A 56,827-nucleotide genomic window follows, 5' to 3' on the forward strand; every position below is an offset into this window, starting at 1 on the left:
AGTTGGGCGTTGGTAAAGCTGGTATGACCGGGGACATCGCCAAGAAACTGGCGGGTATCAGTGACCAGTTCACGGGCGTCAGACAGCTCGATCGGATTTTCGAACCACTCATCCCAGCGTTTGGTCAGGTCTTTGGCCCCTTTTTCCATCGCATCCTGGTGCGGCTGCGAAGCTTCCACGCTGTTCAGCGCCCGCTCTGCCGCCTGTGCGGTCATCTGCACAACGTAATCGAGACGATCGCGGGCATCGGGAATCGCTTCTGCCGCTTCGGCAATAGCCTGATCCAGCCCCAGTTCACGCAGGCTGTCGCGCAGCATTCGGGTCAAACTGCCGATGCGCGCGATGATGTCCCCTGCTGAGTGTTCGTCAGCAGGTTTAATTTGTGGTTGCATCATCATTATCACACCCTCACATGCCCAGTTTCTCAAAGATTTTATTGAGTTTCTCTTCCAGCGTCGCTGCCGTGAACGGTTTCACGACATACCCACTGGCACCTGCCTGTGCTGCCGCAATGATGTTCTCTTTTTTCGCTTCCGCCGTAACCATCAGCACCGGCAGGGATGACATTTCGCCATCGGCACGAATGGTTTTCAGTAGTTCCAGACCATCCATGTTCGGCATGTTCCAGTCGGAAATGACAAAACCAAATCCACCTGCCTGCAGCTTATTCAGCGCGTCCACGCCATCTTCAGCCTCTTCAACATTGTTGAATCCCAGCTCTTTGAGCAGGTTACGCACGATGCGACGCATGGTGGAAAAGTCATCCACAACTAAAAACTTAAGCTCTTTGTCCGCCATAAAAAAATAAACTCCTGATTCAAATACGTATTGCCTGTCCGGCACTGATTTTCGCCAGCATTTGCTGGCTTACCTGGCTAAGATCGACCACTTCGCTTACGCCACCCATATTGATGGCCTCGCGCGGCATGCCGAACACCACACAACTAGCTTCGTTTTGCGCAATGGTCCAGGCACCCGCCTGATTCATCGCTAACATTCCGGCGGCACCATCGTTGCCCATACCCGTCAGGATCACACCCACGGCATTACGCCCCGCATGTTTTGCCACCGAATGGAACAGCACATCCACTGAAGGTCGATGCCGGTTAACCGGCGGACCATCATGAATTTTGATCTGGTAGTTCGCCCCGCTGCGCGCCAGTTCCATATGCTTATCGCCAGGCGCGATATACGCATGCCCTGGCAGCACACGCTCCCCGTCCTCAGCCTCTTTCACGGTTATCTGACACAGTTTGTTCAGACGTTCGGCGAATGAACGGGTAAATCCTGGCGGCATATGCTGGGTAATAAGAATACCGGGACTTGAAAGCGGCAATGGCTGGAGTACATGCCGAATTGCCTCTGTTCCTCCGGTTGAGGCACCAATCACCAGCAGTTTTTCCGAACTGAGTAACGGCCCCGCTTTCAAGGTCGTCGGAGCCGCCATGGGTTTATGGGCCGCCAGTTTTGCCCGTGACGCGGTGCGGATCTTCTCAGCGATCATCTCGCTGTAGGCCAACATCCCTTCACGGATCCCCAGTTGTGGTTTGGTGACAAAATCGATCGCACCCAGTTCCAGCGCCCGCAACGTGACCTCGGAACCTTTACCGGTCAGGGAAGAGACCATAACCACCGGCATTGGACGCAGGCGCATCAGTTTCTCAAGAAAGTCGAGTCCATCCATACGCGGCATTTCCACATCCAGCGTCAGGACGTCGGGATTGTATTTTTTGATTAAATCCCGGGCGACTAACGGATCTGGCGCCGTTGCCACCATTTCCATATCACTGTGGCTGTTAATTATTTCGGTCATGATCTGACGCATCAGCGCGGAATCATCGACCGACAACACCCTGATTTTACTCATGCTTTATCCTTACCTGGCGCATGCGCATACACGGTCTGTCCACGCAGGCTAAACTCGCGCACGAGGTTGCTAAAGTTTTCTGAATGACCTGCAAACAGCAGCCCATCGGGTTTAAGAAGTGGAACAAAACGGTGCAAAATGTCCTGCTGCGTCGTTTTATCGAAATAGATCATCACGTTGCGGCAGAATATGGCATCGAATGGCCCTGGCACGTTGTACTGTTTATCCAGTAAATTCACGCTGGAAAATTCAACATGTCCCGCCAGTTCCTGCCGAACGCGTACCAGTCCCTCATGCGGGCCGGTGCCACGCATGAAATAGCGCTGCAACTGCTGGGGTGACAGCGTTTTTAGCTCATCGAGGCGGTAAATACCGGCTCTGGCTTTTTCCAGCACTTCGGTATCAATGTCGCTGGCAAAAACACGCCAGCGACCCGGGGCCATACCTAAGGTATCGGCGAGCGTAATCGCAATGCTGTACGGCTCTTCTCCGGTTGACGCCGCAGCGCTCCAGACGCGGTATTCACCGCTACGCCGACGCGCATGATCTGACAGCACCGGAAAATGGTGCCCTTCACGAAAAAACGCGGTCAGGTTGGTAGTCAGGGAGTTAATGAAGGCCTGCCACTCAGCACTGTTCTGGTTAGCTTCCAGCATGCTGAGATAGCGACCAAAGTCATCCAGCCCCAGGGTACGCAGACGACGAACAAGACGGTTATAAACCATGTCCCGCTTATGGTCGGCCAGTACGATCCCCGCACGCTGGTAGATTAATTGACATATCCGACGAAAATGCGCGTCAGACAGCGCGAGGCGCTGGGTCATCTGTAACAATAATGACGTTTGCCCGGAGGGCAGAGATGATGTCATAGCGCCTTCTCAATCACATTCAGGATACAACGGGCACAACCTGCGGCTGCGCCAATTCTTGTTTTGCTACGGTTTGCTCTTCAAGCTTAAAAAATGCGACACAGGCTGAAAGATTATCGGCCTGGGTGGCGAGTTGTCCGGTGGCGGACGCGGCTTCTTCCACCAGCCCGGCGTTTTGCTGCGTCACTGAGTCCATCTGGCTGACGGCCTGCGCCACCTGCTCAATGCCTTTACGCTGTTCATCAGAAGCTGAGGCAATCTCGCCCATAATGTCGTTAACCCGGGTAATCGAGCTGACGATTTCAGTCATGGTCCGCGCTGCCATATCAACCAACCGCGATCCCTGATGCACTCGGGTGACAGACTCCTCAATGAGCCCTTTTATTTCTTTCGCCGCCTGCGCGCTACGACTTGCCAGATTGCGTACCTCTCCGGCGACGACGGCAAAACCGCGCCCCTGCTCACCCGCGCGAGCGGCCTCGACCGCCGCATTCAGCGCGAGGATATTGGTCTGAAAGGCAATGCTGTCAATCACGCCGATAATGTCGCCAATTTTCTGCGAGCTGGCGGAAATCTCATGCATGGTGCTGGCGACCCGGGACGTCTGTTCGCCGCCTTTATGCGCGGTATCGGCCGCACTTTTGGCAATTCCTGACGCCTGGCGCGCGTTATCAGCATTCTGCCCGACGGTTGCGGTCAGTTGTTCCATGCTGGCCGCCGTTTGCGCCAGCGCCGCCGCCTGCTGTTCAGTCCGGGAGGACAAATCGTTGTTGCCCATCGCGATCTCTGAAATGCCGCGATGCATGGCTGAGCTGCCCTGGCGAACTTCGCTTACCGTTTCACGCAGTGCCTGCTGCATCTTCTTCAGGCTGGCAAAAATGGCCGAGATCTCATTGCGCCCATAAACCGCCACCGGGCGGGCCAGATTACCCGCGGCAATGCTGTCGAAATGACTGCCAATAATCGCCAGCGGCTGGACAATCATCTTGCGCGACCAGTACAACGCCGCACTGGTTAACAGCGCCGCCAGTATCACCATCGTGGCGAAAATCACCCCCGACATATGGTAATTTCTCTGGCTCTGCTCTCCTGCCGTTTGCAACACGCGGTCGATGTTGCTCTGCCATGCATTCACATTCGCATCAAAAGCATCTTGAGCCGCCTGCACCGGTGCGGTCAGAAAATCTGACAACTGATTGTTTTCAAGCCAGGTGGCCTGATGCGCGAGATCGCTGTGCCACTGATTGAAACTTTTCTCCGTCGCGCTAAACAGCGCCTTGCCTTGTTCCGTCGTATCCGACGTCGCCATAAAGCGTTTAAACATCAATTCAGACTGCGCCAGGCTATCGCGCGCGAGGGTCATCAGGGTTTTGATGTCCTCTGGCGGATAGCTCAGGGCGGTCAGCGTCCCTGCCTTATTAAGGGCCGTACTGGCCTGTAATAACACAGCGCGGGTTTGGGCCAGCGCAGCGCGTTGCTGATTACTCCGTTCGACCTGATTCAGGTTCTGAAAACCGTCCCGAAATGCCCAGAAGGACAAGCCATTACTGCCAATCTGCAAAACACCGCAGAGGATTAAAATCAAAAACAGCGTGGTCGAAATTCGAATACGATTAAACATCAACGCTCCCATCGGGCGGCACTGGCCGCGGTTTAACTATCAGTCAAAATGTTTCCCAATTCGTATCTTGTTCAATGTTCTGGCGTGGGTTAGAAGCGCTCACCGCCGCAGGTAATCGAGCATCACGCGGCTTAGACGGCGCAGGGCGTGACGCAAGACGGAAAGTCGACACCGACTGCGTCAGACGGCTGGCCTGTTCTTCAAGAGCAGCGGCCGCAGCGGCCGATTCCTGTACTAAAGAAGCATTCTGCTGCGTAACGCGATCCATCTCAGAGACTGCGAGCGCAACCTGATCAATCCCCCGGCTTTGCTCGTCGGAGGCCGAGGCAATCTCGCCCATAATGTCAGTCACCCGCGTCACGGCATTCACGATGTCGTTCATCGTTTCTCCTGCGCTTTCTACCAGTACGGAACCGGTATCCACGCGGGAAACAGAATCTTCAATCAACGCTTTGATCTCTTTCGCCGCCTGCGCACTGCGGCTTGCCAGATTACGCACTTCGCCCGCAACTACGGCAAAACCACGACCTTGCTCACCGGCACGTGCCGCTTCAACCGCCGCGTTCAGTGCGAGAATGTTGGTCTGAAAGGCAATCCCATCAATGACGCTGATGATGTCGGCAATTTTCTTCGAGCTATCAGCGATTTCATGCATGGTGTTCACCACGCTATCAACCACTTTGCCGCCATGCTGCGCAGTATCGGAGGCACTTTTCGCCAGTTGCGAAGCCTGACGCGCGTTGTCCGCATTTTGCTTCACGGTTGCGGTCAGTTGTTCCATGCTGGCGGCGGTTTCTTCCAGCGCAGATGCCTGCTGCTCAGTACGAGATGAAAGATCGGTGTTGCCGCTGGCAATTTCGCTGGTCCCGGAATAAATCGCATCAGAGCCTTCACGCACCAGGGTGACGGTTTCCGTCAGCGAACGCTGCATATGATCAACCGTACTGGCCAGCTCGCCGATTTCGTTACGACCGCTGACGGCCAGAGTCGCGGTCAGGTTACCGCTGGCGATTTCCCGAATATGGGCAATGACGCGAGCCAGAGGATTAAGCAAGGTATGACGAATGCCATACCACACCACCACCAGAATCAGTACCAACACGACGGCCAGCACGCCAAGCTGCCATTGGGCGAAGTGGTAATCCCGTGCGCTTTGATCAAATGCCTGAGCATAAAGCTTCTCGCTCACGCTGGCGTACTTGCCCAGCGCCTCGCCGAGCGCATTTTGCATTCCCTGAGTTGGTTGCGCGAAATAGGCATCCATATTGCCGTTCTCCAGAAACTGAATCAGTTCTGTCAAAGCCGCATGGTATTGCTGATATTTCTCCTCAACATTGCCGCTGGCTTCAGCCATCTCCGGTAACGGGGTGATGTTTTTAAAATTTGCGTAATGCGTATCCGCCTGCGCCAGAGAGGCTTTCGCATTCTTCAGCAGATCGTTTTTCGCGCTGCTCTGCTGGTTAGACGCATCCATCATCATGCGTGCAGAAGAACGGCTTAAATTGATTCGTGTTTGCAGCATCAGATCCCATGTTGAGGTGAGTTCACTTTGCTGCTGTCGTAAATCGTTAGAGATAACAAAACTTTGTTGATTCTGCTGCAATGAAGAAAACAACAGACCACCGGAAACAAGCTGTAGCAGTGCGAAAACCCCCAGCACCATCATCAGCATTGTGACAACGCGGATACGGTTAAACATAAGGCACCTTCCTGAAAACGAGTTATCAACGTTATCGGCAGTGGCTGAGATAACTTTACGTTTGCGAAAAGGAAATCCTGAGAGACGGGAAGCCTGGCGGAAGGACGGTAAGACAGGGTTTGGTAACCACAAATTATTCACATAAAAACATCATGATTATCATGTATATAACATGCTCATTCCTTTGTGAACATGCCCAGATTGGATGAAATAGCCACCCTTGTGTGATTGAGATCACACATACACATTGTAAATACCACAACAAAATGAATAAAAAATTAAAAAAAGTTGTATCAGGTGGCGCTTTAATTCAATTTATATGATGAATATTTCGTTACCACTTAATAAGTATAAAAAATGAGTAACCGATCAATAAATGTTAAATCCTTACTGAGGGCTTTTTAGTGGCAAATGCAAACAAACTCACGTTGTTTATCGTGATCTTCATGCTGGCAGGGATCCTGTCAGGTGCGGTGATCCACTCTTATGCCTCTCCCGGCGTTGTGACCGCCTGGGCCGATAATATTACGCTTCTCACCGACATCTTTTTGCGCCTGATAAAAATGGTGATCGCACCTTTAGTATTCAGCACCCTGACCGTCGGCATTATGCGCTTGGGAGAAACATCCACCATCGGGCGCGTAGGTGGGAAAGCGATGATCTGGTTTATCAGCTCTTCCATACTGTCTATTCTGGTCGGTCTGTTTGTGGTTTCTCTTGAGCAACCCGGCAGCGGACTGAATCTGGCGATCCCGCAGGAAGCCACTGATACCGGCCTGGCCGTAGGCGGCATGAGCCTGAAAGGTTTTCTGACTCACACCATCCCAACCAGCATAGCTGAGGCGATGGCCAACAATGAGATCCTGCAAATTGTGGTGTTCTCAATGTTCTTCGGTATTGGAGGAGCATCGCTTGGTGAAAAATTCAACGCGCCACTGGTTGCCGCGCTGGATGTGGTCTCCCACATAATGCTGAAGGTGACGGGTTACGTGATGTACGTTGCGCCACTGGCCATTTTTGCCGCCATTTCCTCAGTTATCTCCACCCAGGGTCTGGGGATCCTGCTCAATTATGCGTCGTTCATCGGCGGCTACTATGTGGCTATTTTGCTGACCTGCCTGGTTCTACTGGCAGTGGGTTATATCATGCTGAAAAAAGAGGTTTTTCGCCTCATGAGCATGCTGAAGGATCCTGTTCTGGTGGCATTCACGACCAGCAGCTCTGAAGCCGCTTATCCGAAAACGCTGGAGCAATTAACCAAATTTGGCTGTTCGCCCAACATCGTGTCATTCGTATTACCTATAGGTTATTCGTTTAACCTGGTCGGCTCGATGGTCTACTGTTCCTTCGCCTCTATGTTTATCGCGCAGGCCTATAATATTCACCTCTCCTTTGCCGAAATTACCGTCCTGATGCTAACGCTGATGCTGGCGTCTAAAGGAATTGCAGGTGTGCCGCGTTCAGCGCTGGTGGTACTGGCGGCGACCATCCCGAGCTTCAATATTCCGGTTGCCGGAATTCTGCTACTGATGGGGATTGACCACTTCCTGGATATGGGACGTTCAGCAATCAACGTATTAGGTAACGGGATTGCAACGGCAATGCTGGCACAGAATGAGGGTTTACTGGAAGAAGAACCAGAACTGGTCGAGCGGGAAGCGTAAAAGATAATAATGCCGGATGGCGCGATGCTTATCCGGCCTACAAAGTTCGTCGTTGTAGGCCGGAAGCGGTTACGCTACGTGACTCGCGGCAATATCCAGCAGCGCCATTTCTTCGCTGTTTAGCAATTTCTCAATATTGACCAGAATCAGCATCCGGTCACCCAACGCCCCCAGCCCCGTCAGGTATTCCGTCGACAACGTAACCGCGAATTCCGGTGCCGGACGAATTTGCTCCGTCGTCAGCGACAGTACATCCGAGACGCCATCCACCACAATTCCGACCACCCGCTGACCCAGGTTAAGCACAATCACTACGGTGTTTTCGTTGTAATCGACATCGCTCTGGCTAAACTTCACACGCAGGTCAACAATCGGCACAATCACACCGCGCAGATTGGTGACGCCTTTGATAAACGCAGGTGTGTTAGCAATACGCGTCACCTGATCATAGCCACGGATTTCCTGCACTTTCAGGATATCGATACCGTACTCTTCATCCCCCAGCGTAAACACGAGGAATTCCTGACCTGACGGTTCGCCGGCCAGTTTAGTTACATTACTCATACCGGTCATATTATTCCCTTCTCACTCAATCAGGCGGCTGTGATCGCCACACGTTGTTCGCGGTTTAACCCCTGCAATGCAGAGACATCGACAATCAGCGCAACGCTGCCGTCGCCGAGGATCGTCGCTGCAGAAATACCAGGCACCTTCCGGTAGTTGCTTTCCAGGTTTTTGACGACCACCTGGTGTTGGCCAATTAACTGATCGACCAGCAGTGCATAGCGACGACCCGCACTTTGTAAAATCACCACAATTCCTTGTGTTGCTTCGGTTTTTGCGCCTTCAACCTCGAAGACTTTCCACAACTCAACCAGCGGTAAATACTCGCCGCGCACTTCCAGAACGCGCTCTCCCCCGGCAAGCGGATGAAGATCTTCTTCGCGCGGTTGCAGTGACTCCATCACGGCATTCAGCGGCAGGATAAAGACTTCATCCGCCACGCGTACGGACATCCCGTCGAGGATCGCCAGCGTCAGCGGCAGCAAAATTCGAATGGTTGTTCCCTGTCCCTGTTTGGACTGGATTTCAACATGGCCCCCCATCTCCTGGATATTGCGCTTCACCACATCCATACCCACGCCGCGACCCGAGACATCCGTCACCTGTTCAGCGGTTGAGAAGCCAGGGGCGAAGATCAGCATGCCGACTTCATCATCACTCATATTTTCGTGGATCGGCATGCCCTGAGAGACAGCTTTGGCGAGGATACGCTCGCGATTCAGACCAGCACCATCATCAGTGACTTCAATACAGATATTTCCGCCCTGATGCTCTGCGGAAAGCGTCAGATTACCAATTGGGCTTTTTCCGGCTTCAAGACGTTTTTCCGGCAGTTCGATACCGTGATCGAGGCTGTTACGTACCAGGTGCGTCAACGGATCGATAATGCGTTCAATCAGGCTCTTGTCGAGTTCGGTTGAGCTACCCACCTGCGTCAGTTCGACCTGTTTACCCAGCTTACCGGCCAGATCGCGCACCAGACGTGGGAAACGGCTGAACACATATTCCATCGGCATCATTCGAATCGACATCACCGACTCTTGCAAGTCGCGGGCGTTACGTTGTAACTGCCCCATACTGGTGATGAGATCGCCATGATTAACGGGATCCAGTTCATTAGAGCGCTGAGCCAGCATTGACTGGGTGATGACCAACTCGCCGACCAGGTTAATGAGCTGATCGACCTTCTCGACTGCTACGCGGATGCTGGTCGACTCGCTGGCGCGGGCTGGTTTGTCACGCTCCGCGCGGCCATGTGGCGCGTCACTGGCGGCGGCTTTTACCGCTGGCACAACGGCAACTGGCTGTGGCTTCGCGGCAACGGCTAGCGCTTCTACTTCTGCTTCTGCTTCTGCTTCTGCTTCTGCTTCTGCTTCTGCTTCTGCTTCTGCTTCTGCTTCTGCTTCAGTTTCAACGGCTGCAGGCGCAGCGCTGACGGTTTCAAATTCAATCTGATCAGCCTCAATCACAAAGCAGAGTACCGCGATGATGTCATCTTCCGCGAGGTTGCCATCAAGCGTAGCTGACAGCGTGTCGCTTCCTTTCACCACGTCGGTTAAGGTTGCCAGATTCCCTAGCTCTTCTTCCAGTAAATCCACTTCACTGGCTTTCAATCGCGAGAGAATAATGCGTTTCTTACTCTCTTCACAGACGGGTTCAGACTTTGCACCTGCCTCTTCCTGCATTGCTGTACTTTCAGCAACGCTCAGTTTAGCGGTATTGACCACCAACGGTGCGGTTTCACCTTTCGCTTCGAGCGCTAGCTGGCGTAACGCATTGCAAATGTACTCAAAGCTGGCGGCATCAGGCTCCTCTGAGCTTTTATAGGCGTCGAGCTGTTCCTGCATAATATCTTTCGTTTCCAAAAACAGGTTGATAATGTCGGCATTGAGCTGCATCTCGCCACGCCGCGCTTCATCCAGCAGGTTTTCCATCAGATGGGTCGTTTCCTGCAAAATGGTAAAGCCGAAGGTGCCCGCCCCGCCTTTTATCGAGTGCGCAGCACGAAAAATCGCATTCAGCTGTTCGGAATCCGGGGCTTCAGGAACCAAATCAAGCAGGTGTTGCTCCATGTCAGCCAACAGTTCGTCAGCTTCATCAAAAAATGTTTGATAAAAATCGCTTATATCCATGCTCACGCTATCACCTCGGATTGGCTGGTGGCGATGTGGGAACGCTTGCCGGCGGGAGTTCCGCAGGCTGTTGTAAGACACTTACCGGCTCATTCTGGCTTTCAGCGTTTTCATGCAAAATGGCCTCTTCCGCCTGCTTATTGAGAACCAGCAGGCTTATACGGCGGTTGATAGCGTCATCGGGACCGCGATCGCTCAGACGCATCGTGGCGGCCATACCTACCACACGTAATACTTTTCCATCATCCAGACCGCCGCTAACCAGCTCGCGTCGCGATGCGTTAGCACGATCAGCAGACAGCTCCCAGTTGCTATACCCTTTCTCACCATTGGCGTAAGGGTAATCATCCGTATGACCGGAAAGGCTGATTCTGTTTGGGATCCCGTTGAGCACTGGCGCGATGGACCGCAGGATGTCGCGCATATACGGTTCGACCTCCGCGCTACCGGTCTTAAACATCGGGCGGTTCTGGCTGTCGATAATCTGTATTCGCAACCCTTCCTGAACTAAATCAATTTTCAAATGCGGGCGTAGTGCGCGCAGTTTGGGGTCCGATTCAATCAGTTGATCAAGATCGCCGCGAAGTTTGCTCAACCGACTTTGTTCCATGCGTTTTCTTAAATCATCAATATTCGGCTGCTTATTCACCTCTCCCTGCTGCTGGGTGTAATCATCCCCGCCGCCTGGAATTGGGCTTTGGCTATTCGAAATGCGATTTCCCCCGGTTACCGCGGTGGCCAGCGGCGTACGGAAATATTCGGCAATCTGGATCAATTCTTTAGGGCTGGAGATGGAAATGAGCCACATCACCAGAAAGAAGGCCATCATCGCGGTCATAAAATCGGCGTAGGCGATTTTCCACGAACCATGCGCCCCACCACCGTGACCTTTATGCTTGCGTCGCTTTACAACGATAATGGGATGGGCCTGATTTTTCATGCGTCCTCGGTCGTCTGCTGCGCAGTTGGATTTCTCACCGCACGAACATGCTCTTCCAGTTCGATAAACGAAGGACGTTCGCTGGAATACAGAGTCTTACGACCAAATTCAACGGCAATTGGCGGCGCGTAACCATTCAGGTTAGAGAGCAGAGTTATCTTCACACACTGCATCATTTTGGTTGTTTCAGCACTTTTCTGGCGTAAAACGCTGGCGAGTGGAGAAATAAATCCATAGGCCAGTAAAATACCGAGGAATGTCCCTACCATCGCATGCGCAATCAGCGAACCCAGTTCCGCCGCCGGACGGTCAGCGGAAGCCAGAGCGTGAACAACACCCATAACAGCTGCCACGATCCCGAACGCCGGTAATGAATCCCCCACCATCGCCAGGCTATTGGCAGGGACTTCGGCTTCACTTTCGTGAGTCTCAATTTCTTCGTCCATCAACGCTTCAATTTCAAACGTGTTCATGTTGCCGCTGATGATCAGACGCAGATAATCGACAATAAAATCAAGCATCACGGCATCTGCGAGAATACGTGGATAGCTGGCGAAGATTTCACTTTCTTTGGGGTTTTCGATATCGCGCTCAAGTGAGAACATGCCCTGCTGACGTGACTTGGCCATCAGGCGGTACAGCAGCGCCAGCAGATCCATATACATCGCTTTGGTGTATTTTGAACGACGGAAAAGCATCGGGATCGCTTTCATCGTCCCCTTGATGGCTTTCCCGTTATTGCCGACGATGAATGCCCCAATACCCGCGCCACCGATAATCACCAGCTCAGCCGGTTGATAGAGTGCCCCAAGGTGTCCGCCGGTCATCATGTAACCGCCGAAAACTGTACCAATAACAACCAGGTAACCTAATAAGATAAGCACGACATCATCCTTTCGCAATTGACTATGACAGGATGCGCAGTCGGGCAGTTAACTTGAGGTCAGGTCAAAAAAAAGCAGCGGTAATCGCTTACCGCTGCTGGAGTGTTTGTCCACACCGTATCAGTTAAACAGCTTGTTCGATCTGTTCATCCAGCAGTTGTGGAATAATATCGGCAGCATTCTGGGAAAGTTTACGTCTTTTTACGGCCCGTGACGGCGGTTGGCATAAACTGCAGGCGAAGCTGCCCGCGGGTTGGTGTGCGTGGGTGATAAAATTCCCGCCGCAACAATTGCATCTGGACAGTTCTAGCAACCCACTGTCGACAAAACGCACCAGCGTCCAGGCGCGAGTTAACGCCAGCAACGGGCCTTCTTCCGGTTGTGGACATTGCTCAAGATACAAACGATACGCCTTGATTACGGCATCAACACCGCTGCACAAACCGGTTTTGAGCAGGAATTGCCATGCGTTACAAAACATCGAAGCATGAATATTTTGTTCCCACGTCATAAACCAGTCGGTGGAAAAAGGTAACATCCCTTTTGGCGGAGGACTGCCGCGTAATTCTTTGTACAGCTTGATAAGTCGACCGCGGCTTAATTGCGTTTCGCTCTCCAGCATTTGCAAACGAGCGCCCAATGTGATTAATTCCATTGCCAGCTGAATATCACGCGCTTCCTGAACAATGCTTTTTTCGCTCATCATCAAGCCCTTTTCTTACGCGCTGCATCATCGATGTCGCTTAACAGGCGTGTTGAAAGCATGATACCGGTATGTATTTGCTGGAGATCATCAACGCGAGAGTCTTGCGTCAGGCGAGTAACAGTCTGGTGATCGTCGAAACGGAAATGGCATACCAGTTGGTTGGTTTCAGCCAGTTTGACCATTTGAGGAAGTGTTAATGTTGCCAACGTATCCGCCATCTCTTCGCTGATACCAAGGCGAAACATCGCAGATGCTTTGTCCTGAACGATCAAACGTTGTGCAAGCAATAAATATGACAAATTGATGTCATAAATGTGTTTCAGCAACTCGGATGTATGCATTATTTGCATCCATAATAACCAACATTATTTTTATGCGGTAAAACCGCACCCCGTGATGTCGCCGGGAAGGCCCGGTAAAAAAAAAGCAAAAGGTCAAATACATAGCAGCGTGACGGCACTTACGCGTTGTCTAAACAGTCCTTTTTCAGAAGGCCGTATTCCTTACAAGCTCACATCAATTCTTACAAATGTCTAAGATTTTTCCTAATTCGACGCAACTCTACCCGCCACCCGTTACACATACAACGGAGCCATGCCGCGAATTTGAAGAATATGTGACGCAGATCACATAAACCAGCCAAACACTTAACATAAATCCATCAGCACAGCTTTTACTTTGCTTATTTTTTAATCCAACAATCTCCATTTCAATTCCTTTGGGACGAATATTCTTGCAATAAAAGCGAATAGTATTTTGTTCACAAACGTTAATATCACATTGTAAAATAGCGAGCTTGATCACATTATTTATGCAAAACACCGTTTCAATTAAACGCTTTATAAACAATAACTTAAATATTAAGAGTGATTAATTAATACCGGCTTGTGATAACCAGTAGAATGTTAAAATATGTTTATTTTTTATTAACACATTGTTTTCATTAGCAGTGAGTTTTACTTAAGTACCCTCAGTGTATTTACAAGTTAAATGGCTCAATTATTCTATTTATAAGAATAATTAATGAATAATCATGACGGTATTCACACTATCCAGGAAGGAATGGTTGCAGTATGGAGTAAGCTGAGTAATGCTAAAAAATCCTCTCATAATTCTTAAAAAAGGAGTGAGTTATGAGCTACACACACATTCTTGTTGCGGTTGCCGCCACACCTGAAAGCCAACAGTTGTTAGCCAAGGCAGTTTCAATCGCCCGTCCTGTCAATGCCCGTATTAGCCTGATAACTCTGGTCTCAGACCCTGAACTTTATAATCAGTTTGCAGCTCCCATGCTGGAAGACCTGCGCGAAGTGATGCAAGAGGAGACTCAGGATTTTATCAACAAGCTCGGCAAAGAAGCGCAGTACCCCATTGAACATACCTTTATCACCTATGGGGCACTGAATGACCATATTCTGGACGTATGCCGGAAACACGCGGTCGATCTGGTCATTTATGGCAACCATAACCACAGCTTCTTTTCGCGCGCGTCCTGCTCAGCGAAAAGCGTAGTTAGTGCCAGCCAGGTGGATGTTCTACTGGTTCCACTGGCTGGAGATTGAATTTCGTTTTTGGCGCGTCACGCCAGTTTTGAGCAGGAAGAAACTTGATCAGACAATGACTGTTTACTCTGGCGTGGGGAGACTTTTTCCAAATCGCAAATGAACCTCGCCTGCCAGTTGTCGATATCATTTTTAATGATAGTCTCAAGCATCTCAGCGTGGCGGGTAATACGCTCACCGAGCGGCATTGTCAGCGCCTGGTTTAATGCGCCAGCCACTTCATCCCGGTCATACGGGTTAACGATAAGCGCGGAAGTTAGCTCATTCGCGGCGCCGGCAAATTGTGATAACACCAGAACACCGGGGTTGGCTGGATCCTGTGCAGCCACGAACTCTTTCGCCACCAGGTTCATACCATCGCGCAGCGGTGTCACCAATCCGACATCGGAATAACGGAAGATCTTCATCAGCAATTTACGATCAAAGTACTGGTTCAGATAATAGAGCGGCGTCCAGCCCAACTGCCCATATCTGCCGTTAATCCGCCCCGCTTCGGTCTCCAGCTGATGGCGAATATCCTGGTAGGCCTGCACCTCTTCACGCGACGTTGGCGCGATCTGCGTATAGCGAATTTTGCCGTGATGCTGCGGATAATGTTCCAGCAGAGCTTCATAGGCCTGAAAGCGCTCCGGCAAACCTTTGGAGTAATCCAGACGCTCAACCGAAAAAATATTCTGCACGTTTTTAAGTTCTGCTTTTAACTGCGCGAGCTTCGGCGGCAGAGGCCCGGAAGCCTGTCGGGCAATCTCATCCGGCTCGATACCGATGGGATAAACCTGCGTGCAAAACGCTTTTCCCCATGCCCGGTGGTGTTTTTCGCCGTGTGTGGACACCTGAGTCTGAGCGGCCAGACAATCCAGAAAAGCCTGGCGATCGTTTTCGGTCTGGAAACCGAGTAAATCAAAATCACACATTTGTTCCAGCAGCGCCTGATGTGGGGGTAGCGCATTAAAAATTTCAGGCGTTGGGAAAGGAATATGCAGGAAAAAACCGATGCGGTTATTCACACCGCGTTTACGCAGTTCGCTGGCAAACGGCAACAGATGGTAATCATGAACCCAGATGATGTCGTCTTCGCTCAGCAGCGGCAGCAGTTTATCGACCAGCAAGGCATTCACCCGCTGGTAACCTTCCCATGCAGGACGCTGAAACTGAACCAGGTCCAGGCGATAGTGAAATGCGGGCCATAAAACAGCATTCGAAAACTGACAGTAATATTCTTCGTAATCCTGTTCGCTCAAATTAAACGAAGCCCAGGTAATATTGCCACGTGTGACTTTTTTTAATGGTTTGTCTTCATTACCTGTGTCACCACTCCAGCCAAACCACAGGCCACCAGCAGCTTTCAGCGCGCCCAGCACACCAACGGCAAGTCCGCCTGCGCTCCCTTTATCATCGGGTGAGGCGATACGATTAGATACTACGACTAAACGACTCATAGCCACCTCTTCTGTTTTTCGTTACTTTCGATTTTTGCTGCGAAGAGTTAATTTGCTCCAGCCAGTGCCAGACATCCTTAACGCTATCCAGTCGCCACGCGGCCTGCGTCGCTCCGCTCCCTACTTTTACAGAAATACCCCCAGCGCGATTAATTACGCCAAACCCTGTCTCATCCGTCAGATCGTCACCGAAAAAAACGGGGATCCGTCCGGCAAAAGGCGCTTCCTGCATAAATGCGGCGATCGCATCGCCTTTATTGATGCCCTTCGGTTTTATCTCCACGACGCATTTCCCGTGCTGCACAGCCAGTTGCGGCCATCTGCGCACAATCTGTTCAGCCAGGTGAATTAGCGTCGCTTCATGCTCAGGCGACTGACGATAGTGCAGCGCGAAAGCCATACCTTTTGCTTCAAGGGTTGTGCCCGGCATCGCCGCCAATGCGGTGTGTAATAGCTCCCCTGCTTCACGCTCAGTATCCTCAGCCAGGCGCACGACATGGGTTTGACCATTGATGTCACGGCGTTCAGCCCCATGTACTCCGGCAAGCGGAAACCGAAAGGGGTCGGTCAGCACGTCGAGCTCAGCCATCGAGCGCCCTGAAATCAATGCCAGCGCCCCCGCATTATGCGTCGCCAGCTGATGTAATAATTGCAGGATTGTCTCAGGGACAACGACCTGGTCTGGATAGGGTTTGATCTCAGCCAATGTTCCATCAAGATCAAAAAAGTAAGCACAGTTTGCAGATTGTTCAGGGGGTAAGATCAGTGATGCTGTCACCCGGTTATCCTCCTCATCATGGTTTGTACGCCGCGCGGATCGCGCCGTATATATGATGTATGACGGATATAAGTATAGACAGTGTGACCATGCTCGCCATTTGGAAAAACAATCGCCAGCCGGGTAGCGGCTGGCGATGAGCTGAAGCTAGACTAAAAAGTTGGGGATAAAATAATCAAACGGTACGCTTCGCTTTTTGCTTGTAACGGTCGAAGATCACCGCCGCCAGCAGGATAAGACCACGAACGACATACTGCGCGAACGGAGAGATATTCAGCAGGTTCATCGCATTCTCAACCGTACCCAGGATCAACACCCCGGCCACCACATATGAGATTTTTCCGATGCCGCCTTTGAGCGAAACGCCCCCTAACACGCACGCAGAAATCACGATCAGCTCATAGCCTATTGAGGTCATTGGCTGACCACTAGTCATACGTGATGCAAGGATAATTCCGGCAATGGCGGAGACCAGCCCGGAAAGAATAAAGATAATAATCTTGGTACGAACAACCGGAACCCCAGCCAGGCGTGCCGCCTCTTCATTGCCCCCGATGGCCAGCGTATTACGACCAAATGTGGTTTTATTCAGTAGTAAGCCAAAGGCGATGAAACAAACGACTGTGATCCAGATTGGCGCCGGCAGACCAAACCAGTTAGCGTAACCGAGCGTGAAGAAGCGCTCGTCTTCAATCCCCACGGCCTTACCGTCGGAAATAATATAGGCCAGACCGCGTACAATCTGCATGGTCGCAAGGGTGGTGATCAGGGCGTTAATTTTTAAACGCGCAATCACGAACCCATTAACCAGACCGCATAGAATACCGAGCAGCAGCCCGGCAGCCACGCCAATCCACAGGCTTTCGGTCATGTTAATGACCACGGCAGTGGTGACCCCAGCGCAGGCAATCACGGACGCAACGGACAGGTCAAAGTCACCGGATGCCAGGCAAAATAGCATTCCGCACGCAACCATACCCGACATCGATACCGCCAGCCCCAGCCCCTTCATGTTGATGAAAGTTGCAAAGTTTGGCACAAACAGGGAACAAACGAGGAACAGCACGGCAAACACCACCAGCATCCCGTACTGATCCCAAATGCGGCCAAGATTTAGCGCCGACTTCGCAGCACCTGAACCCGACGTAGAAACGGAAGACATCATTCTCTCCTTATTCAGGCTACAGCCTGGCTGACTTTAGGCATAGCAAGGCTTAACGCCTGGCGCTCATCCGCCTGTTCATGAAGTAATTCTCCAGCGATTTCGCCTTCTCTCATCACCACAATACGGTCGGCGACACCGAGCACCTCTGGCAGGTCACTGGAAGCAAACAGCACGGCCACGCCGCGCGCCGCAAGGGCATAAATCACGTTATAAATTTCATGCTTAGCGCCCACATCAATGCCGCGTGTAGGTTCGTCCAGCAAGATCACCTTCATCTCTTCCGATAACCAACGACCAAGAATAGCCTTCTGCTGATTACCGCCAGAGAGGTTCATAATCAGTTGCTCCGCGCCCGGCGTTTTAATATTGAGTGAACGAATATGGTGATCGGCATTGGTCTCTTCCCAGCCGTTGTTAATCACGCATCCTCCCAGAACATGTTTACGGCGCGCGCTAATGTTGATGTTGTTACGCACCGAATGGACCGGAATAATCCCTTCTGCTTTACGATCCTCCGGACACAGCATCATCCCCGCTTCAATGGCATGGCTCGGTTTACGGATATCAATCGGTTGTTGATCAATAAACACCTGACCTGCCGTAATTCGTGTACCGCCAAACAGCCCTTTCATCAATTCACTACGTCCAGCTCCCACCAGACCAAACAATCCGACAATTTCACCGCTTCGCACCGATAAACTGATCGGCGTACGCACGCCAGGGGCTTTTACCTCATGCAAACGCAGGCGCTCTGCACCATACGGTCTGGATTTCCAGCCATAAATATCGCCAAGGTCGCGCCCAACCATCGCCTGTACCAGCGCATCGTGATCGACCTGCTGCATGTCCGTAAACGTTTTGACGTAATGACCATCTTTAAACACGGTAATGGCATCGCTGAGGGCAAAAATCTCCTCCATACGGTGCGAAACGTACAAGATGATGCGTCCTTCATTGCGCAACTCGCGGATAACGCGAAACAGATTCTCAATCTCACGTGCTGACAGGGAGCTGGTCGGTTCATCAAACGCAATAATTTTGGCGTTTCGCGCCAGCGCTTTCGCAATCTCCACCATCTGCCATTGACCGATGGAGAGGTATTTCAATGGTGTGTCGGGATCGATATCCATGCCCAGATGCTTAAGCTGGATCCCCGCTTCATAGTTCAGCAGCGAGCGGTTCACAATTCCGCCTTTATGCGGCAACTGGCCTAGATAAATATTCTCGGCAACGGTCATTTCCGGGACGAGATGCAGCTCCTGATAAATAATGGCGACACCGGCATTAAGCGCAGCAGTGGTGTCCGCAAACGAAACCTCTTGTCCGCGGATCGTCAAAGATCCCGTTGTTGGCGCATAGTTACCGCTGAGAATCTTTAAGAGTGTTGACTTCCCGGCGCCATTTTCGCCCATCAGCGCATGCACCTGACCGGCATAGCAGTCGAAACTGATATCCGTAAGCGCTTTAACGCCGGGGAACGTTTTGCCAATGCCGCGAAATGAGAGATACGGGGTAGACTGTTGCATAACGTCTCCGTGAATCAGATCTTTATGCCGGATAGCGGCGTTGCCTCATCCGGCCTACTGAGTACGCAATTCGTACGCCGGACAAGACGCATTGACGTCGCATCCGGCGTTTATGTTACTTACCGCCTAAGCCTTTCTTCGCGAGCTCTTCTTTGAAGTTATCGCGGGTAATCAGCACTACATCCGTCACTTCGGTAAACGCCGGAGGCTCTGCACCTTTTGTCACCCAGTTGTAGAGCATTTCGCTTGATTTATAGCCGTGAACGTCCGGGCTTGGCAGCAATGAGCCGTAGAACCCGGTCGCTTCGCCTTTGGACAGTTCGCTTACTGCATCAACGCCGTTGATACCAATACCAATTACGTTTGGTGCTTTGAAGCCCTGCCCTTCGGTCGCACGTACGCCGCCCAGCACGGTGTTGTCGTTCATGCCGACAATCAGCCAGTGTTTGACTTCAGGATGCTGAACCAGCATAGAGTTAGCGGCATCGAATGCGCCGGGGATATCATTTGATTTAGTTGGGACCTGGTAGATCTGTTTTTCCGGGAAGCCAGCGGCTTTAAGCGCTTCCATTGAACCAGAAGTACGACGACGTGCGGTGTCGAGTTCGTTCGCAGTTATAGCCATCACGGCGGTGGATTTCACATCCCAGCCGCGTTTTTGCATCTCCTTGTACAGTTCCTGACCCTGGCGCTCACCAATTTTGGTTGCCGCCATCATCACTAACGGCACGGTCTCCATCGGCTTGCCTTTGGCGTTGGCAAACTGGTCATCAACGGCAATGACTTTCATATCGTAGCCACGTGCCTTCGCCATAATGGCAGGCCCGAGTTTAGGATCCGGGGTACAAATGACAAACCCTTTTGCGCCACTGGCAGCGAGGCTGTCGATGGCGTTAAGGGTTTTCTCACCATCCGGAACGGCAATTTTGATCACCTCAAAGCCAAGGTCTTTACCGGCTTTATCGGCAAATTTCCATTCTGTCTGGAACCACGGTTCTTCCGGCTGTTTAACCAGGAAACCGAGCTTCATGGATTCAGCGATAGCGGATTGTGACATAATGGCAGCCAGACCGATGGCAGCCAGCGCTTTAGTGAATTTGTGCATGGTTAACTCCAGCTTTAACGTTCTTTTATGTAGGGTAAAATCAGACGATTTTTTGTAATTCGGACGTAAAACAAGGCATTACCTTTTATTGATAAGATCAATGCCAGTGCTGAGAGTATTTTTAGCGGGAAATTGATTCTCCATAAGAGAGCGGCATCACACCACAGAATTACAGTAATTGCGTACATAAATTCAGCGGGAAATGACATAAAAAAACGCGGTTTTGTCGACGGGAAAAAAGAGGAATAGCAGATTAGTCCATAACATCAGCCAACGAATCCTTGTTCCCGAATACCGAAGCATTCGGGAAAATGATTACCATTGGTAATAAATGTGGTCAGCGTGATCGCGAACCGGAGTGTCGTCGCCCAGCAGACGCGCCGAAAGCGTCAGCGCGAAATCGAAAATATGCCCTAACCCTTTGCCGCTAATCAGATTGCCATCTTCAACCACCGGCGCATCGATATATTCCCCATCGGTGACGTTTTGCCACAGCTCTCCAGAGCACACGTAGCGACGCCCCTTCAGCAGACCGTTGCCGCCCAACACCCGTACAGCCGCAGAACACACCGGGCAGATGAGTTTCCCCTCATCATCATGACGAGCCACAAACCGGATAACCGCCTCACTGGCGGCAAGGTTAACGCTACCCTGCGGCCCGCCAGGCAACACGATGGCATCGTAGAGATACGACTGACGCGCGGCCAGCGTGCTGTCCGTTACCATCGGTACGTCATGGTAACTCACCACCGCGCGTGACTCCGCGCAGGCCAGCGTTTCAACCTCGATATTCAGTCGACGCAGAATATCAATGGTAACTATCGCCTCCGCCTCTTCAAAACCGGGTGCCAGCAGCACCGCGACTTTCTTCATATGTAACTCCTCGCTTTATCCACATAAACGAAACAATTAATGACGAATAGTTCTGGCCGTTAAATTTCTCAATTTGATTAAAACTGATCTGGCACAAAAAATTAGCTATCAGATCATTAATCCGATCGTGAAATTGCTTCGCAGCATGAACAGATAATCATCAGGAGCCAGACAATATCTTATTGTGGAAAATATTTTTGTGATTTAAAACACCATTTCATTATTGAAATGTGGATTTAATAACATAAATATCAACTCGTTGCATTCATGTCATCTATATGCAAAGAGAGCAGAAGCACAGATGGGGTGATGACAATATGTAAAAAAACATAAATACACAGATTTAAGGATTTTCTTATGTTGGAGCAAGCGTTATGCTGATTCACGATCGGGAGCGAATATAATTCGCGATCGCTAAAGGACCGGCGGAACGGATTTATTCTGCTAACAGTTATAATTGTACGTAGAGATGTAGTGCAGCGGCAGCCCGTTGTACTGGCGTTAGTAACGTACATCCCCCTTTCTGTAAATAAGGATATTGATATGGCTGCAGTTGGAATTGTTCATAAACTCAACACCCAAATGAACCTCGAGTTCTACGCATCGAATCTTTACCTGCATCTTAGTGAGTGGTGCTACGAACATAGCCTGACAGGTACCGCAACGTTTCTGCGCACTCAGGCGCAAGGTAATGTGACTCAAATGATGCGTATGTTCAATTACATGAAAAGTGCCGGGGCTAACCCCATCGTCAAGGCCATTGATGTTCCGGTTGATGAGCTGACTTCCCTTGAAGAATTGTTTCAGAAAACGTTGGATGAATATCAACAGCGCGCGAGTAAGCTCTCGCGCTTAACCAATGAAGCTGAAGCGTTAAACGATGCACCAACGATCGATTTTCTTCACGACCTGGAGAAAGAACAGCAGCAGGATGGTGTGCTGTTGCAGACGATTCTTGATGAAGTCCGCAGCGCCAAACGTGCAGGGCTGTGCATGGCGCAAACCGATAAGCACCTGCTTAACGTTGTTAACTATCAACAGCACTGATATCTGACGCCCCAACATCTGCGCCTCCCATTCTGCGAGGCGCAAAAAAACCTTTCTAAAACCTGAAACAACGGTTTATTTTAGTGAGATTCATTCTGCGGCGTGAATTTCAACTCGATCAAGGCAACCGCTTTTTGTATTGCACGCATTGTGACCGGATCGGCACCTGCAGGATGGCTGGAAAAATCGATGTTTTTCAGCTGGCTGGACATTTTCTCCCGAACTTCTACCGGGGCAATAACATCAAGAACATCAAGAATTTGCTTGATAACCAGCTGACAGGCAACAACGTCCGAGAGCAGTTCCTGATCGGCATTCAGTGTTTGGGACATAGTGAGCTCCTTATAGAAAGGTCGTCATAGTACCCATTCAGCGCTCGAAACAATAGCCGCACACGCATTACGAATACGCTGAAACTAAAAATAGTTCCAGTCAGTTTCTTTTGAGATGGCAAGCACAGCATGAGTGAAAAGCTGGCGGTTGAGAACAAACGCGGTCTTTCCCCGGCAGCATTACTTGTTGCCGGAGCTTTCTTTATGGAGTTTATCGACGGTACGGTAATTGCCACCGCCCTGCCTGACATGGCCATTAGTTTTGGCGTGCAGGCGGTAGATCTGAACATTGGCATTAGCACCTACCTGATCACTCTCGCGGTACTGCGTACCACACCTAAACATCAATTGATCACTGCTATTGCGACCCTGACGTGGCCCGCATTAGTCGCGCCTATTATTGGTCCTCCTTTGGGAGGATTCATCACCAGCTACGCCAACTGGCGCTGGATTTTCTTTATTAATGTTCCGCTGGGAATACTGGCGATTGTGCTGGCGCTACGTTTTATCCCGGATATTCATGACGACGAGCGCCACCCGTTCGATATCGCGGGTTTTATCGCGACCTCTGTTGCGATGGTTAGCCTGGTGTATGCCATGGAGTTATTGGGAGCTCAGCAGCCGCAGGGCTGGCTGACCGCAGGGCTTCTGGCGCTAGGGGTAATGACCTTCCTGTTTGCTCTGCATCATTTTCGTCGCACCGCCTGGCCGATGATTCGTCTGGATGCCATGAGCGTTCCTACTTTTCGCATCACCATGTACGGTGGGTCGCTGTTTCGTGCTTCAATCAGCGCAGTACCATTTTTGCTGCCGTTAATGTTCCAGGTCGGTTTCGGCATGAACGCTTTTCACGCGGGTTCGCTGGTACTGGCGGTATTTGTGGGCAATCTGACGATTAAACCTGCTACCACGCCGTTGATACGCTGGCTGGGCTTTAAGAAACTATTGTTGATAAACGGCGCACTGAACGTCCTGGCGTTGCTGGCCTGCGCATTGTTCACGCCACAGACCCCCACCTGGGTTATTTTACTGGTGTTGTACCTGGGCGGCGTGTTCCGCTCTGTTCAGTTTACCGGCGTCAGCACGCTCGCTTTTGCGGACGTCCCCGTTTCACAAATGAGCTACGCCAATACGCTGTTCAGTACGGCAACACAATTAGCGGTAGGTTTAGGTATTTCATTGGCCGCTATTGGGATCCGCATCGGCGATGAAATCAGTGAATGGCTGGCATTAGGCAATATTCCAGGGAGCAGTTTCCGGTTGGCCTTTGTCATGATTGCCATTATTTGTCTTGTCGGTATGGTGGATACGCTGCGACTCGCCCCGGATGCTGGAAGCGCAGTATCAAACAAGAACAGATAGCCCGGCAGGTGTCCCCCCCGGGCCAACAGAATTTAGCCAATTATCTCACGGACAAATGATTCAATCGCTTTGTCCTGGCAGTTCTCAAAGAAGCACTGCTGGAAGCGCGGGCCAGACACGGCGGTTTTCACCAGCTCAGGATCGATAGCGCGCAACGTGTCCAAATAGTTTTCTTTTACCACCGCCGCTTTCACTTGATTCAGTATACCAGCGTTACGCACCTGGGGCTCTTTACGCTCAGGTGGGTAACCTTCGCCGTTACGACCAGTGAACGCTTTCTCAAACATATAGCGCACATTCAACTCAGCACCCCAGCCAAAACCCTTGGCGAATGCCAGAGATAGCGCATTGCCGTTGTTGATCTGAGAGAACAAGAATGCGTCTGCCGGATCGAGGCAGTAACCACATACCACGCCCGGATGTATATTCAAAGACATCATTGCCCCCTGGCCCGTACCGCACCCCGTGACAACAAAATCCACCGCTTTAGAATTAAGCAGGATGCTGGCCATGATACCTAAATGGATGTAGGTCAGATGATGGTCATTTTCGTCGTTCATCCCGACGTTATACACGGGAAAACCTTTCTCATCCGCGACGGCCTTAAGCTCGTTATGAATGATGGCATTTTTGCTTGCCTGACTGTTTTCCATCATCAATGCAATTTTCATTCTTTAATCTCCTGAATGCGCTGCGGTGATCCGCTGAAAGTCATAACATTCAGGCCACATTACTATTTTGCAAACTCACTTTCAAATTTAATGAAATTTAGTTTTATAAAATAATGAAGTGCTCACATTTTTCCCTCGGCAGATCAGAATGGCCTCAATAAAATGACGTCGTTGCGATTAATCGCAGGTGATCTTCAGGCTATTCAAGCCATTGCTGAGGCAGCACGTATGCCATGATGTCGTATCTCCGTACTTTCAGAGCGATCACATGAAGACCTTTATCCTTGCCCTTTTGCCGCTCGTGCTGACAGGATGCACTATTACTAAACAGGCGCAGGTCAGTGAAGCCAGCGCCATCACCGGCGTGGTTCGCCTGACCTACAACCAGGCCATACTGCAAACGGCCCGTACTGATGACTACGTTACCCAAGGAACCGCGACCAAAGAGTGTCAGCGCCTGGGTTATGCCAACGCAATGGCGTTTGGTCAACCGGTTTCAACCTGTAGCGTATATGCCGGTTCTCTGTGCTTAAATACCAAAATTACGCTCGCCTGGCAGTGTCACGGTGTCGCAATCCGCCAATCACCTTCCTTCAATTATTAATATTTCCGACCAGCATATTATTGCTGGTCTTCTGCCTTTTCATTATTTGTATCCTGAGTTTAATAGCGTTAATGCGTTTTATTCCCATTCGTATTTTTGATAAATAATTATATTATTTTACCTTTTGCAAATAATTAAATAACAAATTATAGTGACGCCACGTCAATATATTAACGTTTGTGGAGCAGAACCATGCTAAAAACAGAAATGATCGACCAACTGAATGAGCAGATGAACCTTGAATTGTATTCATCGCTGCTCTACCAACAGATGAGCGCGTGGTGCAGCTATCACAGCTTTGAAGGTGCCGCCGCGTTTTTGCGCCGTCACGCCCAGGAAGAGATGACGCATATGCAGCGTCTGTTTGATTACCTCACCGACACCGGCAGTTTGCCGCGTATTAACACGGTCTCTTCCCCTTTTGCTGAATATGCGTCTTTAGACGAACTGTTCCGTGCGACTTACGAACACGAGCAGTTAATCACTCAGAAAATTAATGAGCTGGCACACGCGGCAATGACTCACCAGGATTATCCAACATTTAATTTCCTGCAATGGTATGTTGCCGAGCAGCATGAGGAAGAGAAATTATTTAAATCTGTCATCGATAAGTTATCGCTGGCAGGGAAAAGTGGTGAAGGTCTTTATTTCATCGATAAAGAACTGGCTACGCTTGATACACAGAATTAATGTTGTGAGGTAATGAGGGCAACCCGCCATCATTACCTATTAATATCAGTGGCGGCAGATCTTGCTTTCGTGCGTAGAGAAGCCGTCTTCTTTTGCAATAAATTTTCCCTTCGCTGCTAAAAAAGCCACCAGTTCAGCTGCCGTCATATCCGTCGCAGAGCAAGTGTGAAAACGCGCCTGATCGCCAAACCGTGCCGTGATCGCCGCTTCAAGGCTGGCATTTGAATACTGCTCGCCAGATTCAATCATCATGTTGAGCACTTCGTGACCGTGAATAGATTCCATACTACCTCCTCAATAAAAGCCGTAGCCTAATGTGAACTGCATGGCGTTGCATTGCGCTAACGCAGGTTTATTCGCAGATAAGTGTCATTTGGTATACATCTTAAAGCATAAAATATCGTAAACATAAGTTTACAATCATTGTAACGGTGATTTGACGAAAATAGCGTTTTGCCTTAACCTGCGCCGCAGATATAACCATTGATTATCTCTGGGACAGAGGAAAGCGTGAAAAACAGAACCCTGGGTAGTATTTTTATCGTGGCGGGAACCACGATTGGCGCCGGTATGTTGGCAATGCCGTTGGCTGCAGCAGGCGTGGGATTTAGCGTCACGCTGGTATTGTTAGTGAGTCTTTGGGCGTTAATGTGCTACACCGCGCTGTTGCTGCTTGAAGTGTATCAACATGTACCGGCCGACACCGGGCTGGGTACGCTGGCAAAACGTTATCTTGGTCGTTACGGACAATGGGTAACGGGCTTTAGCATGATGTTCTTAATGTACGCCCTGACGGCAGCGTATATCAGTGGCGCGGGTGAACTGCTGGCTTCCAGTATCAGCGACTGGACCGGAACCACTCTTTCTCCGACCACAGGCGTGCTGCTGTTCACCTTTGTTGCCGGTGGTGTCGTTTGCGTGGGGACTTCGCTGGTCGATCTGTTCAACCGTTTGTTGTTCAGCGCCAAGATAATCTTCCTGGTGGCGATGCTGGCCCTGTTAATGCCGCATATCCATAAAGTAAACCTGCTTACGCTGCCGCTACAGCAGGGGCTGGCGCTGTCCGCCATTCCGGTTATCTTTACTTCGTTCGGTTTTCACGGCAGCGTCCCCAGTATCGTCAGCTATATGAACGGTAACATCCGTAAACTGCGTTGGGTGTTTATCACCGGTAGCGCAATTCCGCTGATCGCCTATATTTTCTGGCAACTGGCTACGCTCGGCAGTATTAACTCGTCCACGTTCATGGGGCTGTTAGCCAACCACGCTGGCTTAAACGGTTTATTGCAGGCATTGCGTGAAGTCGTAGCGTCGCCACACGTCGAACTGGCGGTGCATCTGTTTGCCGATCTTGCGCTGGCGACCTCTTTCCTCGGCGTCGCGCTGGGATTATTTGACTACCTGGCCGACCTGTTCCAGCGCCGTAATACCGTAGCGGGAAGAATGCAAACTGGCGTGGTGACCTTCGTGCCGCCGCTGGCATTCGCGCTATTCTATCCACGTGGCTTCGTTATGGCGCTAGGTTATGCGGGCGTTGCCCTGGCAGTGCTGGCGCTGCTGATCCCCTCGATGCTGGCATGGCAGAGCAGAAAACAGAATCCGCAGGCTACCTACCGCGTGGCGGGCGGTGCTCCGGCGCTGGCGCTGGTATTCTTGTGCGGCATTGTGGTGATCGCAGTACAGTTCTCTATTGCAGCAGGATTACTACCAGAAGTGGGTTAAAACAAAAGGGGCTTTCGCCCCTTTTATTAATGCAAACAGCACTGCTTATATTTCTTGCCGCTGCCGCACGGGCATGGGTCATTACGCCCTACTTTGGCATCCACTTTTACCGGTACCTTGACCGGCGTTTCCTGGGGATGCGCCATCCACCAGGCATGCAGATCCAGCGCTGCCAGTCGAATGGCATCCACGCTCTCTTCAAACGCTTCTGGTGTCAGTTTCTCAACCACCGCAAAGTTCTCTTCCGTGCCATGCAACGCGATAGCCTCGAGCGCTGGTTTTAACGTGTCTGGTAACGTAGACCAGTCCGACAACGCAACGCCGCGCATATAACCGAAGCACCATTCTTCAACGATGGTCAGTTCATGCTCGTCAATTTCACGCAAACCAAACAGCGGCTCAAACTGATCAGGATATTCATCCAGACGATCGGCCGTATCCGCCATATGTTGAAACGCCAGGTTCATGAAACGCGTCATTTCTTTTTCGGAGGACCAGCGAGGAACATACTGCGCGCCGCCCCAAATAGCGACCAGCCACTGCTCCGGTTCAATTTCATACGGTGAACTCAGCACCGCCGTCAGTAAACCATCCAGTTCTGATACATCCAGAATAGCCTTGTCTGTGTTGTACTTTGTCAGTACATCATCCAGCCATTCCAGTTCGCTTTCGTTTAATGGTCCCGTTTTCATAACGCTTTTCCTTAGTCAAAAAATCTTGCCTGTGATCATCCTACATGGCTGGAGGGATAACAGATACAAATGGGCATATGCGGCTTACAGCTGCCGCTTGTTCAGGTTAACAGGAAAAGTGGAGAATTCCGGAAGTTAACGCACAAAAGAGAACACGAAGCCGCCGGGCATCATACCGGGAAAACACAATAAAACCACCCGCAGGTGGTTTACTGTTGCTCAATACGGTTGAGCGTTGCGGTATAACCCGTTTTCGCTACTGCGTTAAGTAGAATATCGGTTGAAAAACCTTCAGGCACGATCGCTTCTGCCTGCCGGGTCTTGAGGGAGGATTTTGCTTTAATCACGCCGTCAGTGTCACGTAGCGCCTGATTGACCGAAATAACGCACAACGAGCAGGTCATGTTTTGTATATCCAGCACCACTTTTTGGTTGGCCGCCTGAGCCCACAGCGGTAACAGCAAGCATGCAACTAACGTGAAGATCTTCATTCAACTACCTCATAAAACCAGGCTACAAGCGTTGGGTAAAATAGGACAGGTAAAATCAACGCCAGCGCGCACCAGTAAAAAATGCGCGCTTGCTTCAGAGTTAACCACCCGGAGCACCACAGCCGTTTGGAAAAATAGAGCCGCCAGAAGACATGCAGTAATAATCCCAGGGATAGCAGCACCAGAGGCGTACGCAAAAACTCAAACCGGGTAAAGATGGCAAAGCTCGCCGCCGAAATACCAAACAGCAGGTATAACAGCGGCCCAACGCAGCATAAACCCGCGGTGACTGCCGCCGCAGCGGCTGTCAATATAGTGAGACCCGCCCCTTTAGCGTTGTTCTGTAGCGACATAGCTGTAGGAGAACGCTTTAGGATCATAGAAATTAATCGGGTCGCCATCGACTTCAGCATAAGGATAACCAAAGTTGTTCATCGCGCCCTGCTCCGTTGCCGGATACAGCTCGAAATCACGCCCGTAGTTGAATCCAACCCAGTTCATTTCCCAGTTGCCAAACAGGTAGGTATTCACGGCCTGGACATCGGCGTCCTGATGCGATTTTTTCTCTGCCAGACGCATTTTGGTCACGTCAGCGGGATCGCAAGGTAACCAGCCGTAACCTGCCAGATAGAATTCGGCGCGGCAGTGTTGTCCGCCGCTCACGTCGGCGACTCCCGCGCTGTCGGCTTTGCCAAAAGCGCTTTTCGAATAACGTTCAAGCTTATTGGCTTTGCCCAGACGGATGCCAAACAGTTCACGCGCCGGAATGCCGCTGGCGCGCGCGAGAGCCACAAAAACGGAGCTCATGTCGGTACATTTGCCTTTGAGCATACCGCTTTTCAAGATCTCGGCCACATCACCCGTGCCACAGCCAATAACGTCGTTATCGCGTTCCATATGACTGCTGACCCATTCGTAAATCAGACGTGCTTTTTTCAGCGGGTCCGTCTCATTACCGGTGATTTTACGCGCGGTTTCCAGAACCAGCCCATCAACAGGGGTGTGTGCCGTTGGCAACAGGTACGGTTTTACATCCAGCGGATAAATAATCTGCTCGGGCGCTTGCCAGGTTTTCAGCGCGTCGTGCTTCAGCGGTTCCCAGTCGGCGGTTTCAATATCAATATTAACATCAATCAACAATTCGCCCTGCGAATCAGGCCAGGTGGCAAACAGCGTTTTCGCACCATAGGTATTATTGGTGGTGACGTACGCCTGCTTATAGTTCCCACTAAAGGCAAGCGCTGTCATTTGTTGAAACGCGGTATCCACCGGTAGCGGGATCCACAGTTTCACCACGCCGCTCGATCCCTTTGGAGGGGTGAGTTTATACGTTTGTGATAAGACAAAGCGTCGACGCGTCACTGGCGCGCCTGAAGGCTCTGCGGCGCTTACCGTCTGGCTTAAAACCGCTGGGCCGACTAAACCGGCGGCGGAAAGGAGAACGCTATTTTTGAGAAATTGTCGACGTTGCATTAGTGTCTGTCCATGTTGTAAGAGTTGTGCTACGGAAACCGTATACGATCATCACAGCAGACAGACGCTGATAATAAAGGTGAGTCGATGGAGGCTATTCATCAATAACAGACCTGTTAACTGTGAATGAAATGAAAAACTACGTGGCCGCTATTAAGCCATTTACAGGCAAAAAAGTACAGTAACGAGGACGAGTTCAGTATACATACACATTCGTTGCCAGTTTGCGGGCTAACCCTCTTGCTCCCTCGCGCATGACCGTATCGTGATTCCACCGAAAAGCGGGGGCTGCCAGCAGTGCAAGATAATTCATCCAGCGGATCGTGGTGCGGACGTTCCAGTCATATCTGACGAAAGTCTCTGCGCCATTGGCGGAAAAAGACCACACGCCTCGCCCTTCCACCGCGCCGCTGGCTTGTCCTTCAAGCAGAGTGCAGGGCTGAATATTCAAGACGTTGATATCAAAGGTTAAGCGATAAGGGAGCACGCCTTTCCAGGTATAACGGTGCAGCGCACCAATACCCTGCATGTCCCCTTTCTTTATCTCAACGATACGTTCCAGACTTCCCCACCATTCCGGCCACTGGTCCGGATGAGAAAAAACATCCCATACATCCTGAATTGAAGCCTCAACCCGCCAGAGCGTGGAAAACTGATAGTCAGCCATAGTCAAGATTCCCTCAAGGCGTGAAGAAATTGGCGGGGAAACGGATGTTGATAATCATAGCATCCAGCAGAACGGTTTCTGATCGCTGACCATCAGGCGCATAGCTGATCACTTTGGCAGGGAGTCCGTGATAATTATCCAGCCAGATGTCGTAGCGGTGAACACCATCAACAACCATGGTTCCCGGCCCAACCACGGACACGCGGGTTGTCGCCCGTCCTGCAATGCTCTCCTGACCAACGATGGTCGTTGTACCCGAGCGCTGCAAATGGCGAATATTACCCAGCAACACGCCAATATCAGAGCGATCCACCCGATGACCGCGCTCATCCTGGATCAATGAATTGGTGGGCGATAGGTGGAAAATGGGCAATGTACCCACACCGAATGGCCATAATGTCACTTTACCGCTGACAGGATTAAAGATAACCACTGCACCTGAATGCGGCTGGGTAAAATCCATTCGCACATAGCCGGGTTTTTGATAGCTGTAGCGAATGATTTTGCTTTCACCCAACGGCGACGAGGAGCGCAGCATAACCTGATAAGAAGTCATGTTAGTGAATGAGCGTTGTGAAACCGCAATCGGATCGATGATCCTGCCAGTCTGCGAAAATGCTGAGCAACTCAAGACAAGTAATGCCGCGAACACGACTAGCGGAGAAAATGAGACGCTCATGACCGCCCCTGTATCAGCACTCTCTGCCAACAGGAGTCATCACCTGTCGATACTTTTATTATAGTTCTTAAATTGCGAGCCATTCCCCACTCGCGCCGATTCGCAAATAGAAAGATTGGCAACAATGGGGGTTTTGAGGTCGGTTAACGCATCAAGCAGATTTACCTGCCGCAAGTTATCCAGAATAACAGGCACAAAAAAACCACCCGTAGGTGGTTTCACGACACTGCTTATTGCTTTGATTATTCTGTTTTTTCCCATGGTACCCGGAGTGGGACTTGAACCCACACAGCGCGAACGCCGAGGGATTTTAAATCCCTTGTGTCTACCGATTCCACCATCCGGGCTCGGGAAGAAATTGGAGGCGCGTTCCGGAGTCGAACCGGACTAGACGGATTTGCAATCCGCTACATAACCGCTTTGCTAACGCGCCGAAATCTTCTGGCTTTTCAGCCGACATCCGCAATTGCCGATGTCTTTAATCTGGAGCGGGAAACGAGACTCGAACTCGCGACCCCGACCTTGGCAAGGTCGTGCTCTACCAACTGAGCTATTCCCGCATCACCAAGTAACTTTGTTAATCACTTGATTTTGTTATCGTCTGGCAATCAGTGCTGCCGTTCGATGCGTTGCATTCTACTTACCTGACGCAATGAGTCAACGATATTTTTCACCACTGACGATCGTTTGCTGAAATTTGCGTCGAAACGATCACTGTTCAAGCAAATCTCCCCATGCAGCGCTCAAATACTGGAACATTGACCACAAAGTCAGTATCGCGGCAACGAAGAAAAGTGCGATCCCTGCGTACTCAACCCAGATATTTGGACGCCAAAGCAGCCATGCCAACGCGGCCATTTGGGACGTAGTTTTCACTTTTCCGATCCAGGACACTGCCACACTGCTGCGTTTACCCAGTTCAGCCATCCATTCACGCAACGCAGAGATAATTATTTCACGCGCGATCATCGTGGCGGCAGGCAGCGTCACCCACCAGCTGTGATAGTGTTCGGTCACCAGCACCATCGCGATAGCCACCAGCACTTTATCAGCGACCGGATCGAGGAAGGCGCCAAAACGCGTGCTTTGGTTCCAGCGACGCGCCAGAAAACCGTCAAACCAGTCGGTGACCGCCGCGATACAGAAGATCAGCGCGCAAACGAAGGGAGCCCAGCTGAATGGCAGATAAAACGCCAATACAAAGAATGGGATCAGGATGACGCGAAACAGCGTGAGCAACGTAGGGATATTAAATTGCATATGACGGATAACTATCTGTTGTCAGTGAAATTACCCCTATGTTGCTACAGAGGGCTTAATGTTTCAACGAGTAGAAGATCTTTTCTGCCAGAGCTTGCGAAATACCCGGCACTTTTGCAATTTCTTCAATGCTCGCGTTACGAAGACCTTGCAAACCGCCCATATATTTCAACAACATCTGCCGACGTTTTGGTCCAACGCCCTCAATGGTTTCCAGCGTGCTGGTACTTTTCACCTTCGCCCGTTTTTTACGGTGTCCGCTAATCGCATGATCGTGAGATTCATCGCGGATATGCTGGATAACGTGCAACGCAGGCGAATCCGGTGGCAGGCTAAAGCCCTCTCCTTCCGGCTCAAAGAACAGCGTTTCCAGGCCGGCTTTACGATCGGCCCCTTTTGCCACCCCCAGCAATAGCGGATGTTGTTTGTCCCAGGGAACGTCCAGCTCAGCAAAAACGGCTTTCGCCTGCCCCAGTTGACCTTTACCACCGTCGATCAAGATAACGTCCGGAATCTTACTTTCTTCAATCGCCTTACCGTAACGCCGACGCAGAACCTGATTCATGGCCGCATAATCATCACCCGGCGTAATGCCAGTGATGTTATAGCGACGATACTCCGCACGCAGCGGTCCATTGGCATCAAATACCACGCAGGAGGCAACCGTCTGCTCGCCCATCGTATGACTGATATCAAAGCACTCCATGCGTTTTACTTCCGGAAGCTTCAGTACCGATGCCAGCGCCGTCAGACGTTGTGTAATCGTCGACTGCTGGGAAAGCTTCGTGGTTAACGCCACTGCCGCATTAGTTCGCGCCAGCTTCAGATAACGGGCGCGATCGCCTCGTGGTTTCGTCTGAACATTAATCTTCCGCCCAGCCAACTCAGACAAAGAATCCGCCAACAAGGTTTTATCGCTAAGCTTAAAATCGAGCAGGATCTCACCGGGTAAGGTGCGCATCTGACTCCCCTGCAGATAAAACTGTCCGACGAAGGTTTCTACGACCTCGCCGAGCTCTGTTCCACCAGGCACTTTCGGGAAATAGCTGCGACTGCCTAACACTTTACCCTGGCGAATAAACAGAACGTGCACACAGGCCATGCCTGCATCAAACGCCACGCCGATGACGTCCAGATCGTCTCCAGTATTAGAAACAAACTGTTTTTCGGTCACGCGGCGTACGGCCTGAATTTGGTCACGAATGCGCGCAGCCTCTTCAAATTCGAGACTCTGGCTGGCCTTTTCCATCCGGGCGATCAGTTGGGTCAATACCTGATCGTCTTTCCCGGACAGGAACAGACGAACGTAATCAACCTGCTGCGCATACTCTTCCTCACTCACCAGGCCCGCCACACACGGACCGAGGCAGCGGCCAATCTGATATTGCAAACAAGGACGCGAGCGGTTGCGATAAACACTATTTTCGCACTGACGAATAGGGAATATTTTCTGCAACAGCGCCAGCGTTTCACGTACCGCATAGCCGTTAGGGAACGGGCCAAAGTACTCGCCTTTGGCGTGCTTTGCGCCACGATGCATCGCCAGGCGAGGATGGGTATCGCCGCTGAGGAAAATGAAAGGATAGGATTTATCATCGCGCAGCAAAACGTTATAGCGCGGCTGATACAGCTTAATGTAGTTGTGCTCAAGCAGTAACGCTTCGGTTTCGGTGTGCGTTACCGTGACATCAATCTGCTGTATTTGCGCGACCAGCGCTTCGGTTTTACGCGACGCGAGGTTGCTACGAAAGTAGCTGGAAAGCCTTTTTTTCAGGTCTTTCGCTTTCCCGACATAGATGACCGTCCCGGCGGCATCATACATGCGATAAACGCCGGGCTGACTGGTCACGGTTTTCAGGAAAGCTTTAGCGTCAAACTGATCGGTCACTGGCTTGTTAATGTCTCCGCATTACACAGGCCATGGCGAATTGCCAGGTGAGTCAGTTCAACATCGCCGTGAATGTTTAATTTACTGAACATTCGATAACGATAACTGTTCACCGTCTTAGGACTAAGATTCAGCTGTTCTGAGATCTCATTGACCTTCTGACCTTTGGTGATCATCAGCATAATCTGCAACTCACGTTCAGACAAACTGGCAAACGGGGTTTCCGTTTTCTCAGGCTCAATCTGGCTGAGCGCCATCTGCTGAGCGATGTCGGAGGCTATATAACGTTGGCCGGAAAAAACCGAACGAATCGCACTTACGACCTCCTGGGGCGCAGCCCCTTTGCTGAGATAGCCCGCGGCTCCTGCCTGCATGACTTTTGCAGGCAACGGATTTTCGGTATGGACAGTCAGCATGATCACTTTAATGTCAGCCGTTGAACGCGCAATTTTACGCGTTGCCTCAAGGCCACCAATACCGGGCATATTCATGTCCATCAGCACAACGTCAACGGCGTTTGAGCGGCACCATTTTACCGCATCCTCGCCGCAGCACGCCTCGCCGACAACTTTAATGCCTTTTATATCTTCAAGAATGCGTCGTATCCCTGCGCGCACCAGTTCGTGGTCATCAACAAGAAAAACGTTGATCAAAGGAATATCTCCAGAATAGGGATAACGCTACCGATAGTTAATCGGTCCTATGTTAACGGGTTTTATCTCAACTTTGAAATGTAAAAAACACCTGTCTTTCGATTTTGCTCTCGTTTTTGGAAATTAGATTGTACGAAGAGTGGAAACATTCAGTACTGATAACCTTTTGCCACGGTTATATCTGTGTAGCTGTTTCATAATGGTGACAAAAAGATCATATTCCTTCGCTGAATGCAAACCAAGCAGTCAAAGTTGTAACAATAATTAACGAGTAAAATACTCGAAATAAACAACAAGTGGAGAAAATATATGCGCTGCAACAAGTTGTTTATTTTAATGTCCGCACCTCTCAATTGCACAAAAAACAACCACTGATATTTTTAGCCTCGCTTATGGTATACTCCGCCGCCTTAAGATTTGACATCGCACTTTTTCATTGAAACATAACGAGGAAAATAAATGAGTACGCCTGACTTTTCCACTGCTGAGAATAACCAGGAACTGGCCAATGAAGTCACCTGCCTGAAAGCCATGTTAACGCTGATGCTGCAGGCAATGGGTCAAGCCGATGCAGGACGCGTGATTCTTAAAATGGAAAAACAGATCGCACTGATTGAAGATCAATCACAGGCTGCGGTATTTTCCAGCACTGTTAAGCAAATTAAACAGGCTTACCGCCAGTAATAAGAAACCGGCTGAGAGCATCGCTATCAGCCGGTTTTGCGTCTGAAACTCAGAACGATAATTTACTCAGATAAGCCCGGTTGCAGCGGCATAACAGGCGATCTGCGTTTTGTTTGGTGCATTAAATTTCTTTTGCATATTTTTCTGGTGAAAGTTAACGGTATTTTCAGAAATCGACAGAATTATCGCTATCTCTGAAGAGGTTTTCCCCTCCGCCGTCCATTTCAATATTTCTTTTTCCCGCTTACTAAAGCGCATCTCTGGCGCCATGACCATGTCATCTTCCAGCCGCGTCAGTACCGACAAACTTTCCCGCACCAGTAGTTGCATCCTGAGCTCTACCTCATCGCTGGCAAAACAACTATTACGGACACTCGCACGCGATACCGATAAAAAACCCAACGCCCGATTAGGCAACATTAAGCATTGCGTCATTCCTTTCCGTAAACCGTGATTGCGCGCAGCATCCCACAGGGGCTGTGCATCGCGAAATAAGGAATCGTTCCAGGGTAAATGCCCCTGACTGAAGTTTTCAGGTTTCAGTACCGGGTCAATCGCAAAATAATTCTCGGACTGATAATGCGCCACCCAGGCTTTGGGATACGTCGTGTGAAGCGACGTTTTAGGCCGGGTAAAAGGTACGGGATGACGAACACAGAGCGCGTAAAAGTCGAACTCTAAATGCTGCGTCTGTTGTTGTAATTCGTTATAGACATCCTCTGCCGTCGCCATTTCCTGAAAGCGTAACAGCATGCTCCGTCGCCAGGTGAAGAAATCATGACCCTGCATACTAAGTGGTAATACCCCTGAGATTGATAATCATCCAAACATATGAAACAAGCTAACACATAAATGTATTTTATATATGTAAATTATCGGACAACTGAGCAATTACTTGAGCATTACTCAATGGCGGAAGAAAGTAACAGCATTAAACGTTAATAATAAAGCAATAATTATAAATAGTTATGCGAACAGCACTCGCTAAAAACAATTTAGACGAGTGCTGCATGCACTATTTATTGCATCAGAAACTTTTCAAGAAACTGACGGGTTCGTGGCTGCTGCGGATGCGTGAATAAGGATTTCGCTGGCCCTTGTTCTACTATCCGTCCTTGATCCATAAATATCGCCCGATCGGCCACGTCACGCGCAAAGCTCATTTCGTGCGTCACAATCACCATCGTACGCTTTTCCTGCGCCAGTTGACGGATGGTATTAAGTACCTCGCCAACCAGTTCAGGGTCGAGCGCAGAGGTCGGCTCATCAAAAAGAATCACCTCAGGGCGCATCGCCAGCGCTCGGGCAATAGCCACACGCTGCTGTTGTCCACCGGACAAGCGACGTGGATAGCTGGTTTCTTTACCTGCCAGCCCGACTTTTGCCAGCAGTTCGCGCGCACGCGCTATGGCTTCGGCTTTCGGCTCGCCTTTAACAATCACCGGACCTTCAATAATGTTTTCCAGTACCGTACGATGCGGGAACAAATTAAAGTTCTGGAACACAAAACCCACATGCTGGCGCAACTGACGAATCAGGCCTTTTTGCTGAGTTAACGAACGCGCGGTATCGATCGTAATCTCACCGACTTTAATGGTGCCCGCCTCCGGTTGCTCCAGCAAATTAATGCTTCTCAGCAGCGTGGTTTTGCCCGAACCGCTCGGCCCGATAATTGCCACCACTTCACCGGGTTTGACGTCAAGATCGATCCCATGAAGCACCGTTTGTCCATGAAATTTTTTGACCAGGTTTCTGACTTCGATAGCACTCATTTCGGCTCTCTCTCCTGGCGGTTCAGTTGCTCTTCAAAATAGTTTTGCAGTGCAGAAAGCACCGTTGCCATCACCCAATAAATCAGCGAGGCCGCCAGATACATCGTGAACACTTCCAGCGTACGCGAGGTAATCAATTGCGCCTGACGGAACAGTTCCGGTACCTGAATAGTCGCGGCCAGAGAGGTGTCTTTCACCAGGCTGATAAAGCTGTTGCTCAGCGGTGGAAGTGCAACCCGCGCAGCCTGCGGCAGGATCGCCCGACGCATGGTTTGCCAGCGCGTCATACCAATACTGGCCCCCGCCTCCCACTGCCCCTTATCGATGGAAGAGATTGCCGCACGCAGCGTTTCCGCAGCGTAAGCGGCTGTATTAAGCGACAAGCCAATCATTGCTGCCGGGATGGGGTCCAGCTCAATACCAAACTGCGGCAGACCGTAATAAATCATAAACAGCTGGGCAATCAACGGTGTTCCGCGAAAGACAGAGATATAAAAGCGCGCCAGCCAACGCACAGGCAGCAGCGGCGACAGACGCATCAGTGCCAGAATAAACCCCAGCACAAGGCCAAAGAACATCCCGCCGATACTCAGTTGCAGCGTAAAAACCGCGCCTTTGAGCAGATACGGCAGAGAATCAATCACCAGTTGGATACTTTCTTGCATTAGCGTTTTTCTACCTGGTCGTTACACGTGAGGATGGTAGGCAAACAGCGCAGGCGCCCCACCAGTATGGATAAAGAGAATTGGCCCTTCATCTTTGAAGCGTTTCTGGCTGATGCCGTCAATAAGACCCGCCATTGCCTTGCCGGTATACACCGGATCCAACAAGATGCCTTCGAGGCGCGCCAGCAGTTTTACTGCCTCCATGCCCTCTTCGTTTGGCGTACCGTAGCCCGGCGCAAAATAATCATCCCATAGCAGGATATCCGCAGTGGCCGTCAGCTCCAGTTCACGGGCAATATCCTGCTGCAGCGTAACAACTTTGGGTTTTTGATCCGCCACGCTGCGCGAGACGGTCACACCGATAAGTTCAACGTCTGGCATCAGTTGCTCCAGCCCCACCGCCAGTCCGGCATGCGTTCCAGCGCTACCCGACGCGACCACCACGGAAGAGAGCGAAACGGCCCCTTCACACTGCTGGGCAATTTCCAGCGCGCTTTCCACGTAGCCCAGCGCGCCCAAAGCATTAGACCCCCCAACCGGGATCACATAAGGCCGAAACCCTTGCGCTTCAATCCGCGTCGCGAGCTCCTGCAACTGCGCATTCGGATCGGTTAGCGCATCGCACATTTCGATCTGCGTATTAAACAGGTCCAGCAGCAGACGGTTGCCATTGCTAAGATAGTTTTCCGCCGTGGTGCCAATCGGATTTTCCAGCAGCGCCACGCAGTGCAGACCAAGTTTAGCCGCAACCGCCGCTGTCTGGCGAACGTGGTTAGACTGAATCGCACCTGCGGTTATCAGCGTATCCGCGCCTTCACGCAGCGCGTCTGCGGCCAGAAACTCCAGCTTACGCAGCTTATTTCCGCCCATGGCCATCGGCGTGACGTCATCGCGTTTGATGAAAATATCGCGCCCGAGATAGTCTGAGAAGCGCGGAAGATATTCGAGCGGCGTTGGCGCGCCAATAAATTCCAGACGTGGAAAGCGCGTTAAGTTATGCAGTGGCATATAGCCTCCGGTATTCGTTGTTGTGATGTTCTTTTTATTATGCACGTTCAGGCGCAATGAAATAAAAAAAGGCGCTGTTAAAGGCGCCTTTTTTCATCGGGTGACGATTATTTCGTCACATCCGCTCCAAACCATTTTTCAGACAGAGCCTTCAGCGTACCGTCTTTTTGCATTTCAGCAATGGCTGCATCAACCGCTTTCAGCAGATCTTCATTGCCTTTACGCAGCGCCACGCCGGATTCCTGGCGGGAGAACGCTTCGCCAGTGACGGCCAGCGTATCTTTGGTTTTCTTGACCAGATCAAGCGCGGCCAGACGATCAACCAGAATGGCGTCAATACGGCCTACGCGCAGATCCTGATATTTGGTCGGGTCATCGTCATAGGTACGAATATCCACGCCCTGTACGTTCTGGCGCAGCCACTCTTCATAGTTGGTGCCCAGACCAACGCCGACTTTTTTACCTTTCAGATCGGCGGCGGTCTTAATAACGCCTTCATTGCCTTTCTTCACCAGTGCCTGAATGCCGGAGACCGTATACGGGGTGGAGAAATCGTATTTTTTCTTACGTTCGTCAGAGATGGTCACCTGGTTGATCACCACGTCAATACGTTTGGAATCAAGAGAAGCCAGCATACCGTCCCATTTGGTCGGTTTCAGCGTGGCTTTCACGCCAAGGTGCTTTGCCAGTTCCTCGGCGAACTCCACTTCGAAACCGGTCAGTTTGCCGTCATCGCCCTGAAAACTAAACGGGGGATAGGTCCCTTCCAGGCCCACCAGCAGCGTGCCGCGCTCTTTAACTTTATTTAACAGACCTTCATCTGCATAAGTCTTCACGCTCATTCCGGCGACAAGTGCAACAGCCATTACACCCATCAGAGCCTGACGTCCCAGAAGTGCTAATTTCATAGTTACCCCGAATATTGTCATTAGTGACTATCATTTATGACTAGAGTGTAAAGCGTTTGCGGTGATCCACAAACACGACTCTGTTACACCTTATTCGTTTTTAATATATATCAGAACTGGCTGTCCAGGAGGATTTCTGCATATGTCCCATATGGGTATGGGCTTTGAACTGCTCATACTTACGTAAGGCGATACGGTAATTGTTGGTGCTGGTTTCCGGCAGCCACGGGGCAAGGTTTTCGTCGAGGAAGCCTTCCTGCAGCAGGTCATGAGAGATGTTTTGTTCGGTGAGATGATTCCCGAGGCGGCGCAGGCGGACAACGTATTCGCGGACTGTACCGTGGCTCATTTCAGTCTGCTCAAATAAAAATTGTTTGAAACCGATAATGTCAAAAAAGTCGCTCTGCTCCTTGCAGTGCAAATCACCGCAAAAACGACATAGCGCCACCCACTCTTTTTTCTCCTGTTCCCACTCGGCTTCGTTCAGCAACGTGTCCAGGCGAGCGATGGCGATTTTATTGACAATTTTCCCGCGGCGAACCAGCGTGATCCGGTCGAGCAACTTGAGGCAATGGGCGCAATGCGTCTGGCTGTGTTTGAAATCTTTGAGATAGCGGCTTAGAGGCCGTCTTTTTGATTGCTGCACCGTCATGAGAACTCCTGGTAGTCAATTCGTAATGCGGCATTGTTCAGGGGTAATGATGTACCCCTATAGCTTACCCAGCTTGGTGCGTAGACGTTTGATGGCCTGACTGTGCAACTGGCTGACCCGTGACTCCCCGACTTCCAGTACCGCGCCAATCTCTTTCAGATTCAGCTCTTCCTGGTAGTACAGCGTTAACACCAGCTTTTCGCGCTCCGGCAACGCCTCGATCGCGTCCATCACGCGCTGGCGGAGGTTACCCTCAAGTAGCTGCTGTAACGGGTTTTCCTGCTGATGTTCTTCCGTCACCAGCTCAATACTATCGCCATGCTCTTCCCGCCACTCGTCGTAGGAGAAGAGTTGGCTGTTATTGGTATCAAGCAACATCTGACGATACTCTTGCACAGGAATAGCCAGACGCTCCGCCACCTCGGTTTCCGTCGCGTTACGCCCTAATTCCTGCTCCAGTTGTCCCATCGCCTGGGCCACTTCGCGAGCATTGCGCCGAACGCTACGCGGCACCCAATCCCGGCTACGTAGTTCGTCCAGCATTGCCCCTCGAATACGCTGCACTGCGTAAGTGGTAAATGCCGTTCCTTGCAAAGCGTCATATCGGTCCACGGCATTCAATAACCCGATGCCGCCCGCTTGTAGCAGGTCATCCAGTTCTACGCTCGCCGGCAAACGCACCTGAAGGCGCAATGCTTCGTGACGCACCAACGGTACATAACGCTGCCACAGCGAGTGTTTATCCATTACACCTTCAGCGGTATACAGTGAATTCACGATAAACAGCCCTGCGTTAAATGAGTTATCGGCATGATTATCCGTTTCTGCAGGGGTTTTAATCGGGTGAATAGTGGGTGAAATGGGGGGTTATTTAGGGGTTACGGGTAAAGCCGAATGTAAAAAACCCCGCCGGAGCGGGGTTTGCGCGATAAGCGTAAATTAACGCAGCAGAGACAGAACGTTCTGCGGAACCTGGTTGGCCTGTGCCAGTACAGAGGTACCTGCCTGCTGCAGGATCTGTGCTTTAGACATGTTGGACACTTCGGTCGCGTAGTCGGCATCTTCGATACGGCTACGAGCAGAAGTCAGGTTGTTAACGGTGTTACCCAGGTTGGTGATGGTAGAATCGAAACGGTTCTGCACCGCACCGAGGTCAGAACGCAGTGCATCAACCTGTGCCAGAGCTTTATCAAGTACAGCCAGCGGATCTGCAGTGCTGGTGCTTGCTTTAGCAACGTCTTCGTTAACCAGTTTAGGGCTACCGTTTTTATCGGTAGTAACATACATGGTTTTAGCGCCAGTGGTCACGTTACCATCAATATCAACGTTATAAGTTGCACCACTCGCTTTCAGCGTGCTGCCAGTTTTGGTTGCGTTAGCATTTTGCAAATCAGTAACCGTAGCGGCTTTGTTTGCGGTTGTTGCGCTAGTCGTCAATGTTCCGTTTTGAGAAGCATACAGCGCTACGTCAGTCTTAACAGTGGCCTTAGTACCCGTTGCATCCTCAGCAGCAACAGTAAAGGTAACCGTTTTGCCATCAACTTTAGCACTGTAGGTACCATTACCAAATGCGTCAGCATCAGCCTTAGCTGTAAATTCCATACCATCATAAGTGAATTTATCACCAGCTTTAGCATTAGCACCTAATTTTGCCATGCTCACGGCGCTACTGTTTTGTGTGTCAGTGGTCGTATAAATAGTAGAAGCTGTATTCGCCTGAGTCGCACTATCTGTTAAGCCACCATCTTTGGCACTAACATACATGTCTTTGCCGCCAACCTGTACACCCTGAGTTTTAACATCAACAGTAACAGTATTGACTACCGCGGCAGCCGCACCACCAACACTTACGGAAGCACTGTAGTTATCAGTACCAGTCGCACCAAACTTGGAGATCAGATCGCTGGCAGTGGCTTTCTGCGCACCGTTCACGCGGAAATCAGATACACCCAGGCTCTGAGTATCGATTTTTTTCAGGTCGATGGAGATAGTTTCGCCGTCGTTAGCGCCAACCTGAATTTTCAGGGTGTTGTCCTGAGCCAGCACTTTCACGCCGTTGAACTGAGTCTGACCGGATACGCGGTCAATTTCGCCCAGACGCTGAGTGATTTCGTTCTGGATGGAAGTCAGGTCGCTATCGGAGTTGGAGCCGTTAGTTGCCTGAACAGTCAGTTCACGTACACGCTGCAGGTTGTTGTTGATTTCGTTCAGCGCACCTTCAGTAGTCTGCGCGATGGAGATACCGTCGTTGGCGTTACGGGAAGCCTGAGTCAGACCTTTGATGTTTGCGGTAAAGCGGTTAGCGATCGCCTGACCAGCAGCATCGTCTTTCGCGCTGTTGATACGCAGACCAGAGGACAGACGCTCGATAGCGGAGCTCAGAGTAGACTGAGATTTGTTCAGGTTGTTTTGGGTCAACAGCGACAGGCTGTTTGTATTGATGACTTGTGCCATGATCTTTTCCTTATCAATTACAACTTGATGTTATTGGGCTGTTGCCCACGGTTTCTCACCGTAACCCATGTATCGGCACGTTAATTTCGAACTTTAGAAAATTTTTACTTTCCGCCCTCTTTTTTCTTAGCCCCTGAAATACCCTCTTTATATGCCATTATTCTGCGCATTATTTTTGCAAAACTATCATTAAACTTTGCGCGCAGATTGCCGATAACCCGCTTAACTACTGTTTGCAATCACAAGGAATTAGGCATGCCTTCATTTACATCATTGGGCGTCGGCTCAAACTTACCGCTGGATACATTGCTGACAAATCTGACGACTGCTGAAAAAAAACGTTTAACTCCAATTACTCAGCAGCAGAGTTCAAACACTGCGAGACTGACGGCCTACGGGACGCTAAAAAGCGCGCTGGAAAAATTCCAGACGGCAAATACCACATTAAATAGCGCTGATCTGTTTAAAAGCACCACCGTCACCAGCAGTACAGAAGATCTTACGGCATCGACCTCTGCCGGCGCAGCGGCTGGAACCTATATGATTAGCGTGACGCAACTGGCGCAGGCGCAATCATTAACGACGAAAAGCGGTATCAGTTCAGTGAAAGAGGCGTTAGGTGACACTTCCTCTGACACCCGCACGATTAAAATCGAGCAAAAAGGTCGTAAAGAACCTCTGGAAATTAAGTTAGGCAAAAACCAGACGTCACTTGAAGGAATTAGAGATGCCATTAACGACGCTGACAGCGGTATTTCCGCCAGTATCGTGAAAGTTAAGGAAAATGATTATCAGCTGGTATTAACGGCCGACAGCGGTGTCGATAATAAGATGACCATTTCGGTTAGCGGCGACAGTAAGCTCAATGATTTACTGGCCTACGACAGCACCGCTGGCAGCGGAAATATGAAACAGCTGGTGGAAGCCAAAAATGCGTTATTAAAGGTTAATGGTATTGATATTGAACGCCCAAGCAACACCATTACCGATGCTCCGCAGGGCGTAACGCTGAATCTGACCAAAGTGGTCACCGACGCGCGCCTCACCGTCACCAAGAGCAATGATAAAGCAACGGAAGCGATCAAAGGGTGGGTTGATGCCTACAACTCGCTGCTGGATACCTTCTCAACGCTGACCAAATACACCGAAGTAGATCCAGGGGCCGAAACTCAGGACACCAATAACGGTGCTCTGCTCGGTGACAGCGCAGTACGTACTATCCAGACAGGGATCCGCGCCCAATTTTCCAACGGTGCTGGCGACGGTGCATTTAAAACGTTAGGCGAAATCGGGATTACCACAGACGGAACGTCCGGCAAACTGAAAATTGATGACACCAAGCTGAAAAAAGCACTGGAAGATAATACCGCGGCTACACGTCAGTTGCTGGTTGGTGATGGCAAAGAAACCGGGATTACCACAAAAATTGCCACTGAAGTAAAAGGTTACCTTGCCGATGACGGCATTATTGACGTAGCTCAGGACAATATTAACGCCACACTAAAAAAACTGACCAAACAATATCTGGCCGTCAGCAATAGTATCGACGATACCGTCGCGCGCTATAAAGCACAGTTTACTCAGCTTGATAGCATGATGAGCAAGCTGAACAGCACCAGTACTTATCTGGGTCAACAATTTTCAGCCATGAGTAATTCCTGATAACACGAGGTAAGCATGTATACCGCGAGCGGTACCAAAGCCTATGCACAAGTCAGCATAGAGAGTGGCGTGATGAGCGCCAGTCCGCATCAGTTGATCGAAATGTTGTTTGATGGCGCGAACAGTGCCCTGGTGCGCGCTCGCCTGTTTATGCAACAGGGCGATATCGTCGCTAAAGGCGAGGCCTTAAGTAAAGCCATTAACATTATCGACAATGGTCTGAAAGCGGGGCTGGATCAAGAGAATGGCGGCGAAATCGCCACCAACCTGTCCTCGCTGTACGACTATATGATCCGCCGTTTACTGCAAGCTAACTTGCGTAATGATTGTCAGGCTATTGAAGAAGTCGAAGGGTTGCTCGGCAACATTGCGGAAGCCTGGAAACAGATCTCACCGAAAGCGACGTCCCAGGAGTCTCGTTAATGACCTCAGCCGTGGAGTTTATCAACCGTTGGCAGCGCATCGCGCTGCTCAGTCACTCACTGCTGGAACTGGCGCAGCGCGGTGAATGGGACCTTTTACTGGAACAGGAAGTTACCTATCTGCAAAGTATTGAAGTGGTCATGGAAGAGCAAACTCCACCAGGCATTACGCGAAGTATTCAGGATTTAGCCGCCGGGTACATTAAACAGACGCTGGATAACGAACAGTTACTCAAAACATTGTTGCAGCAGCGCCTGGATGAGCTCAGCAATCTCATCGGTCAATCGACCCGCCAGAAGACGCTAAATAACGCCTATGGCCGTCTTTCCGGCATGCTGTTAGTCCCCGACGCCCCCACTACCCCACAATAATTTCCCGTCTCGTCTGAATAATCTTCCATACTCCAGAGGTCGGCCAAACGACTTCTGGAGCACGGAAGATGAAAAATCCCACGTTATTGCAGTTTTTTCACTGGTATTACCCCGATGGCGGTCAACTGTGGCCCGAGCTTGCCGAACGCGCAGGCGGGCTCAATGACATCGGCATCAACATGGTATGGTTGCCCCCCGCTTATAAAGGCGCTTCTGGCGGTTATTCGGTGGGTTACGACTCTTATGATCTGTTTGATCTGGGTGAGTTTGACCAAAAGGGAACCGTCGCCACCAAATACGGCGATAAGAATCAACTGCTGGCAGCGATAGACGCGCTGAAACACAATGATATTGCCGTCCTGCTGGACGTAGTGGTTAACCACAAAATGGGCGCGGATGAGAAAGAGAATATCCGCGTCCAACGGGTTAACGCCGACGATCGCACACAAATAGACGATGAGATCGTTGAATGCGAAGGCTGGACGCGCTACACCTTCCCTGCCCGCGCAGGCCAGTACTCGCAATTCATTTGGGACTTTAAATGCTTCAGCGGCATTGACCATATCGAGAACCCAACCGAAGACGGTATTTTTAAAATCGTTAACGATTACACCGGCGAAGGCTGGAACGATCAGGTTGATGATGAATTGGGTAACTTTGATTACCTGATGGGCGAAAACATCGATTTCCGTAATCACGCCGTGACCGAGGAGATCAAATATTGGGCACGCTGGGTAATGGAACAAACCCAGTGCGACGGCTTTCGCTTAGATGCCGTGAAACATATCCCGGCATGGTTTTATAAAGAGTGGATTGAGCACGTGCAGGAGGTGGCGCCCAAGCCGCTGTTTATCGTCGCCGAATACTGGTCCCACGAAGTCGATAAGCTACAAACCTACATCAATCAGGTGGAGGGAAAAACCATGCTGTTCGACGCCCCTTTGCAGATGAAATTCCACGAAGCCTCCCGTCAGGGTCGCGATTACGACATGAGTCAGATTTTCACCGACACCCTGGTGGAAGCCGATCCGTTTCATGCCGTCACGCTGGTTGCCAACCACGACACCCAACCCTTGCAGGCGCTGGAAGCCCCCGTCGAGCCGTGGTTTAAGCCACTGGCTTATGCGCTGATCCTGTTGCGCGAAAACGGCGTGCCATCAGTCTTCTATCCTGACCTCTACGGCGCACATTACGAAGACACCGGCGGCGATGGCGAAACCTATCCTATCGATATGCCGATCATTGAACAGCTTGATGAACTGATCCTCGCGCGCCAGCGCTTCGCGCATGGGGTACAGACGCTCTTTTTCGATCATCCTAACTGTATCGCTTTTAGTCGCAGCGGAACGGACGACGATCCAGGCTGTGTGGTTGTTATGTCTAACGGCGATGACGGAGAAAAGACCATCAATCTCGGCGCGAATTACGGCAATAAAACCTGGCGTGATTATCTGGGTAATCGCGAGGAAAGCGTGGTTACCGATGATAACGGCGAAGCAACATTTTATTGTAACGGCGGGAGCGTCAGCGTGTGGGTCATTGAAGAAGTGATTTAAAACTCAACCCCGGTGGCCATGGGCTACCGGGGCGTACGGCTTATGGCAGTGGCGTAGCCAGCGGCGTTTTCTTTAACGCGTCAGCGCACTCCTGCGTTGGGCGATCGACCCGTTGCAGCGTCATACCGTCATATTCCAGCGTATTGCCTTCACGCTCAATCTCATACAGCTCGCGTTTCACCGTCACGTTGGTGAGATCGCCAGAGAGCATCGTCAGTTTCCCCGGCAGCGCGATCACCCGCTGCCACTGGCGACAATCCAGCGTATCGCCCTCTTTCGTTATCACCAGGCTGGCAATCGCTTCCGGGCTTACCAGACTGCGTTGCGGACCTTTTGACTGCCAGTATCCTTCCAGACCGGCTGGCGCTGGCGTTTTCACCACGTCGTTATAATTTTCTACTTCGGCGCATCCGGTAAGCGCCAGAAATACACCAACGATTGCTATTTTTTTCATCATTCATCCTGCATGCGAAGAAAATGGGATTGTGGCATTAAAGGCCTGATGTCGCCAGCCTTTCAGCGGCATTGAGAAAGATTGATCCAGACGGTATTACCTCTTATTACTCATAGTCAAAAATTCTGAACGGTGTAGTATCCACACTTCTTGTTACATACCTTCTGAGTTCAGAGGCGCAACGCATGTCATGGCAACACTTCAAACAGGCCTGGTTAATTAAATTTTGGGCCCCCGCCCCTGCGGTCATCGCAGCGGGTATTCTCTCCACTTATTATTTCGGCATTACGGGAACCTTTTGGGCCGTTACTGGTGAATTCACCCGTTGGGGTGGGCAAATCCTGCAACTGTTTGGCGTGCACGCCGAAGAGTGGGGATACTACAAGCTGATTCATCTCGAAGGCTCGCCCCTGACCCGCATTGACGGCATGATGATCCTCGGTATGTTCGGTGGCTGTTTTGCTGCCGCACTGTGGGCTAACAACGTCAAGTTACGCATGCCGCGTAGCCGGGTGCGCATTATGCAGGCGATAGTCGGCGGGATGATCGCCGGATTCGGCGCCCGGCTCGCGATGGGCTGCAACCTGGCCGCATTCTTCACCGGCATTCCACAGTTCTCGCTACATGCCTGGTTTTTCGCGCTGGCAACGGCAATCGGCTCATGGTTTGGCGCACGCTTTACCCTGCTGCCGATGTTTCGTATTCCGGTCAAAATGCAGAAAGTCTCCGCCGCTTCGCCGTTAACGCAAAAGCCGGATCAGGCCCGTCGCCGTTTCCGCCTTGGCATGCTGGTGTTTATCGGCATGATCGGCTGGGCGCTGCTCACCGCGATGGATAAACCCAAGCTCGGTCTGGCGATGCTGTTTGGCGTTGGGTTCGGTCTGCTGATTGAACGGGCGCAAATCTGCTTCACCTCCGCCTTCCGCGACCTGTGGATTTCTGGTCGCACCCATATGGCAAAAGCGATCATCTTCGGGATGGCGGTCAGCGCCATCGGTATCTTTAGCTACGTGCAACTGGGCGTCGAGCCTAAAATCATGTGGGCGGGTCCAAATGCGGTGATCGGCGGCTTGCTGTTCGGCTTTGGCATCGTTTTAGCGGGCGGATGTGAAACCGGCTGGATGTACCGCGCCGTTGAAGGTCAGGTACATTACTGGTGGGTTGGTCTGGGCAACGTTATTGGCTCGACCATTCTGGCCTACTACTGGGATGATTTTGCTCCCGCGCTTGCCACCAACTGGGACAAAGTGAATCTGCTCAACACCTTCGGTCCACTCGGCGGTCTGCTGGTAACCTATCTGCTGTTGTTTGCCGCGCTGATGCTGATTATCGGCTGGGAAAAACGCTTCTTCCGTCGCGCAGGGCTAACGCCTGCCAAGGAGTCTGTATGAAAAATATCGTGCCTGATTATCGCCTCGATATGGTCGGCGAACCGTGCCCATACCCGGCTGTCGCCACGCTGGAAGCGATGCCGCAATTGAAGAAAGGTGAAATTCTGGAAGTGGTAAGCGATTGCCCGCAGTCAATCAACAATATTCCACTGGATGCGCGCAATCACGGCTATACGGTGCTGGATATTCAGCAGGATGGCCCAACGATTCGCTATTTGATCCAGAAGTAACTGGTTGCCGGATGGCCGCTGCGCTTATCCGGCAAACAATCTCTGCACGTTAAACCTACACCTGCATCGACATCATATGACCATGTATTTTTCATAAATGACAAAGATCGTCCAAGAGCGCACCAAATAACAGAAGGTTAGAGTTGTCGAAAACATCAGTCGTCTAAGTTCACCTTAGAGCTAGTGATGTTTTTTGTCCCACCCATGCCCCATCACAAGTCCCATCTTCGAAAAACATGCAAAGCCTTGCAAACCGATGCAAAGCTTTGTGTGTCCCGTTTCTGTCTCACATCATTTTACTGGCTCTGAAAACCCACATTCTGGATCATCACAAAACCACCAATTGCTACCAAGATAATCCTCCTGGTGCATAGTACTCCCACAGATTGGACAAAATTTGAGAATTTTAGCCTGTTCTTCTTTTTGTCCTGAATCAACTTTGTTTTCTTCTACCATGACACCCCCCCTTAGACTGGATATTTTTCTTTTGCTGCTGCGATATCTGCAACGTACTGTGCTTTCCGTTGATTTATCTGCTCTCTAACAATTTGCTGTTTTGTTACTTCTTGCGCTCCATCGCTAACGATTGCAGCCAAGTATGCGGTATTTAAATCATATACATCTATTTTATAAATATCTCCGATCCTTGCTATCTCGGCTTTCAATAAATCAGAATTCGGGGGTAACGGAATATCAACCCAAGCAGGCATGCCATCCACACCAACACCAAGTTTTTTCCCATTTGGTGGTTGACCTGTAAATTCTGATGATATCTCATCAGAAACGTCTACTCCATTTTCCGGCCACATCCCAGAGGATTCATATTCATCTTTAAGAAGATATGAAAGTAAGCGAATATTTTCAGCATCCCATATAAACATAGAATTCATATTAATATCCCAGCGCGATAAAGTAAGCATTCGAAGATGTAGAGCCACCTGTACCAGTATTAAGTACGGTTGCAATATCAAATCCAGTATTAGTTGCTGATTCGCAGGAGATTGATACTTGTGCGTAAGTTGCTTTCGTAGCAAAAACACCCCACAAACCAGAAGGGAAAGGTGTTGGATAAGTAGTCGATGTGACTACTGGCACGCCTACAGTAGACGAGTTGTTAACTATCCTTCTAAATACCTGAATAATTAGCCCATTAGGGAACTTTGCAATAAGATTATCCGTACCAACTCCTGATAATGGGAAAAAACTCATATCAGGTATCTGCCCGGCTCCGTTACCAAAATCTTTTTTGGCTGCACTCTTTAACTCCGCTACACGATCAAATCCCACAGTACCTGATACAAGTTCGCCGGTTGGAGACCACGCCATAACGGTTTGATCGAGTGTGGCATTGTAAAGAGATAAAGCTCCGGCATCACTAATTTGAAGAGAAAAATCCCTTGCTCCATTAAACATCAATGTAGCGCCGCCAAAGTGATCAAAATAACTCTTTAGTGCAAAGGTATCTGTTGCGCCTTTCTGGCTGATAACATCAAGTTGAGAACTTCCTGTCCCCTGCACAACACTTCCTGGTTGCTTTTCCCATCCTGTTGGTATTGTGTTTGGGTTGTTTAAGTTCCCATTCAATGTGCATCTATATATTGTTTTTAAATCATCACCAAGGATGAATGATCCAGAAGGATAACCTCCGATGGAGGTGGCAAATGCAGAGTCATATGTATTCATAGCTCCAGCACTTGACCATCTAGACAAGGCAGATAATTCGTAAAGTATCTGGTTCATATCCTGACCTTTTGGTGGCAAACCGCCAGCAGATTTCAGGGTCATGGTGATTGGAGGAAATCCTGAGTTATAGGATGCTGTGTTATCTCCTGATGGAGTTGTATCAGGCAAATCCTCTCTCGGGCCGTTAACACCAAAAACGATTGGCTGTTTCTTTGGCGAGTCTGTTCTGTTCATCTTTATTCTCTGTAAAATGTGCCGTCATTAAATGGATATGCATCTGTAGCAAACCCGAAGTACGGGCTTACAATTTGCCTGATATTTACTTGCACACCGCTAGGTACTGGAGTCACTTCATAATTGGTTAAAATTGATTCTTCGTATGGCGCAAGTTCGAATTCAAAAGTTATGCCAATCGTCATGTCTCTGTAATTTACGCAATAAGCCCTTCCGCGTTGGTAAAAAAGTATTTTAAGGAATTTATTTATATCAGGGATTGTTGCGATACTTATGTTGGTAAAAGCTTTGCAGAATATTAACGTCCTGTAAGCATCATCACCAAGCCTGACATTTGTTGTCTCCTGAACACCACCGTAAAACGGAGAATCATTAAATGGTGATGGGTAATCAAGACTTCCATCATCTGCTTCGCTAAATCCAAATGAATCGCTATCTATTGGCGCAACAATATATCTGCTTACGCCAACAATCTTACCCCATATATCAAGACCAAAAGTCTCACAGGTTGTTAAATCCCATACCTTGGTAAGAAACTCATCGGTAAAATCATCAAGACTTACTGCCTGATTAAATGTTTCGATAATAGAAAGTAATTTTTTACTTGCTGAGTATTGGGTAAGTATTGTGTCTTCCCACATGCCTCACCCCTTACGAAAGAGTTACGGTAATATCTGATTCCTGAATTGTTGGAACCTGGTCTATTCCCATTGTTATAGCCGGACCATAGGTTGAACCATCAATGGAAACTTCAAGTGATAAAATACCAACGGTATCAGGTGATATTGAAATAACCGGTGCGTAATACTTACCGGCGTTAATCGTCGAACCTATCCTTGCCTTACCTATCCCCTCATACCCGCCATTAAATACGGAGGCGATCATCTTCTTAACCTGTACTGAAATATCGCTGGGTGGGTTGAGAGAACTGTCAAGTTCAACACTGAAGTAAACCCGAGTTGGTAGCGCTTTTTGCCATTGCATTACATAAGATGGATATGGCGGGAGGTAGTTAACATTATCATAAACCGTGTAAGAGGTATCTCCATTCAGGTTTGCGCCCGGGTTATACGTCTGGAAAATGGACTCGGCAACATCCTCATCGGTACCACCATACACGCAGATATAAATCGAGTGCGCCAGCACCGGGAAACTTGTGGTACCCTGATTTACCGTAGCTGCTGTTCTGTTTGACCATACATAGGCATCCAGTACGCCATTCGTAGCCAGCAAAGCAGAGAGAGTTGATGCATCCTGATTACGGCTATTTCTCGCGACTGACTGTTTACGCCGTGTTTCAAATGCAATACGTGATTCAACATCAACGCCAACAACGCCGGGATTCGCGTTTGTGATCGCATCCCATCCAGACACTGCCCGGTAAATCTGATTTAATGCACCTGCTGCACAGGGTATCGGTCCGGTTGTGTTATTCACAAACTGAACATCAATGCTTCCTGATGCTGGTATCGTTGCTATGTCGATAGACCGGTAAATATATCCGTTGGTATCAATGGCGGTACTGCCAGCAGGGATTATAGTGCCAACCCTCCCGATGCACGTCGCAGTAACAACTGTACCCTGTGCCGAAATCCGGTCCATGAAGTAAATCTGACCGATTCCGTCCTGAAACCTTCCCGTTGCGTAGTCAGGGTTAACCTGGTTAAACAGGCAAAGCAGCTTGTCATATTCCTGTGCAATAATCTCCGTATCGGACTGTGCGATCTGCCCTTGTGGTGAGCTAAGAGACTGGCTGGCACCGCCTCCGAGAGCCGTCGACATGTCAGTTAGTCGACCAGCAAGCACATCCGATACGTCCGGTACCAGCAGGCCATTCTCGGTAATTGTGACATCCGGAACGGCTGTATTTAATGTCGTCATAAAGTGGCCTGTGCAATATTCCCGTTGATGTCAGTTACGCGGATAGTGCCGCGAGTTGTGCGGGTGTTTTTATCGAAGAATACGGATGCCAGAGCCTGATCAACGATTGGCAATTTGAGCGCCTCCGTCTGCATCTTTTGCGCAATGAACCCCGGCGACGGTCGCTTGCCAAGCACCTCAGTTTTCCACGGAATACCGAGCGTGTTGTCGTAGTAGCATTCACCAGAGAACACCAGGCATGCGCTGGCAACGTCCTGCGCTACAGAATACGATTCATCGGCGATTGCCAGATTCCCGTTCCCGTCCAGCGTCAAATCCCACGTAGACGTGTCTAATTGCATGGTTCTGTATGTCATTTATGGCTCCAAAGGTGCTGTATTGCTTCCACCAGGCGATACCCCTCCATGCGTGTGTGCATCAACAATGCTTCCGTCTACAAGCTGCAAGCGACCATCAGGAAGAATTTTCAGACCGTTAATGTTTACAGTTCCGGGGGATTTGATGTTGATGCCTGAACCAGTGAATTTGACGAATTCGGTTGGCTTTGCATTGAGTATCCCACCAAGATATGTGGCATCAGATTTACTGTGCGTTCTTGCGCTTCCCGGTGTGGATTCTTTTCTGTTTGCCCTGATCAGAGTTGTGTCTCTGTCATTAACAAGGATTTGACCAATGTCACCCGGCGTAGGGTCTATCACTACTGCACTGTTCCCGCTTTGCAGCCTGAAAACTGGAATGTCATAAATTACTGAGTTTTTTATTGGAGCACCGGTTCTGTCAGTACGTGAAAGCAATGGAAGAACATCTACTACCAGATTCTCGTCCTCACCACGCACCTCCATAACCATAACAATCTCAATGAAGTAGTAACCAGACATAAGCATTTTGAATGCATATGCAATTGATTCGGCATCATTAATCTGGGCGTTGGTAGGGGTAAATTGATTGCTATCTATTGGCACTTTGCGCCTCCGCTCGATCCTTTTGCGTTCTATTAGCGGTACAAATCGTATGCCATGGGCCGCCAGTTACCCACGATGAAAGCTCATGGCGAACGGTAGAAAGTTGATATCTCCCACTCGCCCACGGAACCTCTGTTTTCAGTTCGATGTATCTTCCAATTGAAAGAAGAGATGAATATTGCGTCTGGAACATTACTCCGCCAGCAGCAAATACCGGGTAACCAATAAGTCCGTATTCGCTGGATATAAACGGAACAACATCATCTCGCTGCACATTTGAAGGCCAGAATTCAGCCTTGCCAGGAGGCGTTACACTCATTGCAAGACCATACCCTGAGCAAACCTGATGAAGCTGATCGAACACACTTCCTTCAAAGTGAGGGCTCCCTGAGGTGGTCATTCCATTTACTCCATCACCGAATACAGCTTCATATCCAGCGGCGGTGCAAATAGCGTTAATGACATCCGTCAGGCTTTGCGATCCTTTGGCAGTAAAGGGGCTAACCGCTTTATTTCTCAACTCTGCATCTGCTATTGCAGTGATGGAAAGGCAACTGTCGGGGGCTTGGTTCATATTCGCTATGGAGGCTGTCATACCGCCATAAAACACAAGAGTATCGTCAGCATATATCCCGATATCGATATTCTGATCAGGAGACATATTCCCATTCGCTCTTCCTGATAACTCGGCAATTCTTTCCAGACTAAGCCCGTAAAGAGATACCTCTGCAGATGTTCCAGTTCTTCCAATCACGCCATTTAGCGATACGGTTGCCTTGATATTGCTGATGGTGATTTTGTCATTGCCTGCTTTATCGAATGCGCCGGCTTTATTTTTGAATTCGAACCGGAGAGTGTGTTGCTTATACAAGCTCGGCCTCCTCTATGTAGTAGAGGATGTAACGACTTCCCAAACCTTCATAAGATGGGTCGTTTTGTCCGTCGTTATCGATAAACACCAGATCACCCTTAAATCCGAGGTACGAATACCCGACCATTTTGTTTCCATAAAGACACGGAACGCCTTGCATAATTGGGTAGCCATTCACCGTTAAATCCATATACATGAAGCTTTCACGCTGGATGAGGCGAATAATGCACAACTGACCGGCAAGGTTAATGGACAGGATTTGAGATTTTTTTGGCTCTATAGCAATCGTCTGCATGGTTATTTACTCGATGCACCAGTTATGTTTTTGCTGATGTTCCCTGCAAGCTCGGCGGCCTTTTCGGTTGCACTATTCGCCACATTAAGAACGGGCTCGGAAACTGTTTCGAGAGCGCTTTTAAACCCGGTCGTAATTGCGCCAGTGGCGCTGTCTGATAAGTCTCCAAGTGATTTTTTTAGTGATGACCATGACTTGCCTAACTGGTCTACCGTTGATGGAGTAGATCCTGCATTTTTCTGGAATCCGCCAGTCCCGGTTACTCCCTGGCTTATCTCGTCATCAGTTGGCCTGGCGTTTGTCTGTGCTCCGGAAAGCGTCACCTCCATCTGCTGCATAACTTCCTGGAATATCAGAAACACCGTAAGCATTGACACTCCGCGCTGTGAGGTGACTTCGTAGTCGTGATCTACAAGGTCATAGCTCTGAAGCGTTTCTTTCGGCGTCTCAATGTCGTAGGTCTCGGTCGCAGCCAACATCTCTTTGATGGTGTTTAGCGTTGAGCTTTGGCTGGTGAATGTCAGGTCAAAAATATTAGGAATAGATCCGGTAAAACCTGAAAGTCCGGTGATGATGACTGAGCATCGAATGATGGCTGGTTCTTTAACCTTGTTTATAGACTGATACTGACCTTTTTCCACCGGTGCGTTTGTTATCTGCGCCCTTCCGCCTGGCTGAATAGATGCCATGCCGCTGAACTCAAGCGCCACTGCGTTGGTCTTGCTGTTGCGGATCACATACTGAGGATGGAGAACGCTGTCGATTATGGAAAGCGGAGATCCGCCACCGATCGCGTTGAATATGTCTGCTGTGTTGAGGCTGAGAATGCTCATCGGTTCTCCGGGCAATAAAAAACCCCGCCGGAGCGAGGTTTGGGTATTAGTTCTAAGCTTGTTATTTGATGATAAACTTCTCAACCAATATGCTTAATCTGTCATATATATCGCATGTTTCGATAAAATCATGAGAAATTTCTTTCATGATTAAATTTCCTTCATCATCAATTATGACAACCGAATAGCACCACTCATCGTCACCATTTTCGT

64 protein-coding genes and 3 tRNA genes (2 of these 67 cut by a window edge) are annotated in these 56,827 nt (G+C 50.1%); 14 read left to right on the forward strand and 53 right to left on the reverse strand.

Going from position 1 to position 56,827, the window contains the following annotated elements; translation table 11 throughout:
- The 6 genes in view from cheZ to tar are tightly spaced (at most 43 nt apart) and all read right to left on the reverse strand, a layout consistent with a single transcriptional unit that may run on beyond the window.
- Nucleotides 1-395, reverse strand: partial view of a protein phosphatase CheZ gene (cheZ, locus tag On2M_RS17520; protein ID WP_029139578.1) — the 5' portion only. Its footprint begins 250 nt before the window's first position; 395 of the gene's 645 nt are visible here — the first part of the coding sequence; its start codon is at nt 393-395; the stop codon falls past the left edge of the window.
- A 13-nt stretch (nt 396-408) separates the two neighbouring features.
- Nucleotides 409-798: a chemotaxis response regulator CheY gene (gene cheY / locus On2M_RS17525; protein ID WP_210905219.1), complete on the reverse strand. Its 390-nt coding sequence runs from the start codon at nt 796-798 to the stop codon at nt 409-411.
- A 19-nt stretch (nt 799-817) separates the two neighbouring features.
- Entirely contained in the window at nt 818-1,867 is a 1,050-nt protein-coding gene (locus tag On2M_RS17530) for a chemotaxis response regulator protein-glutamate methylesterase (RefSeq protein ID WP_038641470.1), read from the reverse strand.
- Entirely contained in the window at nt 1,864-2,736 is an 873-nt protein-coding gene (gene cheR, locus On2M_RS17535; protein ID WP_187252260.1) for a protein-glutamate O-methyltransferase CheR, read from the reverse strand. Before cheR ends, On2M_RS17530 begins: the two co-directional genes overlap by 4 nt.
- Before the next feature lie 19 nt (nt 2,737-2,755).
- Complete coding sequence (tap, locus tag On2M_RS17540) at nt 2,756-4,357, reverse strand: methyl-accepting chemotaxis protein IV (protein ID WP_210905220.1); 1,602 nt, start codon at nt 4,355-4,357, stop codon at nt 2,756-2,758.
- Nucleotides 4,358-4,400: 43 nt separating this feature from the next.
- Entirely contained in the window at nt 4,401-6,056 is a 1,656-nt protein-coding gene (gene tar / locus On2M_RS17545) for a methyl-accepting chemotaxis protein II (RefSeq protein WP_151218860.1), read from the reverse strand.
- A gap of 404 nt (nt 6,057-6,460) precedes the next feature.
- Between tar and On2M_RS17550 the strand changes: the two genes are divergently transcribed.
- Nucleotides 6,461-7,720: a dicarboxylate/amino acid:cation symporter gene (locus On2M_RS17550; RefSeq protein ID WP_210905221.1), complete on the forward strand. Its 1,260-nt coding sequence runs from the start codon at nt 6,461-6,463 to the stop codon at nt 7,718-7,720.
- 69 nt (nt 7,721-7,789) lie between these two features.
- On the opposite strand, the gene cheW is transcribed toward On2M_RS17550, so the two are convergent.
- From cheW to flhD, 6 genes are all read right to left on the reverse strand, one after another.
- Nucleotides 7,790-8,293: a chemotaxis protein CheW gene (gene cheW, locus On2M_RS17555; protein WP_080858824.1), complete on the reverse strand. Its 504-nt coding sequence runs from the start codon at nt 8,291-8,293 to the stop codon at nt 7,790-7,792.
- A gap of 20 nt (nt 8,294-8,313) precedes the next feature.
- Nucleotides 8,314-10,416, reverse strand: a complete 2,103-nt coding sequence (gene cheA, locus On2M_RS17560) for a chemotaxis protein CheA (protein WP_210905264.1) — start codon at nt 10,414-10,416, stop codon at nt 8,314-8,316.
- A gap of 10 nt (nt 10,417-10,426) precedes the next feature.
- Nucleotides 10,427-11,356, reverse strand: coding sequence for a flagellar motor protein MotB (gene motB, locus On2M_RS17565; RefSeq protein ID WP_151218863.1), 930 nt, complete (start codon nt 11,354-11,356; stop codon nt 10,427-10,429).
- Complete coding sequence (gene motA, locus On2M_RS17570) at nt 11,353-12,240, reverse strand: flagellar motor stator protein MotA (RefSeq protein ID WP_016153442.1); 888 nt, start codon at nt 12,238-12,240, stop codon at nt 11,353-11,355. Before motA ends, motB begins: the two co-directional genes overlap by 4 nt.
- A gap of 124 nt (nt 12,241-12,364) precedes the next feature.
- Nucleotides 12,365-12,949 carry a flagellar transcriptional regulator FlhC gene (gene flhC, locus On2M_RS17575; protein ID WP_085951062.1) on the reverse strand — a complete coding sequence of 195 codons (585 nt, stop codon included), beginning with the start codon at nt 12,947-12,949 and terminating at the stop codon, nt 12,365-12,367.
- Nucleotides 12,946-13,287 (reverse strand): flagellar transcriptional regulator FlhD, encoded by a 342-nt coding sequence (gene flhD / locus On2M_RS17580; protein WP_003034622.1) that lies wholly within the window; start codon nt 13,285-13,287, stop codon nt 12,946-12,948. The genes flhC and flhD overlap by 4 nt, the downstream gene beginning before the upstream one ends.
- 792 nt (nt 13,288-14,079) lie before the next feature.
- Here flhD and uspC point away from each other — a divergent pair.
- The gene (gene uspC / locus On2M_RS17585) at nt 14,080-14,508 is read left to right on the forward strand and encodes a universal stress protein UspC (RefSeq protein ID WP_151218864.1); all 429 of its coding nucleotides are present in this window, start codon (nt 14,080-14,082) and stop codon (nt 14,506-14,508) included.
- 17 nt (nt 14,509-14,525) lie between these two features.
- Here uspC and otsA read toward each other — a convergent pair whose 3' ends face one another.
- From otsA to On2M_RS17615, 6 genes are all read right to left on the reverse strand, one after another.
- Nucleotides 14,526-15,947 carry an alpha,alpha-trehalose-phosphate synthase gene (gene otsA, locus On2M_RS17590; protein ID WP_210905222.1) on the reverse strand — a complete coding sequence of 474 codons (1,422 nt, stop codon included), beginning with the start codon at nt 15,945-15,947 and terminating at the stop codon, nt 14,526-14,528.
- A complete protein-coding gene (gene otsB, locus On2M_RS17595; protein WP_210905223.1) occupies nt 15,922-16,725 on the reverse strand; it encodes a trehalose-phosphatase in 804 nt (267 codons plus the stop codon). The genes otsA and otsB overlap by 26 nt, the downstream gene beginning before the upstream one ends.
- Nucleotides 16,726-16,900: 175 nt before the next feature.
- Nucleotides 16,901-17,887 (reverse strand): L-arabinose ABC transporter permease AraH, encoded by a 987-nt coding sequence (gene araH / locus On2M_RS17600; RefSeq protein ID WP_151218866.1) that lies wholly within the window; start codon nt 17,885-17,887, stop codon nt 16,901-16,903.
- A 14-nt stretch (nt 17,888-17,901) separates the two neighbouring features.
- Nucleotides 17,902-19,416: an arabinose ABC transporter ATP-binding protein AraG gene (gene araG, locus On2M_RS17605; protein WP_151218867.1), complete on the reverse strand. Its 1,515-nt coding sequence runs from the start codon at nt 19,414-19,416 to the stop codon at nt 17,902-17,904.
- Nucleotides 19,417-19,531: 115 nt separating this feature from the next.
- Nucleotides 19,532-20,521: an arabinose ABC transporter substrate-binding protein gene (locus tag On2M_RS17610; protein WP_151218868.1), complete on the reverse strand. Its 990-nt coding sequence runs from the start codon at nt 20,519-20,521 to the stop codon at nt 19,532-19,534.
- A 315-nt stretch (nt 20,522-20,836) separates the two neighbouring features.
- The gene (locus tag On2M_RS17615) at nt 20,837-21,394 is read right to left on the reverse strand and encodes a DJ-1/PfpI family protein (protein ID WP_210905224.1); all 558 of its coding nucleotides are present in this window, start codon (nt 21,392-21,394) and stop codon (nt 20,837-20,839) included.
- 543 nt (nt 21,395-21,937) lie between these two features.
- On the opposite strand from On2M_RS17615, the gene On2M_RS17620 reads away from it, so the two are divergent.
- Nucleotides 21,938-22,441, forward strand: a complete 504-nt coding sequence (locus tag On2M_RS17620) for a non-heme ferritin-like protein (RefSeq protein ID WP_210905225.1) — start codon at nt 21,938-21,940, stop codon at nt 22,439-22,441.
- An 80-nt stretch (nt 22,442-22,521) separates the two neighbouring features.
- On the opposite strand, the gene On2M_RS17625 is transcribed toward On2M_RS17620, so the two are convergent.
- The gene (locus On2M_RS17625) at nt 22,522-22,773 is read right to left on the reverse strand and encodes a DUF2766 family protein (RefSeq protein WP_016153452.1); all 252 of its coding nucleotides are present in this window, start codon (nt 22,771-22,773) and stop codon (nt 22,522-22,524) included.
- Nucleotides 22,774-22,902: 129 nt separating this feature from the next.
- Here On2M_RS17625 and On2M_RS17630 point away from each other — a divergent pair, with 129 nt between their 5' ends.
- Nucleotides 22,903-24,135 (forward strand): MFS transporter, encoded by a 1,233-nt coding sequence (locus On2M_RS17630; RefSeq protein ID WP_210905226.1) that lies wholly within the window; start codon nt 22,903-22,905, stop codon nt 24,133-24,135.
- Between the two features lie 32 nt (nt 24,136-24,167).
- On the opposite strand, the gene On2M_RS17635 is transcribed toward On2M_RS17630, so the two are convergent.
- On the reverse strand, nt 24,168-24,806 hold the full coding sequence (locus On2M_RS17635; RefSeq protein WP_151218872.1) for an RpiB/LacA/LacB family sugar-phosphate isomerase: 639 nt from the start codon (nt 24,804-24,806) through the stop codon (nt 24,168-24,170).
- 268 nt (nt 24,807-25,074) lie between these two features.
- Between On2M_RS17635 and yecR the strand changes: the two genes are divergently transcribed.
- Together yecR and ftnA are read left to right on the forward strand one after the other, a co-directional pair.
- Nucleotides 25,075-25,410, forward strand: a complete 336-nt coding sequence (gene yecR / locus On2M_RS17640; protein ID WP_151218873.1) for a YecR family lipoprotein — start codon at nt 25,075-25,077, stop codon at nt 25,408-25,410.
- Between the two features lie 192 nt (nt 25,411-25,602).
- On the forward strand, nt 25,603-26,100 hold the full coding sequence (gene ftnA, locus On2M_RS17645; RefSeq protein ID WP_151218874.1) for a non-heme ferritin: 498 nt from the start codon (nt 25,603-25,605) through the stop codon (nt 26,098-26,100).
- 45 nt (nt 26,101-26,145) lie between these two features.
- Here the strand turns inward: ftnA and On2M_RS17650 are convergent, their stop codons facing one another.
- On the reverse strand, nt 26,146-26,385 hold the full coding sequence (locus On2M_RS17650) for a YecH family metal-binding protein (protein WP_151218875.1): 240 nt from the start codon (nt 26,383-26,385) through the stop codon (nt 26,146-26,148).
- Between the two features lie 225 nt (nt 26,386-26,610).
- On the opposite strand from On2M_RS17650, the gene tyrP reads away from it, so the two are divergent.
- Nucleotides 26,611-27,822, forward strand: a complete 1,212-nt coding sequence (tyrP, locus tag On2M_RS17655) for a tyrosine transporter TyrP (protein WP_151218876.1) — start codon at nt 26,611-26,613, stop codon at nt 27,820-27,822.
- Nucleotides 27,823-27,848: 26 nt separating this feature from the next.
- Here the strand turns inward: tyrP and On2M_RS17660 are convergent, their stop codons facing one another.
- The 12 genes from On2M_RS17660 to uvrY form a co-directional block, all read right to left on the reverse strand.
- Entirely contained in the window at nt 27,849-28,514 is a 666-nt protein-coding gene (locus On2M_RS17660; RefSeq protein ID WP_151218877.1) for a YecA family protein, read from the reverse strand.
- A 209-nt stretch (nt 28,515-28,723) separates the two neighbouring features.
- Entirely contained in the window at nt 28,724-29,005 is a 282-nt protein-coding gene (locus On2M_RS17665; protein ID WP_151218878.1) for a heavy metal-associated domain-containing protein, read from the reverse strand.
- Nucleotides 29,002-29,358, reverse strand: a complete 357-nt coding sequence (locus On2M_RS17670) for a mercuric transporter MerT family protein (protein ID WP_151218879.1) — start codon at nt 29,356-29,358, stop codon at nt 29,002-29,004. Before On2M_RS17670 ends, On2M_RS17665 begins: the two co-directional genes overlap by 4 nt.
- Nucleotides 29,336-30,478: a transglutaminase domain-containing protein gene (locus On2M_RS17675; protein ID WP_151218880.1), complete on the reverse strand. Its 1,143-nt coding sequence runs from the start codon at nt 30,476-30,478 to the stop codon at nt 29,336-29,338. The genes On2M_RS17670 and On2M_RS17675 overlap by 23 nt, the downstream gene beginning before the upstream one ends.
- Nucleotides 30,479-30,674: 196 nt before the next feature.
- The gene (locus On2M_RS17680) at nt 30,675-31,145 is read right to left on the reverse strand and encodes an SRPBCC family protein (protein ID WP_151218881.1); all 471 of its coding nucleotides are present in this window, start codon (nt 31,143-31,145) and stop codon (nt 30,675-30,677) included.
- Between the two features lie 13 nt (nt 31,146-31,158).
- Nucleotides 31,159-31,824: a DUF1571 domain-containing protein gene (locus tag On2M_RS17685; RefSeq protein ID WP_210905227.1), complete on the reverse strand. Its 666-nt coding sequence runs from the start codon at nt 31,822-31,824 to the stop codon at nt 31,159-31,161.
- A gap of 260 nt (nt 31,825-32,084) precedes the next feature.
- Nucleotides 32,085-32,171, reverse strand: a tRNA-Leu gene (locus On2M_RS17690).
- Between the two features lie 12 nt (nt 32,172-32,183).
- Nucleotides 32,184-32,257, reverse strand: a tRNA-Cys gene (locus On2M_RS17695).
- A gap of 51 nt (nt 32,258-32,308) precedes the next feature.
- Nucleotides 32,309-32,384, reverse strand: a tRNA-Gly gene (locus tag On2M_RS17700).
- Between the two features lie 151 nt (nt 32,385-32,535).
- Entirely contained in the window at nt 32,536-33,084 is a 549-nt protein-coding gene (gene pgsA, locus On2M_RS17705; RefSeq protein ID WP_210905228.1) for a CDP-diacylglycerol--glycerol-3-phosphate 3-phosphatidyltransferase, read from the reverse strand.
- A 55-nt stretch (nt 33,085-33,139) separates the two neighbouring features.
- The gene (gene uvrC, locus On2M_RS17710) at nt 33,140-34,972 is read right to left on the reverse strand and encodes an excinuclease ABC subunit UvrC (protein ID WP_210905229.1); all 1,833 of its coding nucleotides are present in this window, start codon (nt 34,970-34,972) and stop codon (nt 33,140-33,142) included.
- Nucleotides 34,969-35,625, reverse strand: a complete 657-nt coding sequence (uvrY, locus tag On2M_RS17715; protein ID WP_151218899.1) for a UvrY/SirA/GacA family response regulator transcription factor — start codon at nt 35,623-35,625, stop codon at nt 34,969-34,971. Before uvrY ends, uvrC begins: the two co-directional genes overlap by 4 nt.
- Before the next feature lie 459 nt (nt 35,626-36,084).
- Between uvrY and On2M_RS17720 the strand changes: the two genes are divergently transcribed.
- On the forward strand, nt 36,085-36,309 hold the full coding sequence (locus On2M_RS17720; protein ID WP_016153474.1) for a DUF2594 family protein: 225 nt from the start codon (nt 36,085-36,087) through the stop codon (nt 36,307-36,309).
- Between the two features lie 66 nt (nt 36,310-36,375).
- Here the strand turns inward: On2M_RS17720 and sdiA are convergent, their stop codons facing one another.
- The 8 genes from sdiA to On2M_RS17760 all read right to left on the reverse strand — a co-directional run bounded on the left by sdiA (nt 36,376) and on the right by On2M_RS17760 (nt 43,768).
- The gene (gene sdiA, locus On2M_RS17725; protein ID WP_151218900.1) at nt 36,376-37,098 is read right to left on the reverse strand and encodes a transcriptional regulator SdiA; all 723 of its coding nucleotides are present in this window, start codon (nt 37,096-37,098) and stop codon (nt 36,376-36,378) included.
- 230 nt (nt 37,099-37,328) lie between these two features.
- Entirely contained in the window at nt 37,329-38,081 is a 753-nt protein-coding gene (gene tcyN, locus On2M_RS17730; RefSeq protein ID WP_137397256.1) for an L-cystine ABC transporter ATP-binding protein TcyN, read from the reverse strand.
- Nucleotides 38,078-38,746, reverse strand: coding sequence for a cystine ABC transporter permease (gene tcyL, locus On2M_RS17735; protein ID WP_151218902.1), 669 nt, complete (start codon nt 38,744-38,746; stop codon nt 38,078-38,080). The genes tcyN and tcyL overlap by 4 nt, the downstream gene beginning before the upstream one ends.
- A 21-nt stretch (nt 38,747-38,767) precedes the next feature.
- Nucleotides 38,768-39,754 carry a D-cysteine desulfhydrase gene (gene dcyD / locus On2M_RS17740; RefSeq protein ID WP_151218903.1) on the reverse strand — a complete coding sequence of 329 codons (987 nt, stop codon included), beginning with the start codon at nt 39,752-39,754 and terminating at the stop codon, nt 38,768-38,770.
- A gap of 107 nt (nt 39,755-39,861) precedes the next feature.
- The gene (tcyJ, locus tag On2M_RS17745) at nt 39,862-40,662 is read right to left on the reverse strand and encodes a cystine ABC transporter substrate-binding protein (RefSeq protein WP_151218904.1); all 801 of its coding nucleotides are present in this window, start codon (nt 40,660-40,662) and stop codon (nt 39,862-39,864) included.
- A gap of 100 nt (nt 40,663-40,762) precedes the next feature.
- Entirely contained in the window at nt 40,763-41,314 is a 552-nt protein-coding gene (fliZ, locus tag On2M_RS17750; protein ID WP_048218004.1) for a flagella biosynthesis regulatory protein FliZ, read from the reverse strand.
- 57 nt (nt 41,315-41,371) lie between these two features.
- Nucleotides 41,372-42,091, reverse strand: coding sequence for an RNA polymerase sigma factor FliA (gene fliA / locus On2M_RS17755; RefSeq protein ID WP_016153479.1), 720 nt, complete (start codon nt 42,089-42,091; stop codon nt 41,372-41,374).
- Between the two features lie 162 nt (nt 42,092-42,253).
- Nucleotides 42,254-43,768 (reverse strand): flagellin, encoded by a 1,515-nt coding sequence (locus On2M_RS17760; RefSeq protein ID WP_210905230.1) that lies wholly within the window; start codon nt 43,766-43,768, stop codon nt 42,254-42,256.
- A gap of 255 nt (nt 43,769-44,023) precedes the next feature.
- On the opposite strand from On2M_RS17760, the gene fliD reads away from it, so the two are divergent.
- The 4 genes from fliD to amyA all read left to right on the forward strand — a co-directional run bounded on the left by fliD (nt 44,024) and on the right by amyA (nt 47,780).
- On the forward strand, nt 44,024-45,430 hold the full coding sequence (gene fliD / locus On2M_RS17765; protein WP_210905231.1) for a flagellar filament capping protein FliD: 1,407 nt from the start codon (nt 44,024-44,026) through the stop codon (nt 45,428-45,430).
- Nucleotides 45,431-45,445: 15 nt separating this feature from the next.
- Nucleotides 45,446-45,853, forward strand: a complete 408-nt coding sequence (gene fliS / locus On2M_RS17770) for a flagellar export chaperone FliS (protein ID WP_086503972.1) — start codon at nt 45,446-45,448, stop codon at nt 45,851-45,853.
- Complete coding sequence (gene fliT / locus On2M_RS17775) at nt 45,853-46,224, forward strand: flagella biosynthesis regulatory protein FliT (protein ID WP_151218906.1); 372 nt, start codon at nt 45,853-45,855, stop codon at nt 46,222-46,224. Before fliS ends, fliT begins: the two co-directional genes overlap by 1 nt.
- Nucleotides 46,225-46,292: 68 nt before the next feature.
- Nucleotides 46,293-47,780, forward strand: a complete 1,488-nt coding sequence (gene amyA / locus On2M_RS17780; protein WP_210905232.1) for an alpha-amylase — start codon at nt 46,293-46,295, stop codon at nt 47,778-47,780.
- A 40-nt stretch (nt 47,781-47,820) separates the two neighbouring features.
- Here amyA and yedD read toward each other — a convergent pair whose 3' ends face one another.
- Entirely contained in the window at nt 47,821-48,234 is a 414-nt protein-coding gene (gene yedD / locus On2M_RS17785) for a lipoprotein YedD (protein WP_210905233.1), read from the reverse strand.
- 164 nt (nt 48,235-48,398) lie between these two features.
- On the opposite strand from yedD, the gene yedE reads away from it, so the two are divergent.
- A complete protein-coding gene (gene yedE, locus On2M_RS17790) occupies nt 48,399-49,625 on the forward strand; it encodes a selenium metabolism membrane protein YedE/FdhT (protein ID WP_322908343.1) in 1,227 nt (408 codons plus the stop codon).
- Nucleotides 49,622-49,855 carry a sulfurtransferase-like selenium metabolism protein YedF gene (yedF, locus tag On2M_RS17795; RefSeq protein WP_000790504.1) on the forward strand — a complete coding sequence of 78 codons (234 nt, stop codon included), beginning with the start codon at nt 49,622-49,624 and terminating at the stop codon, nt 49,853-49,855. The genes yedE and yedF overlap by 4 nt, the downstream gene beginning before the upstream one ends.
- Before the next feature lie 291 nt (nt 49,856-50,146).
- Here the strand turns inward: yedF and On2M_RS17800 are convergent, their stop codons facing one another.
- From On2M_RS17800 to On2M_RS17850, 11 genes are all read right to left on the reverse strand, one after another.
- A complete protein-coding gene (locus On2M_RS17800) occupies nt 50,147-50,311 on the reverse strand; it encodes a hypothetical protein (RefSeq protein WP_210905234.1) in 165 nt (54 codons plus the stop codon).
- Between the two features lie 11 nt (nt 50,312-50,322).
- Nucleotides 50,323-50,745, reverse strand: coding sequence for a tail assembly chaperone (locus tag On2M_RS17805; RefSeq protein ID WP_210905235.1), 423 nt, complete (start codon nt 50,743-50,745; stop codon nt 50,323-50,325).
- Nucleotide 50,746: 1 nt separating this feature from the next.
- A complete protein-coding gene (locus On2M_RS17810) occupies nt 50,747-51,772 on the reverse strand; it encodes a hypothetical protein (RefSeq protein ID WP_210905236.1) in 1,026 nt (341 codons plus the stop codon).
- Nucleotides 51,773-51,774: 2 nt separating this feature from the next.
- Nucleotides 51,775-52,413, reverse strand: a complete 639-nt coding sequence (locus On2M_RS17815) for a DUF2612 domain-containing protein (protein WP_210905237.1) — start codon at nt 52,411-52,413, stop codon at nt 51,775-51,777.
- Nucleotides 52,414-52,423: 10 nt separating this feature from the next.
- Nucleotides 52,424-53,653 (reverse strand): baseplate J/gp47 family protein, encoded by a 1,230-nt coding sequence (locus On2M_RS17820; protein WP_210905238.1) that lies wholly within the window; start codon nt 53,651-53,653, stop codon nt 52,424-52,426.
- Nucleotides 53,650-54,009: a hypothetical protein gene (locus On2M_RS17825; RefSeq protein WP_053390255.1), complete on the reverse strand. Its 360-nt coding sequence runs from the start codon at nt 54,007-54,009 to the stop codon at nt 53,650-53,652. The genes On2M_RS17820 and On2M_RS17825 overlap by 4 nt, the downstream gene beginning before the upstream one ends.
- Nucleotides 54,010-54,615, reverse strand: coding sequence for a phage baseplate protein (locus On2M_RS17830; protein ID WP_210905239.1), 606 nt, complete (start codon nt 54,613-54,615; stop codon nt 54,010-54,012). It abuts the gene before it with no gap.
- Entirely contained in the window at nt 54,602-55,486 is an 885-nt protein-coding gene (locus tag On2M_RS17835; RefSeq protein WP_210905240.1) for a hypothetical protein, read from the reverse strand. The genes On2M_RS17830 and On2M_RS17835 overlap by 14 nt, the downstream gene beginning before the upstream one ends.
- Nucleotides 55,479-55,781, reverse strand: coding sequence for a hypothetical protein (locus On2M_RS17840; RefSeq protein ID WP_161623331.1), 303 nt, complete (start codon nt 55,779-55,781; stop codon nt 55,479-55,481). The genes On2M_RS17835 and On2M_RS17840 overlap by 8 nt, the downstream gene beginning before the upstream one ends.
- A 2-nt stretch (nt 55,782-55,783) precedes the next feature.
- Nucleotides 55,784-56,614, reverse strand: coding sequence for a hypothetical protein (locus On2M_RS17845; protein ID WP_210904781.1), 831 nt, complete (start codon nt 56,612-56,614; stop codon nt 55,784-55,786).
- 61 nt (nt 56,615-56,675) lie between these two features.
- Nucleotides 56,676-56,827, reverse strand: partial view of a hypothetical protein gene (locus tag On2M_RS17850; protein ID WP_210904780.1) — the 3' portion only. The gene runs 100 nt beyond the window's last position; only the last 152 of its 252 coding nucleotides appear in the window; its start codon lies beyond the right edge, outside the window — the gene reads right to left on this strand; it ends in the stop codon at nt 56,676-56,678.

The organism is Citrobacter sp. On2M (assembly GCF_018035235.1).
Lineage (GTDB): Bacteria > Pseudomonadota > Gammaproteobacteria > Enterobacterales > Enterobacteriaceae > Citrobacter > Citrobacter meridianamericanus.

Bases quoted from the DNA above. Each gene is read 5' to 3' on its own strand.
- fliS (WP_086503972.1), top strand. From the start codon at position 45,446: ATGTATACCGCGAGCGGTACCAAAGCCTATGCACAAGTCAGCATAGAG.
- araH (WP_151218866.1), bottom strand. From the start codon at position 17,887: ATGTCTTCCGTTTCTACGTCGGGTTCAGGTGCTGCGAAGTCGGCGCTA.
- On2M_RS17685 (WP_210905227.1), bottom strand. From the start codon at position 31,824: ATGAGCGTCTCATTTTCTCCGCTAGTCGTGTTCGCGGCATTACTTGTC.
- On2M_RS17840 (WP_161623331.1), bottom strand. From the start codon at position 55,781: ATGCAGACGATTGCTATAGAGCCAAAAAAATCTCAAATCCTGTCCATT.
- On2M_RS17825 (WP_053390255.1), bottom strand. From the start codon at position 54,009: ATGACATACAGAACCATGCAATTAGACACGTCTACGTGGGATTTGACG.
- On2M_RS17650 (WP_151218875.1), bottom strand. From the start codon at position 26,385: ATGGAATCTATTCACGGTCACGAAGTGCTCAACATGATGATTGAATCT.
- On2M_RS17805 (WP_210905235.1), bottom strand. From the start codon at position 50,745: ATGAATTCTATGTTTATATGGGATGCTGAAAATATTCGCTTACTTTCA.
- On2M_RS17620 (WP_210905225.1), top strand. From the start codon at position 21,938: ATGGCTGCAGTTGGAATTGTTCATAAACTCAACACCCAAATGAACCTC.
- On2M_RS17530 (WP_038641470.1), bottom strand. From the start codon at position 1,867: ATGAGTAAAATCAGGGTGTTGTCGGTCGATGATTCCGCGCTGATGCGT.
- On2M_RS17675 (WP_151218880.1), bottom strand. From the start codon at position 30,478: ATGCAACGTCGACAATTTCTCAAAAATAGCGTTCTCCTTTCCGCCGCC.
- On2M_RS17615 (WP_210905224.1), bottom strand. From the start codon at position 21,394: ATGAAGAAAGTCGCGGTGCTGCTGGCACCCGGTTTTGAAGAGGCGGAG.
- amyA (WP_210905232.1), top strand. From the start codon at position 46,293: ATGAAAAATCCCACGTTATTGCAGTTTTTTCACTGGTATTACCCCGAT.
- On2M_RS17800 (WP_210905234.1), bottom strand. From the start codon at position 50,311: ATGGTAGAAGAAAACAAAGTTGATTCAGGACAAAAAGAAGAACAGGCT.
- cheR (WP_187252260.1), bottom strand. From the start codon at position 2,736: ATGACATCATCTCTGCCCTCCGGGCAAACGTCATTATTGTTACAGATG.
- On2M_RS17625 (WP_016153452.1), bottom strand. From the start codon at position 22,773: ATGTCCCAAACACTGAATGCCGATCAGGAACTGCTCTCGGACGTTGTT.
- On2M_RS17610 (WP_151218868.1), bottom strand. From the start codon at position 20,521: ATGCACAAATTCACTAAAGCGCTGGCTGCCATCGGTCTGGCTGCCATT.
- yedD (WP_210905233.1), bottom strand. From the start codon at position 48,234: ATGAAAAAAATAGCAATCGTTGGTGTATTTCTGGCGCTTACCGGATGC.
- yecR (WP_151218873.1), top strand. From the start codon at position 25,075: ATGAAGACCTTTATCCTTGCCCTTTTGCCGCTCGTGCTGACAGGATGC.
- cheA (WP_210905264.1), bottom strand. From the start codon at position 10,416: ATGGATATAAGCGATTTTTATCAAACATTTTTTGATGAAGCTGACGAA.
- pgsA (WP_210905228.1), bottom strand. From the start codon at position 33,084: ATGCAATTTAATATCCCTACGTTGCTCACGCTGTTTCGCGTCATCCTG.
- On2M_RS17680 (WP_151218881.1), bottom strand. From the start codon at position 31,145: ATGGCTGACTATCAGTTTTCCACGCTCTGGCGGGTTGAGGCTTCAATT.
- cheY (WP_210905219.1), bottom strand. From the start codon at position 798: ATGGCGGACAAAGAGCTTAAGTTTTTAGTTGTGGATGACTTTTCCACC.
- tap (WP_210905220.1), bottom strand. From the start codon at position 4,357: ATGTTTAATCGTATTCGAATTTCGACCACGCTGTTTTTGATTTTAATC.
- fliZ (WP_048218004.1), bottom strand. From the start codon at position 41,314: ATGACGGTGCAGCAATCAAAAAGACGGCCTCTAAGCCGCTATCTCAAA.
- yedF (WP_000790504.1), top strand. From the start codon at position 49,622: ATGAAAAATATCGTGCCTGATTATCGCCTCGATATGGTCGGCGAACCG.
- araG (WP_151218867.1), bottom strand. From the start codon at position 19,416: ATGCAACAGTCTACCCCGTATCTCTCATTTCGCGGCATTGGCAAAACG.
- tar (WP_151218860.1), bottom strand. From the start codon at position 6,056: ATGTTTAACCGTATCCGCGTTGTCACAATGCTGATGATGGTGCTGGGG.
- On2M_RS17670 (WP_151218879.1), bottom strand. From the start codon at position 29,358: ATGTCGCTACAGAACAACGCTAAAGGGGCGGGTCTCACTATATTGACA.
- motB (WP_151218863.1), bottom strand. From the start codon at position 11,356: ATGAAAAATCAGGCCCATCCCATTATCGTTGTAAAGCGACGCAAGCAT.
- ftnA (WP_151218874.1), top strand. From the start codon at position 25,603: ATGCTAAAAACAGAAATGATCGACCAACTGAATGAGCAGATGAACCTT.
- sdiA (WP_151218900.1), bottom strand. From the start codon at position 37,098: ATGCAGGGTCATGATTTCTTCACCTGGCGACGGAGCATGCTGTTACGC.
- uspC (WP_151218864.1), top strand. From the start codon at position 14,080: ATGAGCTACACACACATTCTTGTTGCGGTTGCCGCCACACCTGAAAGC.
- On2M_RS17660 (WP_151218877.1), bottom strand. From the start codon at position 28,514: ATGAAAACGGGACCATTAAACGAAAGCGAACTGGAATGGCTGGATGAT.
- flhD (WP_003034622.1), bottom strand. From the start codon at position 13,287: ATGCATACATCCGAGTTGCTGAAACACATTTATGACATCAATTTGTCA.
- tcyL (WP_151218902.1), bottom strand. From the start codon at position 38,746: ATGCAAGAAAGTATCCAACTGGTGATTGATTCTCTGCCGTATCTGCTC.
- dcyD (WP_151218903.1), bottom strand. From the start codon at position 39,754: ATGCCACTGCATAACTTAACGCGCTTTCCACGTCTGGAATTTATTGGC.
- tcyJ (WP_151218904.1), bottom strand. From the start codon at position 40,662: ATGAAATTAGCACTTCTGGGACGTCAGGCTCTGATGGGTGTAATGGCT.
- On2M_RS17845 (WP_210904781.1), bottom strand. From the start codon at position 56,614: ATGAGCATTCTCAGCCTCAACACAGCAGACATATTCAACGCGATCGGT.
- On2M_RS17810 (WP_210905236.1), bottom strand. From the start codon at position 51,772: ATGAACAGAACAGACTCGCCAAAGAAACAGCCAATCGTTTTTGGTGTT.
- On2M_RS17635 (WP_151218872.1), bottom strand. From the start codon at position 24,806: ATGAAAATTGCATTGATGATGGAAAACAGTCAGGCAAGCAAAAATGCC.
- otsA (WP_210905222.1), bottom strand. From the start codon at position 15,947: ATGAGTCGTTTAGTCGTAGTATCTAATCGTATCGCCTCACCCGATGAT.
- On2M_RS17665 (WP_151218878.1), bottom strand. From the start codon at position 29,005: ATGAAGATCTTCACGTTAGTTGCATGCTTGCTGTTACCGCTGTGGGCT.
- On2M_RS17820 (WP_210905238.1), bottom strand. From the start codon at position 53,653: ATGACGACATTAAATACAGCCGTTCCGGATGTCACAATTACCGAGAAT.
- On2M_RS17815 (WP_210905237.1), bottom strand. From the start codon at position 52,413: ATGTGGGAAGACACAATACTTACCCAATACTCAGCAAGTAAAAAATTA.
- fliT (WP_151218906.1), top strand. From the start codon at position 45,853: ATGACCTCAGCCGTGGAGTTTATCAACCGTTGGCAGCGCATCGCGCTG.
- On2M_RS17630 (WP_210905226.1), top strand. From the start codon at position 22,903: ATGAGTGAAAAGCTGGCGGTTGAGAACAAACGCGGTCTTTCCCCGGCA.
- tcyN (WP_137397256.1), bottom strand. From the start codon at position 38,081: ATGAGTGCTATCGAAGTCAGAAACCTGGTCAAAAAATTTCATGGACAA.
- cheW (WP_080858824.1), bottom strand. From the start codon at position 8,293: ATGACCGGTATGAGTAATGTAACTAAACTGGCCGGCGAACCGTCAGGT.
- On2M_RS17720 (WP_016153474.1), top strand. From the start codon at position 36,085: ATGAGTACGCCTGACTTTTCCACTGCTGAGAATAACCAGGAACTGGCC.
- On2M_RS17760 (WP_210905230.1), bottom strand. From the start codon at position 43,768: ATGGCACAAGTCATCAATACAAACAGCCTGTCGCTGTTGACCCAAAAC.
- fliD (WP_210905231.1), top strand. From the start codon at position 44,024: ATGCCTTCATTTACATCATTGGGCGTCGGCTCAAACTTACCGCTGGAT.